The organism is Streptomyces sp. NPDC002835, from assembly GCF_053591995.1.
This window is the reverse complement of record NZ_JBSFUW010000009.1, coordinates 114,268-167,537: the sequence shown is the minus strand read 5'-3', so window position 1 is coordinate 167,537 and position 53,270 is coordinate 114,268. Positions and strand designations below refer to the sequence as shown.

Here is a 53,270-nt window from a genome sequence, read left to right as displayed (position 1 = left end):
CCGCCACCTGGTGGAGCTCCGCACCCCTGACGCCAGCGAGTACACGCTGGGCCAGGAGATCACTGCCGAGGTGTTCGAGTCCGGCGTCAAGGTTGACGTCACGGGCAAGAGCAAGGGCAAGGGCTTCGCCGGTGTCATGAAGCGTCACAACTTCAAGGGCCTCGGCGCCGGTCACGGCACCCAGCGCAAGCACCGCTCTCCCGGCTCCATCGGTGGCTGTGCCACCCCGGGCCGTGTGTTCAAGGGCCTCCGCATGGCGGGCCGTATGGGCAACGAGCGGGTCACCACCCAGAACCTGACCGTTCACGCCGTTGACGCGGAGAAGGGCCTGCTCCTCATCAAGGGCGCAGTTCCCGGTCCGAACGGCGGCCTGGTCCTGGTCCGCACTGCGGCCAAGGGGGCCTGAGGACTATGAGCACCATTGACATTCTGTCGCCCGCAGGCGACAAGTCCGGGACCGTTGAGCTCCCGGCCGAGATCTTCGACGCCAAGGTCAGCATCCCGCTGATCCACCAGGTCGTCGTCGCGCAGCTGGCCGCTGCCCGTCAGGGCACGCACAAGGTCAAGCGCCGTGGCGAGGTCCGTGGTGGTGGCAAGAAGCCGTACCGCCAGAAGGGCACCGGCCGCGCCCGCCAGGGTTCGACCCGTGCGCCGCAGTTCGCCGGCGGTGGCGTCGTCCACGGCCCCGTGCCGCGTGACTACTCGCAGCGGACCCCGAAGAAGATGAAGGCCGCCGCCCTGCGCGGTGCCCTCACCGACCGGGCCCGCAACTCCCGCATCCACGTCGTCACCGGCGTGGTCGAGGGCGAGGTCTCCACCAAGGCCGCGAAGACCCTGCTCGGCAAGATCAGCGAGCGCAAGCACGTGCTGCTGATCGTCGAGCGGGCTGACGAGGCCGCGTGGCTGTCCGCCCGCAACCTGCCCCAGGTGCACCTCCTGGAGCCGGGCCAGCTGAACACGTACGACGTGCTCGTCTCCGACGACGTGGTCTTCACCCAGGCCGCCTTCGAGACCTTCGTGTCCGGCCCCAAGGCCGCCAACGACACCGAAGGGAGCGAGGCCTGATGTCCGAGGCCACGATCACCAGCAAGACCTTCACGGACCCGCGCGACATTCTCGTCAAGCCCGTGGTCTCCGAGAAGAGCTACGCCCTGCTCGACGAGAACAAGTACACGTTCATCGTCGCGCCCGGCTCCAACAAGACCCAGATCAAGCAGGCCGTCGAGGCGGTCTTCTCGGTCAAGGTCACCGGGGTCAACACGATCAACCGTCAGGGCAAGCGCAAGCGCACCCGCACCGGTTTCGGCAAGCGCGCTGACACCAAGCGCGCCATCGTGACCCTTGCCGAGGGCGACCGTATCGACATCTTCGGCGGTCCGACCGCCTGACGGCGGTCGAGATCGTCCAGATTTCGGAATAGTTTCCGAGGACTGAGAGACAATGGGTATCCGCAAGTACAAGCCGACGACTCCGGGCCGTCGTGGTTCCAGCGTCGCCGACTTCGTCGAGATCACGCGGTCCACGCCGGAGAAGTCGCTGGTCCGCCCTCTGCACAGCAAGGGCGGCCGTAACAACACCGGTCGTGTGACCGTCCGTCACCAGGGCGGCGGCCACAAGCGCGCCTACCGAGTGATCGACTTCCGTCGTCACGACAAGGACGGCGTCCCGGCGAAGGTCGCGCACATCGAGTACGACCCCAACCGCACCGCGCGCATCGCGCTCCTGCACTACGCGGACGGCGAGAAGCGCTACATCATCGCCCCGCGTGGCCTGAGCCAGGGCGACCGGATTGAGAACGGCCCCGGCGCCGACATCAAGCCCGGCAACAACCTGGCGCTGCGCAACATCCCGGTCGGTACGACCATCCACGCCATCGAGCTGCGGCCCGGCGGCGGCGCGAAGTTCGCCCGCTCCGCGGGTGCCTCCGTGCAGCTGCTGGCGAAGGAGGGCCAGATGGCCCACCTGCGTATGCCGTCCGGCGAGATTCGCCTGGTCGACATCCGCTGCCGCGCCACGGTCGGCGAGGTCGGCAACGCCGAGCAGTCGAACATCAACTGGGGCAAGGCCGGCCGTCTGCGCTGGAAGGGCGTCCGCCCGACCGTCCGCGGTGTCGCGATGAACCCGGTCGACCACCCGCACGGTGGTGGTGAGGGCAAGACCTCCGGTGGTCGCCACCCGGTCTCCCCGTGGGGTCAGAAGGAAGGGCGTACTCGCTCTCCCAAGAAGGCGAGCAGCAAGTACATCGTCCGCCGCCGCAAGACGAACAAGAAGCGCTAGGAGCGGGTTTAGATGCCGCGCAGTCTCAAGAAGGGGCCCTTCGTCGACGACCACCTGATCAAGAAGGTGGACACGCAGAACGAAGCAGGCACCAAGAACGTCATCAAGACCTGGTCCCGTCGCTCGATGATCGTCCCGGCCATGCTGGGCCACACGATCGCGGTGCACAACGGCAAGACGCATGTCCCGGTGTTCGTCACCGAGTCCATGGTCGGCCACAAGCTCGGCGAGTTCTCGCCGACTCGCACCTTCCGCGGCCACGTCAAGGACGACCGGAAGTCGAAGCGCCGCTAGCGCGGGGTGGAACGACTCATGACTTACACCGAAGGGACAACCATGGAAGCCAGGGCCCAGGCGCGGTACATCCGCGTCACGCCCATGAAGGCCCGCCGAGTGGTGGACCTCATCCGTGGCATGGATGCCACGGAGGCTCAGGCGGTCCTGCGTTTCGCCCCGCAGGCCGCGAGCGTGCCGGTCGGCAAGGTGCTTGACAGCGCCATTGCCAACGCCGCGCACAACTACGACCACACCGACGCCTCTTCGCTGGTCATCAGCGAGGCGTACGTGGACGAGGGTCCGACCCTGAAGCGGTTCCGTCCGCGTGCTCAGGGCCGGGCCTACCGGATCCGTAAGCGGACCAGCCACATCACCGTGGTCGTCAGCAGCAAGGAAGGAACCCGGTAATGGGCCAGAAGGTAAACCCGCACGGGTTCCGGCTCGGTATCACCACGGACTTCAAGTCCCGCTGGTACGCCGACAAGCTGTACAAGGACTACGTCAAGGAAGACGTCGCCATCCGTCGGATGATGACGTCCGGCATGGAGCGCGCCGGCATCTCGAAGGTTGAGATCGAGCGCACCCGTGACCGCGTGCGGGTGGACATCCACACCGCGCGTCCCGGCATCGTCATCGGCCGCCGTGGCGCCGAGGCAGACCGCATCCGCGGCGACCTCGAGAAGCTCACGGGCAAGCAGGTGCAGCTGAACATCCTCGAGGTCAAGAACCCCGAGGTCGACGCTCAGCTCGTGGCCCAGGCCGTTGCCGAGCAGCTGTCCTCCCGCGTCTCCTTCCGTCGCGCCATGCGTAAGAGCATGCAGTCGACGATGAAGGCCGGCGCCAAGGGCATCAAGATCCAGTGTGGCGGCCGTCTCGGCGGCGCCGAGATGTCGCGCTCGGAGTTCTACCGCGAGGGTCGTGTGCCGCTGCACACGCTGCGCGCGAACGTCGAGTACGGCTTCTTCGAGGCCAAGACGACCTTCGGCCGCATCGGCGTGAAGGTCTGGATCTACAAGGGCGACGTCAAGAACATCGCCGAGGTCCGCGCCGAGAACGCCGCTGCCCGTGCCGGCAACCGCCCGGCCCGTGGTGGCGCTGACCGCCCGGCCGGCCGTGGTGGCCGCGGTGGCGGCGAGCGTGGCGGTCGCGGTCGCAAGCCGCAGCAGTCCGCGCCGGCAGCCGAGGCCCCCAAGGCCGACGCTCCCGCCGCTGCTCCGGCTGCTGAGAGCACCGGAACGGAGGCCTGACCGAAATGCTGATCCCCCGTAGGGTCAAGCACCGCAAGCAGCACCACCCGAAGCGCCGCGGTATGGCCAAGGGCGGTACGACGGTTGCGTTCGGCGAGTACGGCATCCAGGCCATGACTCCGGCGTACGTGACCAACCGCCAGATCGAGGCGGCTCGTATCGCGATGACCCGCCACATCAAGCGTGGCGGCAAGGTCTGGATCAACATCTACCCGGACCGCCCGCTGACCAAGAAGCCCGCCGAGACCCGCATGGGTTCCGGTAAGGGTTCCCCCGAGTGGTGGGTCGCGAACGTGCACCCGGGCCGGGTCATGTTCGAGCTGTCCTACCCGAACGAAAAGATTGCACGTGAGGCTCTGACTCGCGCGGCCCACAAGCTGCCGATGAAGTGCCGGATCGTCAAGCGCGAGGCAGGTGAAGCGTGATGTCGACCGGTACCAAGGCATCCGAGCTGCGTGAGCTGGGCAACGAGGAGCTTGTTGCCAAGCTCCGCGAGGCCAAGGAAGAGCTGTTCAACCTCCGCTTCCAGGCGGCGACCGGTCAGCTCGAGAACCACGGCCGGCTGAAGGCCGTCCGCAAGGACATCGCCCGGATCTACACCCTGATGCGTGAGCGCGAGCTGGGCATCGAGACGGTGGAGAGCGCCTGATGAGCGAGAGCAACGTGACAGAAGACAAGACCGCCCGCGGTTTCCGCAAGACCCGTGAGGGTCTGGTCGTCAGCGACAAGATGGACAAGACCGTCGTCGTCGCCGTCGAGGACCGCGTGAAGCACGCGCTGTACGGCAAGGTCATCCGCCGTACCAACAAGCTCAAGGCGCACGACGAGCAGAACGCTGCCGGCGTCGGCGACCGCGTCCTCATCATGGAGACGCGTCCGCTGTCGGCGACCAAGCGCTGGCGCATCGTCGAGATCCTCGAGAAGGCCAAGTAATTGCTTGAAGGGGTAACCCTTCGAGTTCGTTCCGCCAGGCTCGGTGGGGGCCCGTCCTCATAAAGAGGACGGCCCCCGCCGGGAACCGGCAGACAATCAGGAGATAGACGTGATCCAGCAGGAGTCGCGACTGCGCGTCGCCGACAACACTGGTGCCAAGGAGATCCTTTGCATCCGTGTTCTCGGTGGCTCCGGTCGCCGCTACGCGGGCATCGGTGACGTCATCGTCGCCACCGTCAAGGACGCGATCCCCGGTGGCAACGTGAAGAAGGGTGACGTCGTCAAGGCGGTCATCGTTCGCACCGTCAAGGAGCGTCGTCGTCAGGACGGCTCGTACATCCGCTTCGACGAGAACGCCGCCGTCATTCTGAAGAACGACGGCGACCCTCGCGGCACCCGTATCTTCGGCCCCGTGGGTCGTGAGCTGCGCGAGAAGAAGTTCATGAAGATCATCTCGCTCGCGCCGGAGGTGCTGTAAGCATGAAGATCAAGAAGGGCGACCTGGTACAGGTCATCACCGGTAAGGACAAGGGCAAGCAGGGCAAGGTCATTCAGGCCTTCCCCCGCGAGGACCGCGTCCTGGTCGAGGGTGTCAACCGGGTCAAGAAGCACACCAAGGCCGGCCAGACCGCTCGTGGTTCGCAGACCGGTGGCATTGTCACGACCGAGGCCCCCATCCACGTGAGCAACGTTCAGCTCGTCGTGGAGAAGGACGGCAAGAAGGTCGTGACCCGCGTCGGGTTCCGCTTCGACGACGAGGGCAACAAGATCCGCGTTGCCAAGCGGACGGGTGAGGACATCTGATGGCTACCACCACCACTCCGCGTCTGAAGACGAAGTACCGCGAGGAGATCGCGGGCAAGCTGCGTGAGGAGTTCTCCTACGAGAACGTCATGCAGGTCCCCGGCCTCGTCAAGATCGTGGTCAACATGGGTGTGGGCGACGCCGCCCGCGACTCCAAGCTGATCGACGGCGCGATTCGCGACCTCACCACGATCACCGGTCAGAAGCCGGCCGTCACCAAGGCCCGCAAGTCCATCGCGCAGTTCAAGCTGCGCGAGGGGCAGCCGATCGGCTGCCACGTCACCCTCCGCGGTGACCGCATGTGGGAGTTCCTGGACCGCACCCTGTCGCTCGCGCTGCCGCGCATCCGCGACTTCCGCGGTCTGTCGCCGAAGCAGTTCGACGGCCGTGGCAACTACACCTTCGGTCTCACGGAGCAGGTCATGTTCCACGAGATCGACCAGGACAAGATCGACCGCGTCCGGGGTATGGACATCACCGTGGTCACCACGGCGACCAACGACGCTGAGGGCCGCGCGCTCCTTCGTCACCTCGGCTTCCCGTTCAAGGAGGCGTAAGCGAGATGGCGAAGAAGGCTCTCATTGCCAAGGCTGCTCGTAAGCCCAAGTTCGGTGTGCGTGCGTACACCCGCTGCCAGCGCTGCGGCCGTCCGCACTCCGTCTACCGCAAGTTCGGCCTGTGCCGCGTGTGCCTTCGTGAGATGGCTCACCGTGGCGAGCTGCCGGGCGTGACCAAGAGCTCCTGGTAGTCCCTCCGTCCTCTGGACGTCAGGGATGACCGGAGTCTCTCGGTAAGCAGAGGGTTGGCAGGGGCCCTTCTCTCCATGGCTTAGGCTAGGAGGGTTGGGCGTCTGCCGCCCGTACGACTTACTACGCCGTAGGTCCCCGTGCCGCACCCGTCCCGCCTCTGAGCGGGGAGAGGGATGGCGCATACAGGAAACCCCGGCGAGAGAGGCCGAAGGCCAATTCATGACCATGACTGATCCCATCGCAGACATGCTGACGCGTCTGCGTAACGCGAACTCGGCGTACCACGACTCCGTGGTGATGCCGCACAGCAAGATCAAGTCGCACATCGCAGAGATCCTCCAGCAGGAGGGTTTCATCACCGGCTGGAAGGTCGAGGACGCCGAAGTCGGCAAGAACCTCGTCCTGGAGCTGAAGTTCGGCCCGAACCGTGAGCGTTCGATCGCCGGCATCAAGCGCATCTCCAAGCCGGGTCTGCGTGTTTACGCGAAGTCCACCAATCTGCCGAAGGTTCTCGGCGGCCTGGGCGTGGCGATCATCTCCACGTCCCACGGTCTCCTGACCGGCCAGCAGGCACAGAAGAAGGGCGTGGGTGGGGAAGTCCTCGCCTACGTCTGGTAGTCGGGAACGGAGGAAAAGCTAATGTCGCGAATCGGCAAGCTCCCCATCCAGGTTCCCGCCGGTGTGGACGTCACCATCGATGGCCGCACGGTCGCGGTGAAGGGTCCGAAGGGCTCCCTCACGCACACCGTCGCAGCGCCCATCGAGATTGTTAAGGGCGAGGAGGGCGTGCTCAACGTCACCCGTCCCAACGACGAGCGTCAGAACAAGGCCCTGCACGGCCTGTCCCGCACGCTGGTGGCGAACATGATCACCGGTGTGACCCAGGGATACACCAAGGCGCTCGAGATCAGCGGTGTCGGTTACCGCGTGGCCGCGAAGGGCTCCAACCTGGAGTTCCAGCTCGGTTACAGCCACCCGATCCTGGTGGAGGCGCCCGAGGGCATCTCCTTCAAGGTCGAGTCGCCGACCAAGTTCTCGGTCGAGGGCATCGACAAGCAGAAGGTCGGCGAGGTCGCCGCGAACATCCGCAAGCTGCGCAAGCCCGACCCGTACAAGGCCAAGGGCGTGAAGTATGCGGGCGAGGTCATCCGCCGCAAGGTCGGAAAGGCGGGTAAGTAAGCCATGGCATACGGTGTGAAGATTGCCAAGGGCGACGCGTACAAGCGCGCCGCCATCAAGCGCCGCCACATCCGCGTCCGCAAGCACGTCTCCGGTACGCCGGAGCGTCCGCGCCTGGTCGTGACGCGTTCCAACCGCCACATCGTGGCTCAGGTCATCGACGACATCGCGGGCCACACGCTCGCGTCGGCGTCGACCCTGGACACCTCGATCCGTGGTGGCGAGGGCGACAAGAGCGCCCAGGCCAAGCAGGTCGGTTCCCTGGTCGCCGAGCGCGCCAAGGCCGCCGGCGTCGAGGCCGTCGTGTTCGACCGTGGTGGCAACAGGTACGCCGGGCGCATTGCCGCTCTGGCTGACGCCGCCCGCGAGGCCGGGCTGAAGTTCTGAGCCCCGGTTCCGGGACTAACGGACGTAACAGAGAGAGGTAATTCCAATGGCTGGACCCCAGCGCCGCGGAAGCGGTGCCGGTGGCGGCGAGCGGCGGGACCGGAAGGGTCGCGACGGTGGCGCAGGCGCCGCCGAGAAGACCGCGTACGTTGAGCGCGTTGTCGCGATCAACCGCGTCGCCAAGGTTGTCAAGGGTGGTCGTCGCTTCAGCTTCACCGCGCTCGTCGTGGTCGGTGACGGTGACGGCACGGTAGGCGTCGGTTACGGCAAGGCGAAGGAGGTGCCGGCCGCCATCGCCAAGGGTGTTGAGGAGGCGAAGAAGAACTTCTTCAAGGTCCCCCGCATCCAGGGCACCATCCCTCACCCGATCCAGGGTGAGAAGGCTGCCGGCGTCGTCCTGCTCAAGCCGGCTTCCCCCGGTACCGGTGTTATCGCCGGTGGCCCGGTGCGCGCCGTGCTCGAGTGCGCGGGCGTGCACGACATCCTGTCGAAGTCGCTCGGCTCGGACAACGCGATCAACATCGTGCACGCGACCGTGGCGGCCCTCAAGGGCCTGCAGCGTCCCGAGGAGATCGCGGCTCGCCGTGGTCTGCCCCTCGAGGACGTCGCCCCCGCGGCTCTGCTGCGTGCGCGTGCGGGAGCGGGTGCGTAATGGCTCGCCTCAAGATCACGCAGACGAAGTCGTACATCGGCAGCAAGCAGAACCACCGCGACACCCTGCGTTCGCTCGGGCTCAAGCGCCTGAACGACGTGGTCGTCAAGGAGGACCGCCCCGAGTTCCGCGGAATGGTGCACACCGTCCGCCACCTCGTGACGGTCGAGGAGGTCGACTGACATGGCGGAGAACAACCCGCTGAAGGTCCACAACCTCCGTCCCGCCCCGGGCGCCAAGACCGCCAAGACCCGTGTCGGTCGTGGTGAGGCGTCGAAGGGTAAGACGGCCGGTCGTGGTACCAAGGGCACGAAGGCCCGCTACCAGGTTCCGGAGCGCTTCGAGGGTGGGCAGATGCCCCTCCACATGCGTCTCCCGAAGCTCAAGGGCTTCAAGAACCCGTTCCGCACCGAGTACCAGGTCGTGAACCTGGACAAGCTCGCGGCCCTCTACCCCGAGGGTGGCGAGGTGACCGTTGCCGACCTGGTCGACAAGGGCGCCGTGCGCAAGAACAGCCTCGTCAAGGTCCTCGGCCAGGGCGAGATCTCCGTGGCGCTGCAGGTGACGGTTGACGCCGTCTCCGGCTCCGCCAAGGAGAAGATCGCCGCCGCGGGCGGCACCGTCACCGAGCTCGTCTGAGCCCCGGTCCGACGGACAAACCTGGCCGGCTCCCCTCACGGGGTGCCGGCCAGGTTGTTTGTGCGTCCGGGCCGCTGAGCCCCTCCGACCTTTCCTGCGGGACATAGGTGAACTCCGCGAGGACGGCGGAAAGGGCGCGGTCGCAGCCCTCCGGGCCCGCTTCTGAAGGAAACCGCCCCACCACGATGGCGACCGGGGCGGTGCAGGTCGCGGCTGCGTAGAGCCGTGATGCGGTGCTTGTCCCGACCGGCGCCGAGGCCCACGACAGCGGTGCGGGAGCTGAGTGGCATTTCAGGTTCCGCTCCCTGTTCCGGGTGCCGATAAAAGGCCGTCCCTTTTCCGCTCCCGGCGGGTGCGGTGATAAGGACCGGCTTTTCCTTCCTCGATTCCGGGGCGGATTCGGGGCGGCCCCGGGGTCACGGGACCGGCCGATCCGCCCGGTCCCGTGACCCCGGCCATCCCTTTCCCGTGGCTGATTCCCACCGGTTCACGCCCCGGCCGACCTGGCGACGGGGCAGGAGCGGGACTCCCCGTTCCGTACGGTGGTCGAGCGCCTTTCCCCGAGGTCCTCGGCCCCGCTTCCCGCCCCTGCGCCGGTGTCCGCACGGCTGCCGGTCAAACGCCGGCGGTGACGACCGAGGCCGTCAGCGCCGCCGTTGACCCCGGCACCGGCGGCCGTCGGTGGCACCGCGTCGGGACGGTCAGGGGCCTTCTCCACGGGTCGTCCCGGAACCGCTCGACGAGTCTCCCGGGAGGCGCCCGTGGGGTCATCGCGTTCCTCGGCCGGCGGCGTACGCGGCGAAAGTCGGCCAGTGCGAGCGCCCGCCGCCCGCGGCGACCGTGACCCCCGCGTCACGGATACGTTTCACGCTCGCGGTGGGGCCGGGTATGGTAGCCGCTGTTAGAGTCCCGGCAGTCTGCGCTCGTGGCGCGGGCTGCCGTGTTCGGTATCTACTCACTTACCAAACCGTTACCTCTCGCGCGCAACGCGGGGGTCGCAGGAGGCACCGTGCTCACCGCGTTCGCCCGGGCGTTCAAGACGCCCGACCTGCGCAAGAAACTGCTCTTCACCCTCGCCATGATCGCGGTGTACCGGCTCGGCGCTGCCGTGCCGATTCCAGGTGTCGACTACCAGAACGTACAGATCTGTGTCGATCAGACCGCGAAGGGCAACAACCTTCTCGGCCTGGCCAATCTGTTCAGTGGTGGCGCCCTGCTGCAGATCACGGTGTTCGCGCTCGGCATCATGCCGTACATCACCGCGAGCATCATCCTGCAGCTGCTGACGGTGGTCATCCCCCGGCTGGAAGCCCTGAAGAAGGAAGGGCAGTCGGGTACGGCGAAGATCACGCAGTACACGCGCTATCTCACGGTCGCCCTCGCGGTGCTCCAGGGCACCGGTCTTGTCGCCACGGCCCGGAGCGGTGCGCTGTTCACAGGCTGTCCGGTCGCCGGTGAGATCGTCCCGGACAAATCGATCTTCGTGATCGCCACCATGGTGATCACGATGACGGCGGGCACGGCGGCCGTCATGTGGCTCGGTGAGCTCATCACGGACCGCGGCATCGGCAACGGCATGTCCATCCTGATGTTCGTCTCGATCGCGGCCGGATTCCCGGGCGCCATCTGGGCCATCAAGCAGCAGGGCAAGCTTGCCGGCGGCTGGATCGAGTTCGCCGTGGTCATGGCGGTCGGCTTCGTGATGGTCGGCCTGGTCGTATTCGTGGAGCAGGCACAGCGCAGGATTCCGGTCCAGTACGCGAAGCGGATGATCGGCCGCAGGTCCTACGGCGGCACGTCGACCTACATTCCGCTGAAGGTCAACCAGGCGGGCGTCATCCCTGTGATCTTCGCCTCGTCGCTGCTCTACATCCCGATGCTCGTGGTCCAATTCAGTGCGGGCGGAAGTACTTCCGCCTGGGGGACGTGGATCCAGCAGCACTTCATCGACGGCAAGCCCCTCTATGTCGCCACGTACTTCCTGTTGATCGTGTTCTTCGCCTTCTTCTATGTGGCGATCTCGTTCAACTCCGATGAAGTCGCTGACAATATGAAGAAGTATGGTGGCTTCATCCCGGGTATCCGGGCGGGCCGTCCTACTGCCGAGTACCTCAGTTACGTGCTCAACCGGATCACGTGGCCGGGCTCGCTGTATCTGGGCCTGATCGCTCTTGTCCCGACGATGGCGTTGGCGGGCTTCGGCGCGAACCAGAACTTCCCGTTCGGCGGGACGAGCATCCTCATCATCGTGGGTGTGGGTCTGGAGACCGTGAAGCAGATCGAGAGCCAGCTCCAGCAGCGCAATTACGAAGGGTTCCTCCGCTGATGCGAATCGTCCTCGTCGGACCGCCCGGTGCCGGCAAGGGAACGCAGGCCGCGTTCCTTGCCAGGAACCTGTCGATCCCGCACATCTCCACGGGCGACCTCTTCCGCGCCAACATTTCCCAGGGCACCGAGCTGGGGAAGCAGGCGAAGGCCTACATGGACGCCGGCAACCTGGTCCCGGACGAGGTCACCATCGGGATGGCCAAGGACCGCATGTCCCAGCCGGACGCGGTCGGCGGCTTCCTGCTGGACGGTTTCCCGCGGAACGTGGGGCAGGCGCAGGCGCTGGACGGAATGCTCTCCGACGAGGGCGTCAAGCTGGACGCGGTCCTCGACCTCGAGGTCCCCGAGGACGAGGTCGTCAAGCGGATCGCAGGCCGGCGTGTGTGCCGCAACAACAGCGCGCACGTCTTCCACGTGACCTACACCCCGCCCAAGACCGAGGGCGTCTGCGACGAGTGCGGCGGCGAGCTGTACCAGCGCGACGACGACTCTGAGGAGACCGTGCGCAAGCGGCTCGAGGTCTACCACACGCAGACCGAGCCGATCATCGACTACTACCGGGCCCAGAACCTGGTGGTCACGATCTCCGCGCTCGGCAAGGTCAACGATGTGACCGACCGCGCCATGGAGGCGCTGAAGCGGGCCTGAGCCCCGCCCGCACACAGTCTGTGAGATACGGCCGCGGTGTCCTTCGGACGCCGCGGCCGTATCGTTGACTGACCCAGAACCCGTTGTTGAGAAAGGCGCGAGCCGCACATGGTGCAGATCAAGACCCCCGAGCAGATCGCGAAGATGCGCGAGGCGGGACTGGTCGTCGCCGCCATCCACGAGGCGACCCGCAAGGCCGCGGTGCCCGGCGCCACGACCAAGGACCTCGACGAGGTCGCCCGCAAGGTGCTCGCCGACCACGGGGCCAAGTCGAACTTCCTCGGTTACGGCGGCTTCCCCGCGACCATCTGCACCTCTGTCAACGAGGTCGTCGTCCACGGCATCCCGGACGACAAGACCGTCCTCAAGGACGGCGACATCATCTCCATCGACTGCGGTGCGATCATCGACGGCTGGCACGGCGACGCCGCGTACACCGCCTTCGTGGGCACCGGTCACGCTCCCGAGCTCCTCGAGCTCTCCAGGGTGACCGAGGAGTCGATGTGGGCCGGCATCGCCGCCATGAGAAGCGGCAACCGGCTCGTCGACATCTCCCGCGCCATCGAGAGCTACATCCGCCGGCAGCCGCGTCCCGCGAGCGGCAAGTACGGGATCATCGAGGACTACGGCGGCCACGGCATCGGCACCGAGATGCACATGGACCCGCACCTGCTGAACTACGTCTCCCGCAAGCGCGGCCGCGGCCCGAAGCTGGTGCCCGGTTTCTGCCTCGCCATCGAGCCGATGGTCTCCCTCGGCACGGCGCACACCGAGGTCCTCGCCGACGACTGGACCGTCATCACCACCGACGGCACCTGGTCCTCCCACTGGGAGCACTCCATCGCGCTGACGGAGGAGGGACCGCTGGTCCTGACCGCCCGCGACGGGGGCAGGGCCAAGCTGGCCGAGCTGGGCGTCACTGCGGCGCCCGACCCCCTGGCCTGACCACCGCTTAACGATCTCCTGCGTTGGGCAGACTTGACGGATTCGTCTTTTCGATACGCCTGACGTAGACTGATGCGTCGGCTCTCGTGCATCCGTGTGTCCGCACCCGGAACGAGAGTCGATCAAGGTAGCCGATTCGAAAGGCGAAGCGTGGCCAAGAAGCAAGGTGCCATCGAAATCGAGGGCACCGTGATCGAGTCTCTCCCGAACGCCATGTTCAAGGTGGAGCTCCAGAACGGTCACAAGGTCCTCGCGCACATCTCCGGCAAGATGCGGATGCACTACATCCGTATCCTCCCGGACGACCGGGTCGTCGTGGAGCTCTCTCCGTACGACCTGACGCGTGGCCGGATCGTCTACCGGTACAAGTAGATCTTGTCGACCCCTTCGCGGGGTGTCGGCACTGACCCGGAGAACCTCACATCCCATGAAGGTCAAGCCGAGCGTCAAGAAGATCTGCGACAAGTGCAAGGTGATCCGCCGTCACGGCCGGGTCATGGTCATCTGCGACAACCTGCGCCACAAGCAGCGCCAGGGCTGACGCACGACCACCTGCACTCGCAGTTCATCGCGCGACGCAAGTAAGCACGTACATACGCAGAGCCCGCCTGACCACGGTCGGCGACACCTCCGGTGGAGGCCGGGGACCTGGTCCGTACCTCCCTCTCCTGTTCAAGGGGCGGCGGCCACGGAACGGCTCTGCGGAAGACCTCCGACTACATCAGGAGCCATGAATGGCACGCCTTGAAGGCGTTGACCTCCCGCGCGACAAGCGTATTGAGGTCGCCCTTACCTACGTTTTCGGCATCGGGCGCACCCGGTCCCAGGAGACCCTCGCCGCCACCGGTGTCGACCCGAACGTCCGCGTTCGTGACCTGGCCGAAGAGGATCTGATCAAGATCCGCGAGTACGTGGACGCCAACTTCCAGACGGAGGGTGACCTCCGCCGCGACGTCCAGGCCAACATCCGCCGCAAGGTCGAGATCGGCTGCTACCAGGGTCTGCGTCACCGCCGCGGCCTGCCGGTCCACGGTCAGCGCACCAGCACGAACGCACGTACCCGCAAGGGCCCGCGTCGCGCCATCGCCGGTAAGAAGAAGCCGGGCAAGAAGTAGTCCACAGCGGACACTGCGGCCTTCGGGGGGCGACCCCCAAAGCCCCCGCATTTCCCACGGTCTTCGCTGTAGGACCGACCACCTCCCGTAGGAGATATAGATGCCCCCCAAGGGTCGTCAGGGCGCTGCCAAGAAGGTGCGCCGCAAGGAAAAGAAGAACGTCGCTCACGGCCACGCGCACATCAAGAGCACGTTCAACAACACGATCGTGTCCATCACGGACCCGACCGGCAACGTGATCTCCTGGGCCTCCGCCGGCCACGTCGGCTTCAAGGGCTCGCGCAAGTCCACCCCCTTCGCCGCGCAGATGGCCGCCGAGTCGGCTGCCCGCCGCGCGCAGGAGCACGGCATGCGCAAGGTCGACGTCTTCGTCAAGGGTCCCGGCTCCGGCCGTGAGACCGCGATCCGCTCCCTCCAGGCCACCGGCCTCGAGGTCGGCTCGATCCAGGACGTCACCCCCACGCCGCACAACGGCTGCCGTCCCCCCAAGCGCCGCCGCGTCTGACGCACGGCTGCTTGACTGCTTGACCAGGTGTTCCGGGCGGTACGACCCGAAAGGGACGTACCGCCCGTACCCTGTATCAGAGGACGTCAAATAGCGGGCGTCCACGACTGAAGGAAAAACACCATGCTTATCGCTCAGCGCCCCTCGCTGACCGAAGAGGTTGTCGACGAATACCGCTCGCGGTTCGTCATCGAGCCGCTGGAGCCCGGCTTCGGCTACACGCTCGGCAACTCGCTTCGCCGTACGCTCCTCTCCTCGATCCCGGGTGCGGCCGTCACGTCCATCCGCATCGACGGTGTCCTGCACGAGTTCACCACCGTGCCGGGCGTCAAGGAGGACGTCACCGACCTCATCCTCAACATCAAGCAGCTGGTCGTCTCCTCGGAGCACGACGAGCCCGTCGTGATGTACCTGCGCAAGCAGGGCCCCGGCCTGGTCACCGCCGCGGACATCGCCCCGCCGGCCGGTGTCGAGGTGCACAACCCCGACCTGGTGCTCGCCACGCTGAACGGCAAGGGCAAGCTCGAGATGGAGCTGACCGTCGAGCGCGGTCGCGGCTACGTCTCCGCCGTGCAGAACAAGCAGGTGGGTCAGGAGATCGGCCGGATCCCGGTCGACTCCATCTACTCCCCGGTCCTCAAGGTCACCTACAAGGTCGAGGCGACCCGAGTCGAGCAGCGCACCGACTTCGACAAGCTGATCGTCGACGTCGAGACCAAGCAGGCCATGCGCCCGCGTGACGCCATGGCGTCCGCCGGCAAGACCCTGGTCGAGCTGTTCGGCCTGGCCCGCGAGCTCAACATCGACGCCGAGGGCATCGACATGGGCCCGTCCCCCACGGACGCCGCCCTCGCCGCCGATCTGGCGCTGCCGATCGAGGAGCTCGAGCTCACCGTCCGCTCGTACAACTGCCTCAAGCGTGAGGGCATCCACTCCGTGGGTGAGCTCGTGGCGCGCTCCGAGGCCGACCTGCTCGACATCCGCAACTTCGGTGCGAAGTCGATCGACGAGGTCAAGGCGAAGCTGGCCGGCATGGGCCTGGCGCTCAAGGACAGCCCGCCCGGATTCGACCCGACCGCCGCCGCCGACGCCTTCGGCGCCGACGACGACGCGGACGCGGGCTTCGTCGAGACCGAGCAGTACTGAGAAGGCTTGCGGGGGGTCTCGGCCCCCCGCACACCCTCCGGCGACCGCCAGGAGGGCACTGACACCGGTACCTGACACGGCCGGTGCAGATCACAAGGAGAAATCCCATGCCGCGTCCCACCAAGGGAGCCCGTTTCGGTGGCAGCGCCGCTCACGAGAAGCTTCTTCTCGCGAACCTGGCGAAGTCGCTGTTCGAGCACGGCCGCATCACCACGACCGAGGCCAAGGCCCGCCGCCTGCGTCCGGTCGCCGAGCGCCTGATCACCAAGGCGAAGAAGGGCGACATCCACAACCGTCGCCTGGTGCTGCAGACGATCACGGACAAGGGCATCGTGCACACGCTCTTCACCGAGATCGCTCCGCGTTACGCCGAGCGTCCGGGTGGCTACACCCGTATCACCAAGATCGGCAACCGTCGTGGCGACAACGCTCCGATGGCCGTGATCGAACTCGTCGAGGGCGAGATCGCGAAGAAGGCGACCGTGGACGAGGCCGAGGCCGCCACGAAGCGCGCGGTCAAGGAAGACGCCCTCAAGAAGGACGCGGCCGCCGAGGCCACGTCCGACGAGGCTGCCGAGGCTCCGGCCGAGCCCGCCGCGGAAGCGGCTGGTGACAGCGCCAAGGACGTCTGAGCCTGATCCCAGGTTCGTCGAGCGGGCCCGTTCCCTTCCGGGGGCGGGCCCGTTCCGCGTGAGTTGAGAGGATGGGTCGCGTGAGCGACGAGGTGGAGCCCGGGCACGTCCGGCTGCGGCTGGATCTTTCGTACGACGGCAAGGACTTCTCCGGCTGGGCCAAGCAGGCCGGCGGCCGGCGGACCGTGCAGGGCGAGATCGAGGACGCGCTGCGCACCGTGACGCGTTCGCGCACGACGTACGAGCTGACCGTTGCCGGTCGTACGGACGCCGGGGTGCACGCACGCGGGCAGGTGGCGCACGTCGACCTGCCGGAGGAGGTCTGGGCCGAGCACCGGGACAAGCTGCTCAAGCGGCTCGCCGGGCGGCTCTCGCGCGATGTGCGGATCTGGAAGGTGGCCGAGGCGCCCGCCGGGTTCAACGCGCGCTTCTCCGCGATCTGGCGGCGGTACGCGTACCGCGTGACCGACGCACCCGGCGGCGTCGACCCGTTGCTGCGCGGCCATGTGCTCTGGCACGACTGGCCGTTGGACGTCGAGGCCATGAACGAGGCCGCGGCCGGTCTGGTGGGGGAGCACGACTTCGCCGCGTACTGCAAGAAGCGCGACGGGGCGACGACCATTCGCACCCTGCAGCAGCTGTCGTGGGAGCGGGACGCGTCCGGCGTCATCACCGCGACCGTGAAGGCCGACGCCTTCTGCCACAACATGGTGCGCTCGCTCGTCGGCGCCCTGCTGTTCGTGGGCGACGGGCACCGGCCGGCCGCGTGGCCCGCGCAGGTCCTGGCCGCAGGCGTCCGGGACTCGGCCGTCCATGTCGTACGGCCGCACGGGCTGACGCTGGAGGAAGTCGGCTACCCGGCCGACGCGTTGCTGGCCGCCCGCAACAAGGAGGCCCGCAACCGGCGTTCGCTGCCCGTGGCGCCGCCGGTACCGCTACTGGGCGGCTGCGGAGGCTGCGGCTGAGGCCTGCGCCTCGCCCCTGCGCACGATCTGACGGAACGTGAACTCGCCGAGGTCGTCGCCCGTCTGGAAGGCCTTGGTGTCGCCCTTGGTGACGGACTTGGTCCCGGTGTAGCCGGTGGTCGTGAAGTAGGCGTAGCGGCCGTAGGCGTTGAAGGTGGAGCGGCAGACCGGCCCGCCCTTGCAGAAGGTGGACACGCCCGCGCCCGTCAGCGGCACGACGCTGCCCGACGCCTGCTGGAGCGCCTTCTTGGCCTGGGCCGCGTTCTCGAAGGTGGCCACGGCGACCGTGACGGCGATGCCGTCCTTGCTGTAGGTGGCGCGGAAGACCTGCTCGCAGCCGTTGTTCTCCAGCGCGCCGGTGAGGCCGCCCTTGACCGCGGAGGCGCAGTTGCCGGTGCGGGCCAGGGCGCCCTTGTCGTAGACCCGGTCGCCCATCGTGAGCTTCTTGCCGGGGAAGAGAGTCTCCGCGCTCAGCGGCAGCGTGTCCTTCTTCCGGTCCGATATGAACTCCTTCGGGTCCGGTGGCGGCAGCGGGGCCACGGAGGAGAACGAGGGCTCCGGCGCGGTGGTGTTCTGCGGCAGGTCGGGCGGCGCGGGGAGCCGGCTGCTGCTCTTGTCGGAGGCGTTGGTGTCACTGTCCTTGTTGGACGAGACGATGGCGGTCGCCACGGCGCCGGCGATCAGTGCCGTCGCCAGCGCGCCGCCGCCGACCATGAGCCAGCGCCTGCGGCGGGTCCGGGCGGCGGAGGCTTCGGCGAGCGCGGCCCAGTCGGGCGTGCCGGCGTCACTGTCCGACCGGCTGCCGAACGGGTCGGCGGAGTCCCGGCCGTAGGGCTGCTGTCCGTACGGCTGCTGCCCGTACGGCGCCTGGCCGTGGCCGTGCTGATCCTGTCCGTACTGGCCCTGGTTGTACGGGTTCTGGTTCTGTCCGCCGGAACCCCACTGAGGCCCCCCCTGCCCAAAGCTCATGCCGCGCATCCTAAACCTGTTGGGCGGGGGCAGGCTCTGCCCTCACAATCGGGCCCATGGGACATGTAGAGGCCGGGCATCTCGAGTACTACCTGCCGGACGGCCGTCCGCTCCTCGCGGACGTCTCGTTCCGGGTGGGCGAGGGCGCGGTCGCGGCGCTGGTGGGGGCCAACGGCGCGGGCAAGACCACACTGCTGCGGCTGATCGCGGGCGAGATCCAGCCCCACGGCGGTTCGGTGCAGGTCAGCGGCGGGCTGGGGGTGATGCGGCAGTTCGTCGGCGCGGTCCGTGACGAGCGGACCGTACGGGACCTGCTGGTCTCGGTCGCCCAGCCCAGGATCAGGGAGGCGGCGGCCGCCGTCGACGCCGCCGAGCACGCGATCATGACCGTGGACGACGAGGCCGCGCAGATGCGGTACGCGCAGGCGCTGAGCGACTGGGCGGAGGCCCGCGGGTACGAGGCGGAGACCCTCTGGGACATGTGCACCATGGCGGCGCTCGGAGTGCCGTACGAGAAGGCGCAGTGGCGGCAGGTGCGGACGCTGTCCGGCGGTGAGCAGAAGCGGCTGGTGCTGGAGGCGCTGCTGCGCGGCCCCGATGAGGTGCTGCTGCTCGACGAGCCTGACAACTATCTGGACGTGCCGGGCAAGCGGTGGCTCGAGGACCGGCTGAAGGAGACCCGCAAGACGGTCCTGTTCGTCTCCCACGACCGGGAATTGCTGGCGCGGGCCGCGGAGCGGATCGTGGCGGTGGAGCCGGGGCCGGCCGGGTCGGACGTGTGGGTGCACGGCGGGGGCTTCGCCACGTTCCACGAGGCGCGCCGGGAGCGGTTCGCCCGCTTCGAGGAGCTCAAGCGCCGCTGGGACGAGGAGCACGCCAGGCTGAAGGCGCTGGTGCTGCGGCTGCGGCAGCAGGCGGCGAACAGCCCGGACATGGCGTCGCGGTACCGGGCGATGCAGACCCGCTTCAAGAAGTTCGAGGAGGCAGGCCCGCCGCCGGAGCCGCCGCGGGAGCAGGACATCAGGATGCGGCTGCGCGGCGGCCGGACCGGTGTGCGCGCGCTCACCTGCACCGGACTGGAGCTCACGGGGCTGATGAAGCCGTTCTCCCTGGAGGTCTACTACGGGGAGCGGGTGGCGGTCCTGGGGTCCAACGGCTCGGGCAAGTCCCACTTCCTGCGGCTCCTGGCGGGGGACGACGTCTCCCACACGGGCCAGTGGAAGCTGGGCGCGCGGGTCGTCCCCGGCCACTTCGCCCAGACCCACGCCCACCCGGAGCTGCTGGGCCGCACGCTCGTCGACATCCTGTGGACGGAGCACGCCAAGGACCGGGGCGGGGCGATGTCGGTCCTGCGGCGGTACGAGCTGGAGCGCCAGGGGGACCAGCCGTTCGAGAAGCTCTCGGGCGGCCAGCAGGCCCGCTTCCAGATCCTGCTCCTGGAGCTGGCGGGTACCACGGCGCTCCTCCTGGACGAGCCGACGGACAACCTGGACCTGGAGTCGGCGGAGGCGCTGCAGGAGGGGCTGGAGGCGTACGACGGGACCGTCCTGGCCGTCACGCACGACCGCTGGTTCGCGCGGGCCTTCGACCGGTACCTGGTCTTCGGCTCGGACGGGGTGGTCCGGGAGACGCCGGAGCCGGTGTGGGACGAGCGCCGCGTGGTCCGCGCGCGGTAGCGCCACGCGGGGGAGGGCGGCGCCTGCGGTGGGCTTGTCCCATTCCCGCCCCTTCCCGAAACCGGGGGCTCTCCGCCCCCGGACCTCCGCGCCTCAAACGCCGGCGAGGCTGATTTCGCTCCGCGCGGTGGACCCGCGGTCGGCCGCCCGGCGGACCCGTTTTGACCCGCCAGGGGGACCGCGGGTATTCTGCTGGTTCGTTATGCGTATTGGCTTGCTCTATCTCACGTGAGGGGCCCTTACGCCGGTCCACCGGGCCGATGACCAGCGGCAGGTATACGGGTTGCGTCCCCGTGTGCCTCCAGGGCTGTCGTGATCGTCCGGGTGGCCTTGTCAGGACCACACTCACTGAAGAAGCGAAGGCTACGACCGTGCGTACGTACAGCCCCAAGCCCGGCGATGTGACGCGCCAGTGGCACATCATCGACGCGCAGGACATCGTCCTGGGCCGTCTGGCGACTACGGCAGCGAACCTCCTCCGGGGCAAGCACAAGCCGACCTATGCCCCGCACATGGACATGGGTGACTTCGTCATCATCATCAACGCCGAGAAGGTCCACCTCTCCGGCAACAAGAAGACTCAGAAGATGGCGTACCGCCACTCCGGCTACCCGGGTGGTCTGCGTTCCGTCCGCTACGACGAGCTTCTCGCCAAGAGCCCGGAGAAGGCCGTGGAGAAGGCCATCAAGGGCATGATCCCCAAGAACACCCTGGGCCGTCAGATGCTCTCGAAGCTGAAGATCTACGCGGGTGACCAGCACCCGCACGCTGCTCAGCAGCCGGTCCCGTTCGAGATCACCCAGGTCGCGCAGTAGTTCCGGCCACCCCCTAAGACGAAAAGAATCTGAGGAGAATCGTGGCTGAGACCACCGCCGAGACCCCGCTCGAAGAGGTTGACGTCGAGCAGTACACCACCGAGACCGAGGTTCCGGTCGAGGGTGAGTACACCTCCGAGTCCGTGGCGTCCCGCTTCGGCGACCCGCAGCCGGCCGCCGGCCTGGGCCGCCGCAAGAACGCCATCGCCCGTGTCCGGATCGTTCCGGGCACCGGCAAGTGGAAGATCAACGGTCGCACCCTCGAGGGCTACTTCCCGAACAAGGTGCACCAGCAGGAAGTCAACGAGCCCTTCAAGGTGCTCGAGCTCGACAACCGCTACGACGTCATCGCCCGCATCTCGGGTGGCGGCGTCTCCGGCCAGGCCGGCGCCCTGCGCCTCGGTGTGGCCCGCGCGCTGAACGAGGCGGACGCGGACAACAACCGCGGCGCGCTCAAGAAGGCCGGCTTCCTCTCCCGCGACGACCGTGCGGTCGAGCGCAAGAAGGCCGGTCTCAAGAAGGCCCGTAAGGCCCCGCAGTACAGCAAGCGCTAAGCGCAGGCCGGCCTGCAGACACCTGTACGGCTTCTCGTTCGCCCCGGCGGCACTCCGTGCTGCCGGGGCGTTCGTCTATCGCCCGACTCGGGCGTACTACGGTTTCGAGCAATCAGCATTCTCGGAGGACAACAGTGGGACGACTCTTCGGTACGGACGGTGTACGCGGCGTCGCCAACGCCGATCTGACGGCGGAGCTCGCGCTCGGCCTGTCGGTCGCAGCGGCGCATGTGCTCGCGGAAGCGGGCACGTTCGCGGGCCATCGCCCGACCGCGGTGGTCGGCCGCGACCCCCGCGCGTCCGGAGAGTTCCTGGAGTCGGCCGTCGTGGCGGGCCTGGCGAGCGCGGGCGTCGACGTGCTGCGGGTCGGCGTGCTGCCGACCCCGGCGGTGGCATACCTGACCGGCGCGCTCGGCGCCGACCTCGGCGTGATGCTCTCCGCCAGCCACAACGCCATGCCGGACAACGGCATCAAGTTCTTCGCCCGCGGCGGCCACAAGCTGGCCGACGATCTCGAGGACCGGATCGAGCACATCTACGAGCAGCACCGGACGGGCGAGCCGTGGGACCGGCCGACGGGCGCGGGCGTGGGCCGCGTGACGGACTACGACGAGGGCTTCGACAAGTACGTCGCCCACCTCATCGCCGTACTGCCGCACCGCCTCGACGGGCTCAAGGTCGTTCTCGACGAGGCGCACGGCGCCGCTTCCCGGGTCTCGCCGGAGGCGTTCGCACGCGCCGGGGCCGAGGTCGTGACGATCGGCGCGGACCCGGACGGCCTCAACATCAACGACGGCTGCGGCTCGACCCACCTGGAGCTGCTGAAGGCGGCCGTCGTCGAGCACGGCGCCGACCTCGGCATCGCGCACGACGGTGACGCGGACCGCTGCCTCGCGGTCGACGCGCGGGGCGACGAGGTCGACGGCGACCAGATCCTCGCCGTGCTGGCGCTCGCCATGCGCGAGGCGGGCACGCTGCGCGGCAACACCGTCGTCGCCACGGTCATGTCCAACCTGGGCTTCAAGCTGGCCATGGAGCGCGAGGGCGTCGAGCTGGTGCAGACGGCGGTCGGCGACCGCTACGTCCTGGAGGCCATGAAGGAGCACGGCTTCGGCCTCGGCGGCGAGCAGTCCGGCCATGTGATCGTGCTCGACCATGCCACGACCGGCGACGGCACGCTGACCGGCCTGATGCTGGCGTCCCGTCTCGCGTCGACCGGCCGCTCGCTGGCCGACCTGGCCGCGGTGATGCAGCGCCTGCCGCAGGTGCTCATCAATGTGCCGGACGTCGACAGGTCCCGGGTGCGGACCTCGGCGGAGCTGTCGCAGGCGGTCGGCGAGGCGGAGCGCGAGCTCGGCTCCACCGGCCGGGTGCTGCTGCGTCCCTCGGGGACGGAGCCGCTGGTGCGGGTCATGGTCGAGGCCGCGGACATCGAGCAGGCGCGCACGGTCGCCGGGCGGCTGGCCGACGTGGTGAAGTCCACGCTGGGCTGAGAACCCTCCACGGCAACGCCCGCGCCCGGCCCGCGACTTCACGTCGCGGGCCGGGCGCGGTGCTGTGAGAGACCTAGAGCTTGCGCAACGACAGCCGCTGCACCTTGTGGTCGGGGCCCTTGCGCACCACCAGCGCCGCCCGGCCGCGCGTGGGTGCCACATTCTCCAGCAGGTTGGGCTTGTTGATGGTCCGCCACATGGTGCGGGCGTAGTCGAGCGCCTCCTCCTCGGAGACCTGCGTGTACTTCCGGAAGTAGGAGGAAGGATTCTGGAACGCCGTCTCCCGCAGCTTGCGGAACCGGTTGAGGTACCAGGTCTCGATGTCTTCGGGCCGGGCGTCCACGTACACGCTGAAGTCGAAGTAGTCGGCGAGGCCGACCCTGGTCCGGCCGTCCTTGCCGGGCAGTGCCGGCTGGAGGACGTTGAGCCCCTCGACGATCAGGATGTCCGGGCGGCGCACGGTCAGGCGCTCGTCCGGGACGATGTCGTAGATCAGGTGCGAGTAGACGGGCGCGGTGACCTCGTCCTTGCCGGCCTTGATGTCGGCGACGAAACGGGTCAGCGCCCGGCGGTCGTACGACTCGGGGAAGCCCTTGCGTGACGTCAGCCCGCGGGCCTGCAACTCCTTCATGGGCAGCAGGAACCCGTCGGTGGTCACCAGCTCGACCCGCGGGTGCTCCGGCCAGCGGGCGAGCAGCGCCTGGAGGAGCCGGGCGACGGTCGACTTGCCGACCGCGACGGAGCCGGCGACCCCTATGACGAAGGGCGTGCCGCGCTGCTCGCCGTGGCCGTTGCCCGCGTCGCCGAGGAACGTGTTGAGGGCGCCGCGGAGCCCGGCGGTGGCCTGGACGTAGAGGTTCAGCAGCCGGGAGAGCGGCAGATAGACGTCGCGGACCTCGTCGAGGTCGATGACGTCGCCGAGCCCGCGGAGCTGCTCGACCTCCTCGGCGCTGAGGGGCAGCGGTGTTTTCTCGCGCAGGGCGCTCCACTCCGCGCGGGTGAGGTCGACGTAGGGGGTCGACGCGTGCTCGGCCCGGCGGTGGGTGCTCCGTGGCGGCGAAGTGATCACACGGCCATTGTCGTGCGTACGGCACGGTTGTGGGCCGTGTGCTCGGTCACGCGGGGAGGACCGGCCGACCGGTTCCGGCCGGAATGTCAGTGGCGTGCGTCACAGTTGTGGATGAGGTGGGCGCCGACCCGCGACGTCCGAAATCCCCGAGGGGTGTCCTATGACGTACGCGATCCAGGCAGAAGGTCTGGCCAAACGTTTCAAGGAGACCGAAGCGCTGGCAGGTGTCGACCTGGCGGCCCGCACCGGCTCGGTGCTCGGCCTGCTCGGGCCGAACGGGGCGGGCAAGACGACGGCCGTTCGGATCTTCGCCACGCTGCTCACCCCCGACGCGGGCCGGGCCACCGTGGCGGGCCACGACGTCGTCCGGGAGGCCGGTGCGGTGCGCTCCCTCATCGGCCTCACCGGGCAGTACGCGGCGGTCGACGAGAATCTGACCGGCACGGAGAATCTGCTGCTCATCGGCCGGCTGCTCGGACTGCCGAGACGGGAGGCCCGGGCGCGGGCCGCCGAGCTGCTGGAGCGGTTCGGGCTCAGCGACGCGGCAGGCAGGGCCGTGAAGACGTACTCCGGCGGTATGCGGCGCCGGCTGGACCTCGCGGCGAGCCTGGTCGGCCGGCCGAGCATCCTCTTCCTGGACGAGCCGACCACGGGCCTGGACCCGCACAGCCGCGGCGAACTGTGGGACATGCTGCGCGCCCTGATCGCCGACGGCGCGACCGCGCTGCTGACCACCCAGTATCTGAACGAGGCGGACCGGCTCGCCGACGACATCGTGGTCATCGACAAGGGCAGGGTCATCGCCGAGGGCACCCCGGACGCCCTCAAGTCCGAGGTCGGGGGCCAGGTGCTCCAGGTCAGGCCGGTCGCCGCCGGCGACCTGGCGCGCACGCGGGCGCTGGTGGAGGAGACGGCGGGGCAGCAGACGCAGACCGAGGGCGAGTCGGTCACCGTGCCCGTCAAGGACGCGGAGCTGATGCCGGCGGTGGTGCGCAGGCTGGACCGCGAGGGGATAGCCGTGGGCGAGCTGACGCTGCGCCGGTCGTCGCTGGACGAGGTGTTCCTCGCGCTGACCGGCCACCGGGCCGAGCCCGAGCAGGAGTCGGACCAGCCCGACGAGTCCGCCCGCGAGGCGGACGAGGCCGGGCGTACGGACGCGGAGCAGGTGAGGGAGAAGGCGGTGAGCTCGACATGACCGCGACGACGATGCCGGCGGCACCCGGCCGGTCCGGCAGGGTGAAGCCGCTCGACGGGCTGCGGCAGACGTTCACGATGGCCTGGCGCAGTCTGGTGGCGGTCAAGCACAACCCGCTGGAGCTGGTGGACTACAGCATCACGCCGATCATGTTCGTCTTCCTGTTCACCTATGTACTGGGTGGGCAGATGGCCGGGTCCCCGGAGGCGTATCTGAAGTACGCGCTCCCCGGGATCATCGTGCAGAACACCCTCTTCATGACCATCTACACGGCCATGGCGCTGAACACCGACCTGACCAAGGGCGTCTTCGACCGGCTGCGCAGCCTGCCGATCACACGCTCCGCCCCGCTCGTCGGGCGGATAGCCGCCGACCTCACCAAGCATGTGTGGGCCATGCTGCTGATGATCGGCCTCGGCCTGCTGCTCGGCTTCCGCGTGACCGGCGGCCTGGGGGGCTTCCTGCTGGGCGGGCTGCTGCTGGTGGTCTTCGCGGCGGCCGTCTCGTGGACCGCGGTGCTCATCGGGATGCTGGCGGGCGACGCGGAGAAGGTGCAGGCGTTCGGCTTCACGCTCGTCTTCCCGATCACGTTCACCAGCAGCGCCTTCGTCCTCGTCGACACGATGCCGGGCTGGCTGCAGGCCTTCAGCGACGTGAACCCGGTGACCCATCTGTCCGACGCGGTCCGCGGCCTGCTCCTCGGCGGCCCCGTGGCCGAACCGGTGATGTGGTCGCTGGTGTGGGCGGCCGGCATCACGCTGGTCTTCTATCCGCTGGCGATGCGGGCGTACCGGGCGAAGGTGTGACGGGGCGCGGCACCTGCCCGGGCGGTGTCCGAGCACCGGGTTAGGGTACGGCTCACCAGCAGCGATACGGGGTCGGCCAGGCGTGAGCCGCCGCCTCGGGAGGGGTCGCTGCGATCACACGAGGAAGTCGTGCCATGCGAAGCACTGCTGTACGCCGTACTGCCCTGACCGCCGCGGCGGCGTCCCTGGTCCTGCTCGTCAGTGCCTGTGGCGGCGAGGGTTCCGGCGGGGGGACGAAGGACGACACCAAGGGCAAGGGCAAGGAGTCCGCTGCCGCCGAGCCGGCGGCCGAGGCACTGACCGCGGCGGAACTGGAGAAGCTCGTGCTCGCGCAGGGCGACGTCAAGGCGCACAAGGTCGAGAAGGCCGGGCCCAACGATGACCTTGCCGCGAAGGACGTCACCGTCGACAAGGCCGGGTGCGAGCCGCTGGCGCACGCGGTGGCCGGTGTCCCGCTCGGGGAGGCGGTGGGGACCGTCAAGCGCAGGGTCACCTCCGAGCCCAGGACGCCGGACCCCGCCAAGGACCTCGGCGAGATGACGGAGAAGGAGATCGAGGACGCCATCGCCGGCGCTTTCGACGTGACCACGACACTGACCTCGCTCTCCTCGTACGACGGCAAGGGCGGGGCGGACGCCGTGGCGGTCCTGCGGACCGCGGGGGCCGCCTGCGGCGGCGGGTTCACCATGTCGATGGACGGCTCCGGCTTGAAGGTCACCAAGCTCACTGAGCTGAAGGTGTCGGGCGGCGAGGAGAACACCGCTTGGGCGGTGCTGGCCGAGCAGGACGGCCAGAGCGTCTCCTACAACGTCGCGATCGTGCGCCGGGGCGGCACGCTGGCCTCCTTCTCCGCCGTCGACGTGGGAGAGCTGCTGGAGGGGAAGAAGTCCACGCTGCCGACCGCCGTCATCGACGCGCAGGTGGCCAAGCTCGGCTGACCTGCCCGCGCGGGCCCGGAACCGTAGGCTGCCGACATGTGCGGAATCGTGGGTTACGTCGGCGGACAGTCGGCGCTCGATGTGGTCATCGCCGGGCTGAAACGGCTCGAGTACCGCGGCTACGACTCGGCCGGAGTCGCGGTACTCGCCGACGGGGGGCTGGCCGCGGCGAAGAAGGCGGGCAAGCTCGTCAATCTGGAGAAGGAACTGGTCGAACGGCCGCTGCCGAGCGGATACACCGGCATCGGCCATACCCGCTGGGCCACCCACGGCGGCCCGACGGACGTCAACGCGCATCCGCACCTGGACAACGCGGGGTGCGTCGCCGTCGTGCACAACGGCATCATCGAGAACTTCGCCACCCTGCGCGCGGAACTCGCCGAGCGCGGCCACGACCTGCGGTCGGAGACCGACACCGAGGTCGTCGCCCATCTGCTCGCCGAGTCGTTCTCCTCCACCGGGGACCTCGCGGACTCGATGCGGATCGTGTGCAAACAGCTGGAGGGCGCGTTCACACTGGTCGCCGTCCACGCGGACGAGCCGGACGTGGTGGTGGGCGCCCGGCGGAACTCGCCGCTGGTGGTGGGCGTCGGCGACGGGGAATCGTTCCTCGCGTCGGACGTGGCCGCGTTCATCGCCCACACCCGTTCCGCGATCGAACTGGGCCAGGACCAGGTGGTGGAGCTCCGCCGCGACGGAGTGACGGTCACCGGCTTCGACGGGGAGCCCGCGGAGGTCCGCTCGTACCACGTCGACTGGGACGCCTCAGCCGCCGAGAAGGGCGGTTACGACTACTTCATGCTCAAGGAGATCGCCGAACAGCCCAAGGCGGTCGCCGACACGCTCCTCGGCCGCATCGACGTGTCCGGGGCGCTGACCCTCGACGAGGTCCGTATCCCGCACTCCGTGCTGCGCGAGGCGGACAAGGTCGTCATCGTCGCCTGCGGGACGGCCTTCCACGCGGGCCTCATCGCCAAGTACGCCATCGAGCACTGGGCCCGTATCCCCTGCGAGGTCGAGCTGGCGAGCGAGTTCCGCTACCGGGACCCGATCCTCGACCAGCGGACGCTGGTGGTCGCCATCTCGCAGTCCGGCGAGACCATGGACACCCTGATGGCGCTGCGCCACGCGCGTGAACAGGGCGCCAGGGTCCTCGCCATCTGCAACACCAACGGGTCGACGATCCCGCGGGAGTCCGACGCCGTGCTCTACACGCACGCCGGACCGGAGGTCGCCGTCGCGTCCACGAAGGCGTTCCTGACGCAGCTCGTCGCCTGCTATCTGGTGGCGCTCTACCTGGGCCAGGTCCGCGGCACCAAATGGGCCGACGAGATCCGGGCCGTCGTCCGCGACCTGGCGCAGATCTCCGGCCAGGTCGAACGGGTCCTGGAGACGATGGAGCCGGTGCGGGAGCTGGCCCGTTCCCTGGCGGACAAGAAGACGGTGCTGTTCCTCGGACGCCACGTGGGCTATCCCGTGGCACTGGAGGGCGCGCTGAAGCTCAAGGAGCTGGCCTACATGCACGCGGAGGGATTCGCGGCGGGCGAGCTCAAGCACGGACCGATCGCGCTGATCGACGCGGACCTGCCAGTGGTCGTCGTCGTCCCCTCGCCGCGGGGCCGTTCCGTGCTGCACGACAAGATCGTGTCCAATATCCAGGAGATCCGGGCCCGTGGCGCCCGGACCATCGTGATCGCGGAGGAGGGGGACGAGGCGGTGGTGCCGTACGCCGACCATCTGGTCCGGATCCCGGCGACGCCGACCCTGCTCCAGCCGATGGTCGCGACGGTGCCGCTGCAGGTCTTCGCCTGCGAGCTGGCGACGGCCCGCGGCAACGAGGTGGACCAGCCGCGGAACCTGGCGAAATCCGTGACGGTGGAGTGAGGTCGGATGATCATCGGGGTGGGGATCGACGTGGCGGAGATCGACCGTTTCGCCGCGGCCATGAGGCGGACGCCGGGCATGGCGGACCGGCTCTTCCTGAAACAGGAACTGCTGCTCCCGAGCGGGGAGCAGCGGGGGTACGCCTCCCTCGCGGCGCGGTTCGCCGCGAAGGAGGCCCTGGCGAAGGCGCTCGGCGCGCCGGGGGGGCTGCTGTGGACGGACGCGGAGGTCTGCGTCGAGGACTCGGGGCGCCCGCTGCTCCGCGTCCACGGCACGGTCGCGGCGCGGGCGGCGGAACTGGGCGTGCGGTCGTGGCACGTGTCGCTCAGCCATGACGCGGGGATCGCGTCGGCGGTGGTGATCGCGGAGGGGTAGCCGGGGGTGGTTGGCGCCTGCGGCGGGCTTGTTCCCCTACCCTCCCCCTGCGGCCTGGCGGCCGCGGGGGACCCCCGCCTTCCCGTAACCGGGGCAGGCCCCGGACCCCGGTACCGCGCTTCGCGCGGTGGCCTCAATGGCCCGCCGGGCGGGATTTCGCTCCGCGAAATCAGCCTCGCTGGGGGCACCTCCCACGGCCGCCAGGCCGTAGGGGGAGATTGAGGCGCGGGGTTCGGGGCGGAGCCCGGACGAGACCGGCAAGTTCCAGCCCTGCCGGCGATTGAGGCGCGGGGGCCCGGGGGCAGCCCCCGGGCCCCCGCGTGGAGCGCGGCGCCGACGGGCCGTGCGGCAGACTCGGGGCATGCGTACTGCGTACAGCGTGGAGACCGTGAGGCACGCCGAGGCACAGTTGATGGCCCGCCTGCCGGAGGGCGCACTCATGCAGCGCGCCGCCGCGGGGCTGGCCGCCGCCTGTGCCGGGCTGCTGGGCAGGGTGTACGGCGCGCGGATCGTGCTGCTCGTCGGCAGCGGCGACAACGGCGGCGACGCCCTGTACGCCGGCGCCCGGCTCGCCCGCCGCGGCGCGGGCGTCGTCGCCGTGCCGCTTGCGCGCGACCGCGTCCACCCCGGCGGGCTGACGGCGTTGCTCGCCGCCGGCGGGCATGTCGCCGAGGACCCGTTCGAGGTACTGGCCTCCGCCGACCTGGTGCTGGACGGGATCACCGGCATCGGCGGCCGGGGTGGTCTACGCGCCGAGGCCGTGCCCGTGGCCCGGGCCGCCCGTGGCTCGGACGCCGTGGTCGTCGCCGTCGACCTGCCCAGCGGGATCGAGGCGGACACCGGCCAGGTGCGGGGCGAGGCGCTGCGCGCGGACGCGACCGTCACGTTCGGGACGTACAAGCCGGGGCTGCTCGTCGATCCGGGCAAGGAGTACGCGGGCACCGTACGGCTCGTGGGCATCGGCCTGGAGGACCACCTGCCGTCCCTGCCGGAGCTGGAGGCCCTCCAACACGCCGACGTGGGCCGGATGCTGCCGGTGCCGGCCGCCGAGAGCGACAAGTACCGGCGCGGTGTCGTCGGCGTCGTCGCCGGGTCCGCGCGCTATCCGGGCGCGGCCGTGCTGTCGGTCGCGGGCGCGCTGCGCGGCGGCGCGGGGGCCGTGCGGTACGTCGGACCGGCGGCGGACGCGGTGATCGCCCGCTTCCCCGAGGCGCTGGTGCACGCGGGCCCCCCGCACAAGGCGGGCCGCGTCCAGGCGTGGGTCGTCGGCCCGGGCCTCGGCGACGACGCGGACGCGGTACGGGACGTACTCGCCTCCGACGTGCCGGTGCTCGTCGACGCGGACGGGCTGCGCCTGCTGGACGCCGCGGCCGTACAGGGCCGGCGGGCCCCCACTCTGCTGACCCCGCACGCGGGCGAGGCGGCGGCGCTGCTCGGAGTGGGGCGGGAGGCGGTGGAGGCCGCGCGGCTGGACTCCGTACGCGAACTCGCCGCGCGCTTCGGGGCCACGGTGCTGCTCAAGGGGTCGACGACCCTGGTCGCCGCGCCCGACCGGGAGCGTTCACCGGTCCGGGTCAATCCGATGGGGACGCCGTGGCTGGCCACGGCCGGCAGCGGGGACGTGCTGTCCGGGCTGGCGGGCTCGCTGCTCGCCGCCGGGCTCGACGCGCGGGACGCGGGATCGGCCGCCGCGTATCTGCACGGCCTGGCGGCCCGTCACGCGGCCACGCCGGGCGCGCCGATCACCGCGATGGAGGTGGCGGCGGCACTCCCGGCGGCGTGGCGCGACGTACGCGCCGACTGACGGCGCCTGGGCGGCCGCCCGCGGTCGCGCCGTGACGCACGCGACCGCCCACCGTACGGATCCGGCCGCACGCCTCTGAGACACTGAGCGCGATGAGTCACACAGCACCGCCCCGCCGAACCGCACCCCCGCGCGCACGGGCCGAGATCGACCTCGCGGCCCTGCGCGCCAACGTGCGCGCCCTGCGCGCCCGCGCCCCGCGGTCCGCGCTGATGGCCGTGGTGAAGTCGGACGCGTACGGCCACGGCATGGTGCCCTGCGCCCGCGCGGCGCTCGCGGCGGGCGCGACCTGGCTCGGCACGGCCACGCCCCATGAGGCGCTCACCCTGCGCGACGCCGGTGTGCCGGGCCGGATCATGTGCTGGCTGTGGACCCCCGGCGGCCCCTGGCGCGAGGGCATCGAAGCCGGCCTCGACATGTCGGTCAGCGGCATGTGGGCCCTCGAAGAGGTGACCGCGGCGGCCAAGGACGCGGGCCGGCCCGCCCGTATCCAGCTCAAGGCCGACACCGGCCTCGGGCGCAACGGCTGCCAGCCCGCCGACTGGCCCGAGCTGGTCGCCGCCGCTCGCGCCGCCGAGGAGGACGGTCTCGTCGACGTCACCGGGCTGTGGTCCCACTTCGCGTGCGCCGACGAGCCGGGCCACCCCTCGATCGCGGCCCAGCTGGGCGTCTTCCACGACATGCTCGACCACGCGGAGAAGGCCGGCATCGAGCCGGAGGTGCGCCACATGGCCAACTCCCCGGCGACGCTGACGATCCCGGAGGCCCACTTCGACCTCGTACGGACCGGCATCGCGATGTACGGCGTCTCGCCCGGCCCCGAGCTGGGCACGCCCGCCGACTTCGGGCTGCGTCCCGTGATGACGCTCGCCGCCTCCGTCGCCCTCGTCAAGCAGGTGCCCGCCGGCCACGGAGTCAGCTACGGCCACCACTACGTCACCGAGGGCGAGACCACCCTCGGCCTCATCCCCGTCGGCTACGCGGACGGCATCCCGCGCCACGCCTCGGGCCGCGGACCGGTCCTGGTTGCGGGCGAGTGGCGGCGGGTCGCCGGACGGGTCGCGATGGACCAGTTCGTCGTGGACCTCGGCGGGCAGCGGATCCCGGAGGGCTCGGAGGCCCTGCTGTTCGGCCCGGGCGACCGGGGGGAGCCGACCGCCGAGGACTGGGCGCAGGCCGCGGACACCATCGCGTACGAGATCGTCACCCGCATCGGCACCCGGGTCCCGCGCGTCTACCTGAACGAGGACTCCGAGCCTTCAGGGCATCCCGAGAAGCACCCCGACGAGTAGGAGAGCTGCACGGTGAGCGAGACCGGTACGGGGGACGCGGCCGAGGCCGCCGTCGACGCCGCTGCCGCGGCGGCAGCGGCGGCCTCGGGCAACTGGCGGCGCGCCGGGTTCGCCGGTGCGGCGATAGGCGTGGTCGCGGCGGGCGCCGCCGCCGGTGTCGCGCTCGAACGGCTCACCGTCGGCCGCGGGATGCGCAGGAAGGCCCGTCTCGCGCTCGATGCGGCAGGCCCGTACGGCGCTCTGCGCGGCACGCCGGGGACGGCGACGGCCGACGACGGCACGGCGCTGTACTACGAGGTCGAGGAGGTCGATCCGGAAGCCGCCGCTCCGCGCCGCCGCAGGCTGTTCGGGCGCAAGACGCCGGCCCCGGTGACCGTCGTGTTCAGCCACGGCTACTGCCTGAACCAGGACTCGTGGCACTTCCAGCGCGCCGCGCTGCGCGGCCTGGTCCGTACCGTCCACTGGGACCAGCGCAGCCACGGCCGCTCGGCGCGGGGCACGTCGCAGGCCGGTTCCGACGGCCGGCCGGTCACCATCGACCAGCTGGGCCGGGACCTGAAGGCCGTCATCGACGCGGCGGCGCCCGAAGGACCGCTGGTCCTGGTCGGCCACTCCATGGGCGGCATGACGATGATGGCCCTCGCTGCCCACCACCCCGACCTGGTGCGGGAACGCGTGGTCGGCGCGGCGTTCGTCGGCACCTCCTCCGGAAAGCTCGGCGAGGTCAGTTACGGCCTTCCGGTGGCCGGTGTGAACGCGGTCCGGCGTGTGCTGCCGGGCGTGCTGCGAGCCCTCGGCACGCAGGCCGAGCTCGTCGAACGGGGCCGCCGGGCCACCGCCGACCTGTTCGCCGGGCTCATCAAGCGGTACTCGTTCTCCTCGAAGGACGTCGACCCCGCTGTGGCCAGGTTCGCGGAACGGATGATCGAGTCCACGCCGATCGACGTGGTCGCCGAGTTCTACCCGGCTTTCGCCGAGCACGACAAGGCGGAAGCGCTCGACGTCTTCCAGGAGCTGCCGGTGCTCGTCCTCGCGGGTGACAAGGATCTGGTCACGCCCAGCACGCACAGCGAGGCCATCGGCGACGTGCTGCGCGGCGCCGAACTGGTCATAGTGCCGGACGCCGGGCACCTGGTGATGCTGGAGCACCCGGAGGCGGTCACCGACCGGCTCGCGGACCTCCTCGTACGGGTCGGGGCGGTGTCGGCAGCGGCTACCGTTGGTCGGTATGGAAGCACCGCACAGCCCGGCGGCTGAGACCGCCGCCGTCTCCTCCGTACGTCTCTCGGTGGACTCCCCGGAGCGGATGCAGGACCTGGGGCGCAGCCTCGCCAAGCTGCTGCGCCCCGGCGACCTGGTGATGCTCACGGGTGAGCTGGGCGCCGGCAAGACGACGCTCACCCGCGGCCTCGGCGAGGGCCTCGGGGTGCGCGGCGCCGTCACGTCCCCGACGTTCGTCATCGCCCGCGTCCACCCGTCCCTGACGGGCGGCCCGGCGCTGGTGCACGTCGACGCGTACCGGCTGGGCGGCGGCCTCGACGAGATGGAGGACCTCGACCTCGACGTGTCGCTGCCGGAGTCCGTGGTCGTCGTGGAGTGGGGCGACGGCAAGGTCGAGGACCTCTCGGAGGACCGCCTGCACGTGATCATCGACCGGGTGGTGGGCGACACGGACGACGACCGTCGCGTGGTGACTCTCGTCGGTTACGGGTCGCGCTGGTCGGACGCGGACCTCTCGGCGGCCTCGGCGTAGCCCTCGGCGGGCGGCGGTGCGGGTGCGGGGGCTTGTCCCCTCCCCGCCCCTTCCCGAAACCGGGGCAGGCCCCGGACCCCGTACCGCCCTCCGGGCGGCGGGCCGGGCTCCGCCCGGGCCCCCGTACCGCGCTTCACGCGGTGGCCTCGAACTCCCCCACGGCCTGGCGGCCGTGGGTGCGGGTACCTCCCACGGGAGTAGCCCCGCGGGCGCTCAGGCCGCCGCACCCGGCACGGAACCGGACACATCCAGCCTCGCTGGGGGCACCTCCCGCGGCCGCCAGGCCGTAGGGGGAGTTTGAGGCGTGGGGTTCGGGGCAGCGCCCCGACGGGCCAGCTTCCGGCCGGTGGGCGTTTGGGCACGGGGGCGTGCGATCCGGCAACTCAAGCCTTGCCGGCGCTTGAGGCGCGGGGCTCGGGGCAGCGCCCCGACGGGACCGGCGGAAGCCAGCCTCGCCGGCGTCTGAGGCGCGGGTTCGGGGCGGAGCCACGACGGGACCGGCAAGTCGGTCGGGTGGGGGACAAGCCCGCGCAGCGCCGCACCCGGAGATGTTTCCGACATGACGTCGGGAAAGTGTTGCGCCCACCGCGCCACCCGTGATGACATGGTAGCGAGACCGGGTTAGGTCTACCTAACCTCGCCCGCCCCCGAGCCCCAGGAGGCGTCCATGCCGGCATCGGAGCACGCAGCGGAGCAAAGCGCCGAGCGTGAAGCGCGGTCAGGCCGGGCGCGGCCGGTGCCGGTCGCGTCGGCCGTGTCGATGAGGGATCTGCTGGCGTCGTGCGCCGCGGCCACCGCCGTGTCGACCCCGCCGCGTACAAGCAGTGGCGACGCGCACCGCGACGCCGCCTGATCCGTACGCGGTCGTACGCCCCCACCCGTACGGGTGAGCCGCGGGCCTACGGGACCACGACCACCTTCGAGTCGATCGTGGCGAACACCCACAGCGCGTCCCCGTCGGCCGGCTTCATCCGCACGCCGCCCGTCTTCTTCGTCGGGTCCGGGCTGGCCATCGAGCCGTCGACCGCCGCGCTGAAGCCGATGGTCACGCCGTCCACGCTCGCGAAGCGCACCACGTGCTCGATCGGCACGCCGTCGGAGCCGGGGACGTTGCCGGAGCGCGAGGTGACCGTGTACGAGCCGGGCTTCGGGTTCACGGTGGAGGGCATGACCTCGAAGGTGCGCTTCACCTTCTCGTTCGCGTCGACCAGCCACACCCGCCGGTCGCCGAGCGCGTACACGACCCGCACGCCCTTGCCCGAGCCGGCCGGGACGGCCAGCGGGTCCTTCGCCTTCGCCGAGGCCGAGGGGGCGGGGGCCGTGGCCGACGGTCCGGCGCTCGGTGGCTTCGAGGCGTCGAGGTCGTCGGGGACGTTCGCCGACGCCTGGTAGGCGAGGAAACCGACGACCGCCAACGCTGCCGCAGTGAGCCCGGCCACGAGTCCCGAGCTGCTCCGTGCCACCCTGCTCACCTCTCGGATCCCCGAATGTGTGTACTCGGGGTGACGGTAGCACCGTGGTTACGTTCGACGGTGCCGCCATGGCTCCCTCGCCGGAGCCGTAGGCTGTTTGCGTGCTCTTGCTCGCCATGGATACCGCCACGCCCGCCGTCACCGCCGCCCTCCACGACGGCACTTCCGTCGTCGCCGCGTCGAGCCGTGTGGACGCGCGCCGGCACGGGGAACTGCTGCTGCCCGCCGTCGACAAGGTGCTCGCGGAGGCCGGGGTGAAGCTCGACGCCGTCACCGGTGTCGTGGTCGGCGTCGGCCCGGGGCCGTACACGGGTCTGCGGGTCGGCCTGGTCACGGCCGCGACCTTCGCCTCGGCGCTCGGCGTGCCCGTGCACGGGGTGTGCACGCTGGACGGCCTGGCGTACGAGGCCGGGTTCGACGAGCCCTTCGTGGTGGCGACCGACGCGCGGCGCAAGGAGGTCTACTGGGCGCGGTACGAGAACGCCCGCACTCGTACTTCCGACGCCGCCGTGGACCGCCCCGCCGAGATCGCGGAGCAGGTCGCCGGGCTGCCCGCGGTCGGCGCGGGCGCGCTGCTGTACCCGGAGACGTTCCCGGACGCCCGCGGCCCCGAGCAGGTGAGCGCCGCCGCGCTGGCCGCGCTGGCGGCCGAGAAGCTGGCGGCCGGGGAGGAGTTCCTGTCGCCGCAGCCGCTGTATCTGCGCCGCCCCGACGCGCAGGTGCCGAAGAACTACAAGGTGGTCACCCCGAAGTGAGCGCCGCCCTTCCCGAACTGCGCGAGATGCGCTGGTGGGACCTGGAGCCGGTGCTGGAGCTCGAACACGAACTGTTCCCCGAGGACGCCTGGTCGCCCGGCATGTTCTGGTCCGAACTCGCGCACTCCCGCGGCCCGCGGGCCACCCGCCGCTATGTGGTGGCCGAGGACGCGGACGGCAGGGTCGTCGGCTATGCGGGCCTCGCGGCGGCCGGCGGTCTCGGGGACGTGCAGACCATCGCCGTCGCCAGGAGCCAGTGGGGCACCGGGCTCGGCTCCCGGCTGCTGACCGACCTGCTGCAGCACGCCACCGCCTTCGAGTGCGACGAGGTGCTGCTCGAAGTGCGGGTGGACAACACCAGGGCGCAGAAGCTGTACGAGCGTTTCGGCTTCGAGCCCATCGGATTCCGCCGCGGCTACTACCAGCCCGGCAACATCGACGCCCTCGTCATGCGACTGACCGTACAAGGAACAGAGACCAACTGATGGCTGACGAACCGCTCGTACTCGGCATCGAGACCTCCTGCGACGAGACCGGCGTCGGCATCGTCCGCGGCACGACCCTGCTCGCCGACGAGGTCGCCTCGAGTGTCGACACCCACGCCCGTTTCGGCGGCGTCGTGCCGGAGATCGCCTCGCGCGCGCATCTGGAGGCGATGGTTCCGACCATCGAGCGCGCCCTGAGGACGGCCGGCGTCGGCGCGCGCGACCTCGACGGCATCGCGGTCACGGCGGGCCCCGGCCTCGCCGGCGCCCTGCTGGTCGGCGTCTCGGCGGCGAAGGCGTACGCGTACGCCCTGGGCAAGCCGCTGTACGGGGTGAACCACCTGGCCTCGCACATCTGCGTCGACCAGCTGGAGCACGGCCCGCTGCCCGAGCCGACGATGGCGCTGCTGGTCTCCGGCGGGCACTCCTCGCTGCTGCTCGCGCCCGACATCACCAGCGACGTACGCCCCATGGGCGCGACGATCGACGACGCGGCCGGCGAGGCCTTCGACAAGATCGCGCGCGTGCTGGACCTGGGCTTCCCCGGCGGTCCGGTGATCGACCGGCTGGCCAAGGAGGGCGACCCGCAGGCGATCGCGTTCCCGCGCGGACTGAGCGGCTCCAGGGACCCGGCCTACGACTTCTCCTTCTCCGGTCTGAAGACGGCCGTGGCGCGCTGGATCGAGGCCAGGCGGGCGGCGGGCGAGGAGGTGCCGGTGCGGGACGTGGCGGCCTCCTTCCAGGAGGCGGTCGTCGACGTGCTGACCCGCAAGGCGGTGCGGGCCTGCCGGGACCAGGGCGTCGACCACCTGATGATCGGCGGCGGCGTGGCGGCCAACTCCCGGCTGCGGGCCCTCGCGGAGGAGCGCTGCGAGCGGGCCGGGATCAGGCTCCGGGTGCCGCGGCCGAAGCTGTGCACGGACAACGGGGCGATGGTGGCGGCGCTGGGCGCGGAGATGGTTGCCCGGAACCGGCCGGCCTCCGACTGGGAGCTGTCGGCGGACTCCTCGCTGCCGGTGACGGAGCCCCATGTGCCCGGCGCGCACGGCCACGACCATGTGCACGAGGTCAGCAAGGACAACCTGTACTCATGACTGTCGTCGCCCTGATGTGGGAGGCCCGCGCAGTGCCGGAGCGGGGTGCGGAGCTGCTGGAGTGGGTCCGCGCCCAGGAGCTCGCGCGGGAGCCCCTGCGCCGTGAGACGCTGCGGGCCGGGCAGGACCGGGTCCTGGTCATCACCTGGTGGGAGGCCGCGGACATGGCCGCCGACCTGCCGGAACTTCCCGAACCGGCCGACGATCTGATCACCCGTCCGGTGCACCGCTGGCGCTTCGAATCGCTCTCCTGAAGATTTCCCGGAAAACTTCGGCGACGGTGTCGATCGGGCCGTGTCCCGTTCGACGCATGGGTGAGAGACGGGGAACGGCCCCGCCTCACGGACCGAGGAGTCACCGTGCCGCGCTTCCTTTCGATGATCCGCATCGACGAGAACCAGATCCCCGAGGACGGCTTCCCCGAGGGCTTCGACGAGCGCATGGGCGCTCTGCTGGAGGAGATCACCAAGGCCGGGGTCATGCTGGACACCGCCGGTCTCACCCCGACGGCCCAGGGCACCCGTGTCACCTGGTCCGACGGCAAGGTGTCCTACACCGACGGCCCCTTCACCGAGACCAAGGAAGTCGTCGGCGGCTACGCGATGATGCAGTGCAAGGACAAGGCAGAGGCCCTCGAATGGGCGAAGCGTTTCCTGGAGATCCACCCCAAGGAGTGGACGATCACCTGTGAGGTCCGCCAGATCGACGAGGGCTGAGCTTGCCGCTGCTCCGTGCCGGCTGCTCTGATGGGTGGCCGTGACGGCAGCAGGCGCAGTGGAAGCGGTATTCAGGATCGAGTCGGCGCGGATCATCGCCGGTGTCGCCCGCACAGTGCGGGACGTGGGCATCGCCGAGGAGATCGCGCAGGACGCTCTGGTCGCCGCGCTGGAGCAGTGGCCGGAGTCGGGCGTCCCGGAGCGGCCGGGAGCCTGGCTCATGGCCACCGCCAAGCACCGCGCCGTCGATCTCGTACGCCGCAAGGAGACGTACGCCCGCAAGCTCGCGGAGGTCGGCCGCACGCTGGAGGACGTCGGGCCGCCCGTCGAGCCGTCGGACCCCGAGGACATCGACGACGACCTGCTGCGGCTGATCTTCACCGCGTGCCATCCGGTGCTGTCGACCGACGCGCGGATCGCTCTCACGCTGAAACTCCTCGGCGGCCTCACCACCGAGGAGATCGCCCGCGCCTTCCTGGCCTCGGAGCCGGCCGTCGCCCAGCGCATCGTCCGGGCGAAGCGGTCGCTGGCGAAGGCGGGCGTGCCCTTCGAGGTGCCGTACGGCGCGGACCGTGCCGCCCGGCTCGGCTCGGTGCTCGACGTCATCTACCTGATCTTCAACGAGGGTTACTCGGCGACCGCCGGTGACGACCTCGTCCGCCCCGCGCTGTGCGAGGACGCGCTGCGGCTGGCCCGCGTACTGGCCGGGCTGATGCCGGACGAGCCGGAAGTCCACGGCCTGGCGGCCCTGCTGGAGATCCAGGCGTCCCGGATCCCGGCCCGTACCGGCCCCTCGGGAGAACCGGTGCTGCTCGCCGACCAGAACCGCGCCAAGTGGAACCGGCTGCTGATCCGCCGCGGCGTCGAGGCGCTGCACCGGGCGGGCGGCGGCCCGTACGGTCCGTACGCCGTACAGGCCGCGATCGCGGCGTGCCACGCGCAGGCCGCGCGGTACGAGGACACGGACTGGGCGATGATCGCCGCTCTGTACGGGCAGTTGGCGGCCCTGAAGCCGTCCCCCGTGGTGGAACTGAACCGGGCGGTGGCCGTCTCCATGGCGGAGGGCCCCGAGGCCGGCCTGGCGCTGGCCGACGCCCTCACCGATGAACCGGCGCTCAAGGACTACCACTTGCTGCCGAGCGTCCGCGGCGACCTGCTGGCCCGGCTCGGCCGGCGGGCGGAGGCGCGGGCGGAGTTCGAGCGCGCGGCGTCGCTGACCCGCAACGCCCGGGAGCGGGAACTGCTGCTGGCCAGGGCCGCCGATTGCGCCCGGTAGCCTCGTCGCCATGCCGCGCCGTGTCCTGCCTCCTCCGCCGCCGCCTGCCGACATACGCTGCTGGCCCGACCGGGAGGCGCTGCTCGCCGACCGGCGGCGGGCGATGGGCGAGCTGTTCCGGCTGAGCATCGACCCGAAGCGGCTGCTGCTGCTGTGGCTGGTGGTGGCCGGGTTCGCAGCCGGGTGGGCGATCTTCGGCGCGGCGCTGCAGACGTTCGAGCAGGAGCAGGACGTGTTCAGCCACTTCTTCGCCGCGGTCCTCGGCTTCATCGGGCTCGCCTGCATGATCCCGACGGGCGTGGTCGTCGGCTTCGGCATCGCCCACGAGATGGAGCTGCGCGGGCGGTTGCGGCAGTGGAGCGCGCTGGCCCACGACGCGGCCGGCGACGCCCGCTACGGCGCACCGGCCCTGAGCCTGTTCTGGTTCCTGCCGTCGTTCCTGCTGTGCGCGTACGGCCTGTGGCTCTCCTTCACGGCCCCGGCGGGAGCACGGCCGGGCGACACCCTGGCCGGGGTCGTCCTGCTGATGGGCCTGGGCCTGATCCTCTGGCTCACCGGCCTGCTCGGCGTCGTCAAGGCGGTGAGCCACTACCGCTGGGCGCTCCGGCTGGTCGCGCCGGCGGTGCTGCCGTCCGCGGCGCGGGGCGGCGCGCACCGCTGACGGGCCTTTTGGGGCTCGCTCTTACGCCGGGCGGCCGATCAGCATGGTCGGGGCGCCCGCGACGCGGGTCAGGAAGACCGTTGCCGCGTTCCGGCCCTGGGGCTTGACCTTGCGGCGGACCTCTTCGGGTTCGACGGCGGAACCGCGCTTCTTCACGGTGAGGTTGCCGACCTCGCGCTCCCGCAGCAGCGCCTTGAGCTTCTTCATGCTGAAGGGAAGTTCGTCGCTGATCTCGTACGCCGTGGCGTACGGGGTCGGGCGCAGTTCGTCCGAGGTGATGTACGCGATCGTCTCGTCGAGGAGGCCGCCCGACACGTCCTCGGCGACCTCGGCGACCAGGTGGGCGCGGATCGCCGCGCCGTCCGGCTCGTACAGGTAGCGGCCGACCGGCCGGACCGGCGGGTTCGGCAGGCCGCGGCCGGTGAGGGTGTGCGGGCCCGGGAGGAGGGTGGCGCGGACCGCGGACGGGGCGGTGCCGAACCAGAGCACCGCTTCCTTCACGTCGCCGCCGTCCGAGATCCACTCCGCCTCCGCGCCCTCGGGGACCGCCTCGTGGGGGATGCCCGGCGCGACCTTCAGCGCGGCGTGGGGGCGGGCGCGGGCCGCGCCGACGGCCCAGGACAGGGGCGGGGAGTAGGCCTCCGGGTCGAAGATCCGGCCACGGCCGCCCCGGCGGGCGGGGTCGGCGAACACCGCGTCGTACGAGGAGGTGTCCACGTCCGTGACGTCCGCGCAGCGGACCTCGATCAGGCCGGACAGGCCCAGGGCCTCGGCGTTCGCGCGTGCGGCCTCGGCCGTGAGCGGGTCGCGGTCGACGGCCAGGACCGCGATGCCGGCCCGGGCGAGCGCGATCGCGTCCCCGCCGATGCCGCTGCACAGGTCGGCGACGCTGCGGACGCCGAGCGCGGCGAAGCGGGCGGCGCGGTGCTCGGCGACCGGGCGGCGGGTGGACTGCTCGACGCCGTTCGGGGTGAAGAACATCCGGTGGGCGTCCTCCTCGCCGAACTTCGCCACCGCGCGCTGTCTCAGCCGCGCCTGCCCGAGAGCCGCGGAGACCAGCGCAGCCGGATGGTCGCGGCGCAGGCGCGTCGCGACGGAGAGCTCCTGAGCCGGGTCGTAGGAGGCGAGCGAGGCCAGCAGCGCCCCGCCCTCCCCGGTGCGCAGTGCGGCGAATGCGGCGAGCGGGTCGAGGTCGTTCACCGGGCCATTGTGGGCCAGGCGGGGGATGGGGCGCGCACGCCGGAGGTGTCGGGCGGGTGAGCGGGCGGGGCGCTGGCAGGATGCGTCGCCATGCAGCTAGTACGACAAAAGGGAAAGTTGAGAGCGTATCGGGCCCGTGCGGCTCTCACCGCTCTCGTGGTCGCCGCTCTCGGCTCGGGCTGTGCGGCCGAGGGCGCCGCGGAGGCGCCGCGCCCCACCGGCTCCGCCGCCGGGCAGTCGGCGCAACAGGGCCCGGAGGTGAAGAAGCCGGAGGTGAAGAAGCCGGAGGCGAAGCAGCCGGACGCGCAGGAGGCGGCCGGCCCCGCCGGGGCGCTCTCCGCCTACGTGGAGAAGACCAGGCGCAGTCAGAAGGCCCGCGCCGCCGCCGCGAAGAAGTGGGGGCTGACGCGGACCCCGCTCGCGGCGCCCCCGCCGCCCGCCGTGAAACCGGAGATCACCACCCGCAAGGGCTTCGAGGTGCAGGGCGGCAAGGGTCTGCCGCCGGTGTTCACCACCGTGCCGACCAAGGAGAAGATCGTCTTCCTGACGATCGACGACGGCGCGGAGAAGGATCCGGAGCTGCTGCGGATGATGTCCGAACTGCAGATCCCCTACAGCGCCTTCCTCAGCGACTACGTGATCAAGGACGACTACGGCTACTTCGAGAAGATGCGGGACCGCGGGGTGGCGCTGCACAACCACACGCTCACCCACCCGTATCTGCCCGGGCTCTCGTACAGCGAGCAGAAGCGCGAGATCTGCGGCCAGCAGGACAAGCTGGAGAAGCGGTACGGCACCCGCCCCCGGCTGCTGCGCCCGCCGTACGGGAACTACAACAAGGACACCCTGCGCGCCGCGAAGAAGTGCGGGATCGAGGCCGTGCCGCTGTGGGCCTCCGAGGCGTTCCCCGACCACATGGAGTGGCGCGAGTGGGACAGGGACCTGCACCCGGGCGACATCATCCTCACCCACTTCCGCGGCAAGGAGGACTGGAAGGGCACCATGCCCGACATGATCCGGCGGGTGATGAAGACGGTGACGTCCAAGGGATACGCGGTGGCCAGACTGGAGGACTACGTCTGACGGGGCCCGCCGGGAGCGGCGGTGGCGGCCCGGAACCGGGGGTGCGGCCCGGGCGTTGTCCGTACCGGGATTCCGACGGCGCGCGGCGCCACATTGGCACTCCGCTTGACCGAGTGCTAATCACAGTCATAGTCTCGGATCTGGCACTCACCCAGTGAGAGTGCCAACACAGCGACGGGCAGGTCCGGCACCCGCGACGACGGATCCACCTGGTCGCCACCTCAGATCAGTTAACCCCGTGATCTCCGAAGGGGGAGGTCGGATCGTGACGACCGCCAGCTCCAAGGTTGCCATCAAGCCGCTCGAGGACCGCATTGTGGTCCAGCCGCTCGACGCCGAGCAGACCACGGCCTCTGGCCTGGTCATTCCGGACACTGCGAAGGAGAAGCCCCAGGAGGGCGTCGTCCTGGCAGTGGGCCCGGGCCGCTTCGAGAACGGCGAGCGCCTGCCGCTCGACGTGAAGACCGGCGACATCGTGCTGTACAGCAAGTACGGCGGCACCGAAGTGAAGTACAGCGGCGAGGAGTACCTCGTCCTCTCGGCCCGCGACGTGCTCGCGATCGTCGAGAAGTAAGCACCGGCTTCACCTGCATTGCTTTGAGCTGCGCCCCTGGTCACCCCGCGGATTGCCGGGCGGCGAGGGGCGCGGTTCTTTGAACACGACTTTCCGAGAGGGCTGAACCGCTCCCATGGCGAAGATCCTGAAGTTCGACGAGGACGCCCGTCGCGCCCTCGAGCGCGGCGTCAACAAGCTTGCCGACACGGTCAAGGTGACGATCGGCCCTCGCGGCCGCAACGTCGTCATCGACAAGAAGTTCGGCGCTCCCACCATCACCAACGACGGTGTCACCATCGCCCGCGAGGTCGAGATCGAGGACCCGTACGAGAACCTGGGCGCCCAGCTGGTGAAGGAGGTGGCGACCAAGACCAACGACATCGCGGGTGACGGTACGACCACCGCCACCGTGCTGGCCCAGGCGCTGGTCCGCGAGGGACTGCGCAACGTCGCCGCCGGCGCCTCCCCGGCCGCCCTGAAGAAGGGCATCGACGCCGCGGTCAAGGCCGTCTCCGACGAGCTGCTCGCGACCGCCCGTCCGATCGAGGACAAGGCCGACATCGCCGCCGTGGCCGCGCTCTCCGCGCAGGACCAGCAGGTCGGCGAGCTCATCGCCGAGGCGATGGACAAGGTCGGCAAGGACGGTGTCATCACCGTCGAGGAGTCCAACACCTTCGGTCTGGAGCTGGACTTCACCGAGGGCATGGCCTTCGACAAGGGCTACCTGTCCCCGTACATGGTGACCGACCAGGAGCGTATGGAGGCCGTCCTCGACGACCCGTACATCCTGATCCACCAGGGCAAGATCGCCTCCATCCAGGACATGCTGCCGCTGCTGGAGAAGGTCATCCAGGCCGGTGGCTCCAAGCCGCTGCTGATCGTCGCCGAGGACGTCGAGGGCGAGGCCCTGTCGACCCTGGTCGTCAACAAGATCCGCGGCACCTTCAACGCGGTGGCCGTCAAGGCCCCCGGCTTCGGCGACCGCCGCAAGGCGATGCTCGGCGACATGGCCACCCTCACCGGTGCCACCGTCATCGCCGAGGAGGTCGGCCTCAAGCTCGACCAGGCCGGTCTGGACGTGCTGGGCACCGCCCGCCGCGTGACCATCACCAAGGACGACACCACCATCGTCGACGGTGGCGGCAAGTCCGAGGACGTGGCCGGCCGCGTCAACCAGATCAAGGCCGAGATCGAGTCCACCGACTCCGACTGGGACCGTGAGAAGCTCCAGGAGCGCCTCGCGAAGCTGGCCGGCGGCGTGTGCGTGATCAAGGTCGGCGCCGCCACCGAGGTGGAGCTGAAGGAGAAGAAGCACCGTCTCGAGGACGCCATCTCCGCGACCCGCGCCGCGGTCGAGGAGGGCATCGTCTCCGGTGGCGGCTCCGCGCTCGTCCACGCTGTGAAGGTGCTCGAGGGCAACCTGGGCAAGGAGGGCGACGAGGCCACCGGTGTCGCCGTCGTCCGCCGCGCCGCCGTCGAGCCGCTGCGCTGGATCGCGGAGAACGCCGGCCTCGAGGGCTACGTCATCACCGCCAAGGTGGCCGAGCTCGAGGCGGGCAACGGCTTCAACGCCGCGACCGGCGAGTACGGCGACCTGGTCAAGGCCGGCGTCATCGACCCGGTCAAGGTCACGCGCTCCGCTCTGGAGAACGCCGCCTCCATCGCCTCCCTGCTGCTCACGACCGAGACCCTGGTCGTCGAGAAGCCGGCCGAGGACGAGGGCGACGCGGGCCACGGCCACGGTCACGGCCACAGCCACTGACGCACCCGCGGTCGACCGACCCGGCAAGCGCCGAAAGAAGGCCCCCGTCCCGCCGAGCGCGGGACGGGGGCCTTCCTTTGCTGGGGCGTGCACACGACTACTGGGGCGTTCACACGGCCTTCTTGCGGCCTGGCCCCCCGCGGCTGTGGTTTCACATGGCGCCGAGCTGCCGCATCAGGCGCAGCAGGTCCATGTGCCACCAGCCTTCCTTGATCTTCGCGTCCTCGAAGCGGAAGATCGTCGTCCCGGTCATGGTGCACTGCTCGCCGGTGGCGGGGATGCCCTGGAAGTCGCCCTTGTGCCGGCCGTTCCAGGTCCACAGCGTCACGACGTCGTCCCCTTCGGTGATCTGCCGGTCGAGCTCGAAGGTGAAGTCGAAGGCGTCGCGCCACATGGTGAGGTCCCGGCTGATGACGTCCATGCCGGTCTCGGCGTCCTCCTCGTTGGCGATGTCGTGGTCGGTGTAGTCCGCCGCGAACACCTCCGGGATGGCCTCCAGGTTGCCGCCGGAGGCGATCTCGTGGAAGAAGCGGCGGGCGGTCGCCGAGTTGAGCTGCTCCTCACGGACCACGTCGAGGTCGGTGAAGGACGGCATGCCGTCGCAGAGCGCCACCATCTCCTTGAACATCTTGTCCGTCTCCGGCAGCCGGGAGTTCTTCATCGCCTCCTCGTACGAGGGGAACTCCACGATCTCGACGTAGTGGTTGCTCTCGGTGCGGTCCTTTCCGGTGACGGCGTGGGCGGTGGTCCGCTTCCCCTTGGTCTTTTCGACCCACTGGTCCATGACCGCGTTCATGTCGTCGAACCTGGCGGTCTTGTAGTCGATGATCTGCACGAACTTCATGGCGCCTCCCGGGCGGCTGCGGCCCCCGATGGGATACGTCCATTCTAGTGATATACATCACATCCTGTGGTCCGGGAGTCGCCGCGGCCGGACTACTGGGGCCCGTACTTCCGGCCCGTCCTCGACGTGATCCCGCCGAGCAGTCCGCGCGGCGTCAGCTTCACGACACCCATCAGCGCCTTGTACCGCGGATCGGGGACGGAGAGCGACTTCCCCTTCGCCAGGTCGGCCAGCGCCGCGGCCACCAGCTTGTCCGCGTCCAGCCACATCCAGCCGGGGATGTTGTCCGTGCCCATCCCGGCCCGCTGGTGGAACTCGGTCCGCACGAAACCGGGGCACAGGGCCATCAGCCGCACCCCCGTGCCGGCCAGGTCCCTGGCCGCGCCCTGGGTGAACTGCACGACCCACGCCTTCGACGCGCCGTAGGTGCCGCGGGGCACGAACGCGGCGACCGACGCCACGTTCACCACGCCGCCCCGGCCGCGCTCCCGCATCGGCTCCGCCGCGGCGGCCGTCAGACGCAGCACCGCCTCGCAGTGCACCTTCAGCATCGTCAGTTCGTCGGCCATCGACACGTCCAGGAAACGGCCCTTGTTCCCGAATCCCGCGTTGTTGACCAGCAGGTCGACGGGGTGGGTACGGTCCGCCAGACGGCGCTCGACCGCGGTGATCCCGTCCTCCGCCGACAGGTCCGCCGTCAGCACCTCCGCCTCGATGCCGTGGCCGTCGTGCAGCTCGGTGGCCTGTGCCTGCAGCCGCTCGGTGTCCCGGGCCACCAGCACCAGGTTGTGGCCGTCGGCCGCCAGCCGCCGCGCGAAGGCGGCGCCGATGCCCGCGGTCGCGCCCGTGATCAGTGCAGTCGTCATACGGGCACGTTAATGCCCCGCGTGCGAGTGCGGCGTACCCGCCTTCCCCGCCCGCTGCCCCTTCTCCACGACCACGAACTGCCCCATCATGCCGCCGTCCTCGTGGTACAGCAGATGGCAGTGGTACATGTACGGAGTGTCCGGATCGGCGGGCCCGGTGAACCGCATCGCGAGCTTCACGGTCCTTCCGCCGGGCACGAAGACGGTGTCCTTGGCCCCGCGCAGCTCCGGCGGCGGCCGCCTGCCGTCCACCTCCAGCACCCTGAACTGCACGTCGTGCACGTGGAAGTTGTGCGGGGCGCCGTCCTGGTTGCGTACGATCCACGTCTCCGACGTGCCGCGGGTGACCGCCGCGTCGATCCGGTCCATGTCCATGGCCCTGCCGTTGATCCCGGACGTCCGCAGCGCGAAGGAGCGCTCGCGTACGGAGTCGGAGCCGTCGGGGAGCTCCAGTTCGCCCAGTTCCGCGGGGAGTTCGGGGGAGGGGCGCAGGGTGTCCGCGGCCCGCAGCTCGAGGACGTCGAAGGTGTCGTCGCCGCCGTTGAAGCGGGTCTGCCAGAAGTCGCCGTAGTCCTGCCGCGGGAAGCTGCGCAGCACGGTCCGCTCACCCGGTGCCATCCGCACCACGATCTCGGCCCGCTCGCCGGGCGAGAGCTGGACGCGGTCCATGGCGGCCGGCCGCTCCAGCAGTCCGCCGTCCGTGCCGACGAGGGAGAACCGCCGGCCGTCGGTGAACCCGAAGTCGTAGATCCGGGCGGTGGAGGCGTTGAGCAGCCGCAGCCTCACCAGCTCGTCCCGGACCACCTTGTACGGCTCGAGCGTGCCGTTGACCATCGTCCGGTCGCCGAGGAACCCGCTGCCCGCCATCAGCCTGTGGCCGTGGTCGAACTCCGCGCCGTCGAACCGTACGTCCTGCACCACGACCGGCAGGTCGTCGACGCCGTACCGCTTCGGCAGCGGCAGCTCCGCCGACCTCTCGTCGTCCAGCAGGAACAGCCCGGCCAGCCCCCGTTGCACATGCTTCTCCGTCCGCCCGTGCGGATGCGGGTGGTACCAGAGGGTCGCGGCCGGCTGGTCGACCGTCCAGTGCGGCGACCAGGACGCGCCGGGCGCCACCATCTGGTGCGGGCCGCCGTCCATCCGCGCGGGCAGATGCATTCCGTGCCAGTGGACGGTCGACTGCTCGTCCAGCGTGTTCCTGACCCGCACCTGGACCTTCTCGCCGCGCTTGGCGCGCAGGGTCGGTCCGAGGTAGTCGCCGTTGAAGCCCCAGGTGGGCGTCTTCGACCCGGCCCTGAACTCCTTGTGCCCCGCCCGCATCGTCAGATCGAAGACCCGCGTGCCGTCGTCGCGCACCGTCGACGGCGCGAGGGGCGGCACGGCCATCTCCCGGGTGAACTCCGTGCCGGCCGTGGACACATCGGCGTCCGCATAGAGCCAGAGCCCTCCGCCGCCGAGAGCGAGGACGAGGGCGACGGCGGCCGAGCAGAGGACGACCAGGACGCGTTTCACAGGAGACATGTCCTTCAGCGTCACGGCCGCCCGTGACCCGCGGCATCGGGGGACGCCCCCAGCCGCCCCCGATCCGTCGCGCCGGCCCCCTCGGGGATGTCCCCCATGCGCGGGCCGGCGCCGTGCTGCGTGCCGCGCGGTCAGGCGGTACCGGTGGGGACCGCTTCGTCGCCGTGCGCCGGGTCGTGCGCCGGGCCGTGCTTGGCGACGTACGCGCGGGCGTTCTTCAGCAGTTCCGCATGGAGGGCCTCACCGGCCGCCAGCACCCGGGGCAGCAGTGTCCGCTCGGTCGTCTGAGCCCTGAACGCCATCGCCACCGTGACGTCGTGCGCCGGCCGGTGCACGATCTCGACGGGGTCGCCCGAGCGGATCTCGCCCGGCTCGATCACCCGCAGGTACGCCCCGGAGGCGCCGTTGCCGGTGAAGCGCCTGACCCAGCCCTTCTCGCCGAGCCGGCCCGCGAACGTACGGCACGGGACGCGGCCCGAAGTGACCTCCAGCACCAGCGAGTCGCCGACGCGCCAGCGCTCGCCGATCAACGCGCCGTTGACGTCCACGCCGCTGGTGGTGAGGTTCTCGCCGAACACGCCGTTGGTGAGGGTGCGCCCCAACTCCCGTTCCCAGGCGTCGAGATCCTCCCGGGCGAACGCGTAGACGGCCTGGTCCGACCCGCCGTGGTGGCGCAGATCGCAGACCGCGTCGCCCGCCAGGCCGCTCCCGCCCTGTCCCTTGGGGCCCGGGTCCGCCACCCGGACGGGCCCGTCGGCCGGACGCTTGTCGATCCCGGTCGTGCCGCCCGGCGCATCGGAGTAGTCGACGGCCTTGGGCCGCCCCAGGTTCACGGTCAAGAGCTTCATGCCGGTCACGCTAATCGACCACGCCTCAAAGTGTCCCCGGGATTTTCAGCCCTTCCTCCAAGCGTCGCTTATGCTGGGTTTGTGATCGAAGCCCGCCACCTCCGCGTCCTGCGTGCCGTCGCCGCCACCGGCTCGTTCTCCGCGGCCGCCCGCGAACTGGGCTGCACCCAGCCCGCGGTCAGCCAGCAGATGAAGGCGCTCGAGAGCTCCGCGGGCACCCCGCTGCTGATCCGGACCGGCCGCGAGATGCGCCTCACCCAGGCCGGTGAAGCCCTCGTCCGCCACGCGTCCGGCATCCTCGCCGGGCTCACCGCCGCGGAGGAGGAGGTCGCGGCGATCGCCGGCCTCCGGGCCGGCCGGGTGCGTCTCGTCTCGTTCCCCAGCGGCAGCTCCACCCTGGTCCCCACCGCGCTCGCCGCCCTGCGCGCGGCCCACCCCGGCACGCGCGTCTCCCTCGTCGACGCCGAGCCGCCGCGCTCAGTCGAGATGCTGCGCGACGGCGACTGCGACGTGGCGCTCGCGTTCCGGTACGGGGTGGCGGCCGGGGCATCCGGTGCGGAGTCGGAGTGGGCCGACCTGGAGGTGCGGCCCCTGCTCACCGACCGGCTCGTCGGCCTGGTGCCCGAGGGGCACCGCCTCGCCGGAGCGGCCTCCGTCGCCATCGCCGACCTCGCGGAGGAGTCGTGGATCGCCGGCTGCCCGCGCTGCCGCCGGCAGCTCGTGGACGCCTGCGAGGAGGCGGGCTTCACCCCGCGCATCGACTTCGCCACCGACGACTACCCGGCGGTGATCGGCCTGGTCGGCGCGGGGCTGGGCGTCGCCGTACTGCCGGAGCTGGCGCTGGAGTCGGTACGGCCCAAGGGCGCCCGGCTGGTGACGGTCGAACCAGCCATCGACCGCGAGATCGTGGCGCTCACCCTGCCGGACCTGGCCCATGTCCCGGCGGTCTCCGCGACCCTGACGGAACTGGCGCGGGCGGCGTCGCGCTGAGACGTTTCCGGGCGGGGCCCGGTGGGTCCGGGTTCACGTTTCCGGGCGGGGCCCGGTGGGTCCGGTTCAGGTTTCCGGGCCTGGCCGGGTCTGTGTCGTTCGGCGTCCGGGGGCCGCGCGTCCGGGCGGGGCCCGGTCCTGTGCGCTTGCGTCCGGGGGCATGTCCGGGACTGCTTTCCCGTACTTGCCGGTCCCTGTCCGACGACGCCTTACGTCCCGGACACGCCCCCTTGCGCGTCCCCCTGCCCCGGGGGCGGCCCTTTCGGTACTGCCGGTGGGCCGGTGCGGGTGGACCGGCGGCGGCCCCCGGTCTCGGGGGCCGGGGGCCGGAGTGGTGGTGCGGTCGGGGCAGATTGCCGACCGTGCGGACACGAGGTGGTGCAGGAACGTTTCTTCCGTTGGGGCGTACGGCTCGTGCGTCAGCCGTGCCCTGCGCTCGTCGCGGGAACCAGCCGATGGCGTGCCCGTCCCATGAGTTCCTCGCGCTCGTCCTCCGTCAGCCCGCCCCAGACGCCGTAGGGCTCGCGTACGGCCAGCGCATGCGCCGCGCACTCGGCCCGTACCGGGCACCTCATGCAGACCTCCTTCGCCGAGTTCTCGCGCGCGCTGCGCGCTGCGCCTCGCTCGCCCTCCGGGTGGAAGAAGAGCGAGCTGTCGACCCCACGGCATGCCGCGAGGAGCTGCCAGTCCCACAGATCGGCGTTGGGTCCGGGAAGGCGAGAGAAATCTGCCATGGCGCATGTCCCCTTGAAACCGTGCTGGGTGGATACAGGACCAGGTCGGAAACGGGCGGGACGCCGACCGGACGTGCGCCGGATCCGGCACCAGCACCGTGCCAACGACCGTACATCTGCTGTGTAAGTAGATGTAAATATGACTCATTGCGAATCTAGCCATAGACACCGGAAAAAGGGAAGAAAAGCCGCTGAATGGGGCAGGGCCCGCATCCGCCGGTGCACGGGTGCTCCGCCTGTGCGGTGTGAAACCTCGGTGGGCTCCCGTCGGGTCCCCGCGGCCCGGTGGAACCGGCGATCACGCCCGCCGGTCGGCCCCTCACGCAGCGTGCGGAAGTGCTGCGTACGACCCGTAACTCTTTCGAGTGACCGTCGTTGAGAGTGCGGAGGCGGTTGAAGGAACAAGCGCTCGGGCACATGTCCGAGAGCGTTCAACCGCACAGGTGAAGAAACGTACCCAGCCTGGAGGCTCAAGGTGACGCGCATCAGCTGCGGAGGGCGGCCATGACATCCGTCCTCGTCTGCGACGACTCCCCGCTTGCCCGAGAGGCGCTCCGCCGCGCGGTCGCGACCGTGCCCGGCGTCGAGCGCGTGACGACCGCGGCCAACGGCGAGGAAGTCCTCCGCCGCTGGGGCGCCGATCGTTCGGACCTGATTCTGATGGACGTACGCATGCCCGGACTGGGCGGCGTCGAGACGGTGCGCCGGCTGCTCTCCGCCGACCCGGGCGCCCGGATCATCATGCTGACCGTCGCGGAGGACCTCGACGGTGTCGCGCTCGCGGTCGCCGCAGGCGCCCGCGGCTATCTGCACAAGGACGCGTCGCGCGCCGAGCTGCGCGCGACCGTCACCCAGGCGCTCGCCGACCCCACGTGGCGGCTTGCGCCGCGCCGGCTCCGGTCGGCCGAGATGGGCGCCGCGCCCACGCTCACCGCGCGTGAGATCCAGGTCCTCGAGGGCATGAGCCACGGCCGCTCCAACGCGGAGATCGGGCGCGAGCTCTTCCTCTCGGAAGACACGGTGAAGACGCACGCCAGGCGGCTGTTCAAGAAGCTCGGCGCCTCGGACCGGGCGCACGCCGTGGCGCTCGGATTCCGCTGGGGCCTGGTCCGCTGAGGACCGCAGGAACGGGACGGCGCGGGATGACGGATGCCCGAGGGCATCCGTTTCCCGCGTGATGCCGCATCCTTGAGGGTGTGGAGTTCCTCGGGGACGAGTCGGTCGAGCGGGAGGGGAGGGCGCAGGAGATGAGTTCCGGCGCACCTGCTCATAACGCTTCGGTGCACAACACGGGACGCGGTGCCGCGGACGATCGCGGTCCAGGGCACCATGGACCGATGCGCGACGACGAGGCGGTGACCGCCCAGGGGGCCATCGGGGCACTCGTGCACCGTGCCGTCGACGGCGACGAACAGGCGACGCACGACCTGCTGGCGCATGTGCATCCGCTCGCGCTGCGTTTCTGCCGCTCGCGTCTCAGCCGGCTGCCGGGTGACGCGCGGCACTTCGTCGAGGATCTCGCCCAGGAGGTCTGCGTCGCGGTGCTGATGGCGCTGCCGCGCTACAAGGACACCGGGCGGCCCTTCGAGGCCTTCGTCTTCGCCATCGCGTCCCACAAGGTCGCCGATCTGCAGCGGGCGGCGATGCGCCATCCGGGGTCGACGGCCGTGCCGTCCGACGAGATGCCGGAGCGGCCCGACGACTCGCTCGGTCCGGAGGAGCGGGCGCTGCTCAGCGACGACGCCGAGTGGGCCAAGAGGCTGCTCGCCAATCTGCCGGAGAACCAGCGGGAGCTGCTGGTGCTCAGGGTCGCCGTCGGGCTGACCGCGGAGGAGACCGGTCAGATGCTGGGGATGTCGCCCGGCGCCGTCCGGGTCGCACAGCACCGCGCGCTCAGCCGGCTGCGGGCGCTGGCGGAGCAGTGAACCGGTCGCCGGCCTGTTCCGTATGACTCAGTGGCGAGTCGTGCGAACGTCCAAAGCTGTTCATCGATCTTGATCGTGGAATGAGACGGCGTCTCGGGCCGTTAGCATGGACATCCGCAGGGATCAAGGCCATTTGGGGAAGGTGTCATGACCAACGTCGACGGAGTGCCCGAGAAATTCGCGACACTCGGGCTGACCTACGACGATGTGCTTCTGCTGCCGGGTGCGTCGGAAGTGCTGCCCAACGCGGTCGACACCTCGTCCCGTGTCTCGCGGAACGTCCGGGTGAACATCCCGCTGCTCTCGGCGGCGATGGACAAGGTCACCGAGTCCCGCATGGCGATCGCGATGGCGCGCCAGGGCGGCGTGGGCGTGCTGCACCGCAACCTGTCCATCGAGGACCAGGTGAACCAGGTCGACCTGGTCAAGCGG

The 53,270-nt window shown here is 70.2% G+C and carries 67 protein-coding genes (2 of these 67 only partly in view); 58 read left to right on the top strand and 9 right to left on the bottom strand.

Going from position 1 to position 53,270, the window contains the following annotated elements:
* The 30 genes from rplC to truA form a co-directional block, all read left to right on the top strand.
* Positions 1 to 406 carry the 3' portion of a 50S ribosomal protein L3 gene (rplC, locus tag ACWD01_RS12820; protein WP_356898595.1) on the top strand. 239 nt of this gene lie to the left of the window's left edge, so 406 of the gene's 645 nt are visible here — the last part of the coding sequence; its start codon lies off the left edge, out of view; it ends in the stop codon at positions 404 to 406.
* A gap of 5 nt (positions 407 to 411) precedes the next feature.
* Positions 412 to 1,065 carry a 50S ribosomal protein L4 gene (rplD, locus tag ACWD01_RS12815; RefSeq protein WP_451160979.1) on the top strand — a complete coding sequence of 218 codons (654 nt, stop codon included), beginning with the start codon at positions 412 to 414 and terminating at the stop codon, positions 1,063 to 1,065.
* Positions 1,065 to 1,388 (top strand): 50S ribosomal protein L23, encoded by a 324-nt coding sequence (gene rplW, locus ACWD01_RS12810; RefSeq protein WP_356898593.1) that lies wholly within the window; start codon positions 1,065 to 1,067, stop codon positions 1,386 to 1,388. Before rplD ends, rplW begins: the two co-directional genes overlap by 1 nt.
* A 52-nt stretch (positions 1,389 to 1,440) precedes the next feature.
* The gene (gene rplB, locus ACWD01_RS12805; protein WP_356898592.1) at positions 1,441 to 2,277 is read left to right on the top strand and encodes a 50S ribosomal protein L2; all 837 of its coding nucleotides are present in this window, start codon (positions 1,441 to 1,443) and stop codon (positions 2,275 to 2,277) included.
* Between the two features lie 12 nt (positions 2,278 to 2,289).
* A complete protein-coding gene (gene rpsS / locus ACWD01_RS12800; protein WP_264246576.1) occupies positions 2,290 to 2,571 on the top strand; it encodes a 30S ribosomal protein S19 in 282 nt (93 codons plus the stop codon).
* 42 nt (positions 2,572 to 2,613) lie between these two features.
* Entirely contained in the window at positions 2,614 to 2,961 is a 348-nt protein-coding gene (gene rplV / locus ACWD01_RS12795) for a 50S ribosomal protein L22 (RefSeq protein WP_004571827.1), read from the top strand.
* Positions 2,961 to 3,800: a 30S ribosomal protein S3 gene (rpsC, locus tag ACWD01_RS12790; RefSeq protein WP_451160976.1), complete on the top strand. Its 840-nt coding sequence runs from the start codon at positions 2,961 to 2,963 to the stop codon at positions 3,798 to 3,800. The genes rplV and rpsC overlap by 1 nt, the downstream gene beginning before the upstream one ends.
* Before the next feature lie 5 nt (positions 3,801 to 3,805).
* Positions 3,806 to 4,225: a 50S ribosomal protein L16 gene (rplP, locus tag ACWD01_RS12785; RefSeq protein ID WP_005313579.1), complete on the top strand. Its 420-nt coding sequence runs from the start codon at positions 3,806 to 3,808 to the stop codon at positions 4,223 to 4,225.
* A complete protein-coding gene (gene rpmC / locus ACWD01_RS12780; protein WP_142214203.1) occupies positions 4,225 to 4,449 on the top strand; it encodes a 50S ribosomal protein L29 in 225 nt (74 codons plus the stop codon). Before rplP ends, rpmC begins: the two co-directional genes overlap by 1 nt.
* A complete protein-coding gene (gene rpsQ, locus ACWD01_RS12775; protein WP_005313575.1) occupies positions 4,449 to 4,733 on the top strand; it encodes a 30S ribosomal protein S17 in 285 nt (94 codons plus the stop codon). Before rpmC ends, rpsQ begins: the two co-directional genes overlap by 1 nt.
* Before the next feature lie 109 nt (positions 4,734 to 4,842).
* Positions 4,843 to 5,211: a 50S ribosomal protein L14 gene (rplN, locus tag ACWD01_RS12770; RefSeq protein ID WP_003956455.1), complete on the top strand. Its 369-nt coding sequence runs from the start codon at positions 4,843 to 4,845 to the stop codon at positions 5,209 to 5,211.
* A 2-nt stretch (positions 5,212 to 5,213) separates the two neighbouring features.
* On the top strand, positions 5,214 to 5,537 hold the full coding sequence (gene rplX / locus ACWD01_RS12765; protein WP_159688581.1) for a 50S ribosomal protein L24: 324 nt from the start codon (positions 5,214 to 5,216) through the stop codon (positions 5,535 to 5,537).
* Positions 5,537 to 6,094 (top strand): 50S ribosomal protein L5, encoded by a 558-nt coding sequence (gene rplE / locus ACWD01_RS12760; RefSeq protein WP_356898589.1) that lies wholly within the window; start codon positions 5,537 to 5,539, stop codon positions 6,092 to 6,094. The genes rplX and rplE overlap by 1 nt, the downstream gene beginning before the upstream one ends.
* Before the next feature lie 5 nt (positions 6,095 to 6,099).
* Positions 6,100 to 6,285, top strand: a complete 186-nt coding sequence (locus tag ACWD01_RS12755) for a type Z 30S ribosomal protein S14 (protein WP_003956452.1) — start codon at positions 6,100 to 6,102, stop codon at positions 6,283 to 6,285.
* A gap of 220 nt (positions 6,286 to 6,505) precedes the next feature.
* Positions 6,506 to 6,904, top strand: coding sequence for a 30S ribosomal protein S8 (gene rpsH, locus ACWD01_RS12750; protein WP_005313538.1), 399 nt, complete (start codon positions 6,506 to 6,508; stop codon positions 6,902 to 6,904).
* A 21-nt stretch (positions 6,905 to 6,925) separates the two neighbouring features.
* Positions 6,926 to 7,465, top strand: a complete 540-nt coding sequence (gene rplF, locus ACWD01_RS12745) for a 50S ribosomal protein L6 (RefSeq protein WP_005313535.1) — start codon at positions 6,926 to 6,928, stop codon at positions 7,463 to 7,465.
* Between the two features lie 3 nt (positions 7,466 to 7,468).
* Positions 7,469 to 7,852 carry a 50S ribosomal protein L18 gene (gene rplR / locus ACWD01_RS12740; RefSeq protein WP_100108608.1) on the top strand — a complete coding sequence of 128 codons (384 nt, stop codon included), beginning with the start codon at positions 7,469 to 7,471 and terminating at the stop codon, positions 7,850 to 7,852.
* A 46-nt stretch (positions 7,853 to 7,898) separates the two neighbouring features.
* Complete coding sequence (rpsE, locus tag ACWD01_RS12735) at positions 7,899 to 8,504, top strand: 30S ribosomal protein S5 (protein ID WP_451160971.1); 606 nt, start codon at positions 7,899 to 7,901, stop codon at positions 8,502 to 8,504.
* Positions 8,504 to 8,686, top strand: a complete 183-nt coding sequence (gene rpmD / locus ACWD01_RS12730; RefSeq protein WP_005313525.1) for a 50S ribosomal protein L30 — start codon at positions 8,504 to 8,506, stop codon at positions 8,684 to 8,686. Before rpsE ends, rpmD begins: the two co-directional genes overlap by 1 nt.
* A gap of 1 nt (position 8,687) precedes the next feature.
* The gene (rplO, locus tag ACWD01_RS12725; RefSeq protein WP_264246569.1) at positions 8,688 to 9,143 is read left to right on the top strand and encodes a 50S ribosomal protein L15; all 456 of its coding nucleotides are present in this window, start codon (positions 8,688 to 8,690) and stop codon (positions 9,141 to 9,143) included.
* A gap of 1,009 nt (positions 9,144 to 10,152) precedes the next feature.
* Positions 10,153 to 11,469: a preprotein translocase subunit SecY gene (gene secY / locus ACWD01_RS12720; protein ID WP_356898586.1), complete on the top strand. Its 1,317-nt coding sequence runs from the start codon at positions 10,153 to 10,155 to the stop codon at positions 11,467 to 11,469.
* Positions 11,469 to 12,119: an adenylate kinase gene (locus ACWD01_RS12715; RefSeq protein ID WP_356898585.1), complete on the top strand. Its 651-nt coding sequence runs from the start codon at positions 11,469 to 11,471 to the stop codon at positions 12,117 to 12,119. Before secY ends, ACWD01_RS12715 begins: the two co-directional genes overlap by 1 nt.
* Before the next feature lie 108 nt (positions 12,120 to 12,227).
* Complete coding sequence (gene map, locus ACWD01_RS12710) at positions 12,228 to 13,064, top strand: type I methionyl aminopeptidase (RefSeq protein ID WP_451160968.1); 837 nt, start codon at positions 12,228 to 12,230, stop codon at positions 13,062 to 13,064.
* Between the two features lie 150 nt (positions 13,065 to 13,214).
* Entirely contained in the window at positions 13,215 to 13,436 is a 222-nt protein-coding gene (gene infA / locus ACWD01_RS12705) for a translation initiation factor IF-1 (RefSeq protein ID WP_003956442.1), read from the top strand.
* A gap of 55 nt (positions 13,437 to 13,491) precedes the next feature.
* On the top strand, positions 13,492 to 13,605 hold the full coding sequence (rpmJ, locus tag ACWD01_RS12700) for a 50S ribosomal protein L36 (RefSeq protein ID WP_003956441.1): 114 nt from the start codon (positions 13,492 to 13,494) through the stop codon (positions 13,603 to 13,605).
* A gap of 193 nt (positions 13,606 to 13,798) precedes the next feature.
* On the top strand, positions 13,799 to 14,179 hold the full coding sequence (gene rpsM / locus ACWD01_RS12695; protein WP_366699500.1) for a 30S ribosomal protein S13: 381 nt from the start codon (positions 13,799 to 13,801) through the stop codon (positions 14,177 to 14,179).
* A 100-nt stretch (positions 14,180 to 14,279) separates the two neighbouring features.
* Complete coding sequence (gene rpsK, locus ACWD01_RS12690) at positions 14,280 to 14,684, top strand: 30S ribosomal protein S11 (RefSeq protein ID WP_003948617.1); 405 nt, start codon at positions 14,280 to 14,282, stop codon at positions 14,682 to 14,684.
* 123 nt (positions 14,685 to 14,807) lie between these two features.
* Positions 14,808 to 15,830, top strand: coding sequence for a DNA-directed RNA polymerase subunit alpha (locus ACWD01_RS12685; RefSeq protein WP_003956430.1), 1,023 nt, complete (start codon positions 14,808 to 14,810; stop codon positions 15,828 to 15,830).
* A gap of 107 nt (positions 15,831 to 15,937) precedes the next feature.
* Positions 15,938 to 16,462, top strand: a complete 525-nt coding sequence (rplQ, locus tag ACWD01_RS12680; protein ID WP_451160964.1) for a 50S ribosomal protein L17 — start codon at positions 15,938 to 15,940, stop codon at positions 16,460 to 16,462.
* Between the two features lie 80 nt (positions 16,463 to 16,542).
* Positions 16,543 to 17,427 carry a tRNA pseudouridine(38-40) synthase TruA gene (truA, locus tag ACWD01_RS12675; RefSeq protein WP_451160962.1) on the top strand — a complete coding sequence of 295 codons (885 nt, stop codon included), beginning with the start codon at positions 16,543 to 16,545 and terminating at the stop codon, positions 17,425 to 17,427.
* Here truA and ACWD01_RS12670 read toward each other — a convergent pair.
* Positions 17,398 to 18,396, bottom strand: a complete 999-nt coding sequence (locus tag ACWD01_RS12670) for a hypothetical protein (protein ID WP_451160960.1) — start codon at positions 18,394 to 18,396, stop codon at positions 17,398 to 17,400. The two genes, truA and ACWD01_RS12670, sit on opposite strands and share 30 nt — an antisense overlap.
* 56 nt (positions 18,397 to 18,452) lie before the next feature.
* Here ACWD01_RS12670 and ACWD01_RS12665 point away from each other — a divergent pair, with 56 nt between their 5' ends.
* The 4 genes from ACWD01_RS12665 to glmM all read left to right on the top strand — a co-directional run bounded on the left by ACWD01_RS12665 (position 18,453) and on the right by glmM (position 22,934).
* Positions 18,453 to 20,072 carry an ABC-F family ATP-binding cassette domain-containing protein gene (locus ACWD01_RS12665; protein WP_451160958.1) on the top strand — a complete coding sequence of 540 codons (1,620 nt, stop codon included), beginning with the start codon at positions 18,453 to 18,455 and terminating at the stop codon, positions 20,070 to 20,072.
* Positions 20,073 to 20,443: 371 nt separating this feature from the next.
* Positions 20,444 to 20,887: a 50S ribosomal protein L13 gene (rplM, locus tag ACWD01_RS12660; protein ID WP_005313471.1), complete on the top strand. Its 444-nt coding sequence runs from the start codon at positions 20,444 to 20,446 to the stop codon at positions 20,885 to 20,887.
* 41 nt (positions 20,888 to 20,928) lie between these two features.
* A complete protein-coding gene (gene rpsI / locus ACWD01_RS12655) occupies positions 20,929 to 21,441 on the top strand; it encodes a 30S ribosomal protein S9 (protein WP_451160956.1) in 513 nt (170 codons plus the stop codon).
* Between the two features lie 134 nt (positions 21,442 to 21,575).
* A complete protein-coding gene (gene glmM / locus ACWD01_RS12650) occupies positions 21,576 to 22,934 on the top strand; it encodes a phosphoglucosamine mutase (protein ID WP_451160954.1) in 1,359 nt (452 codons plus the stop codon).
* Between the two features lie 73 nt (positions 22,935 to 23,007).
* Here glmM and coaA read toward each other — a convergent pair whose 3' ends face one another.
* Positions 23,008 to 24,003, bottom strand: coding sequence for a type I pantothenate kinase (coaA, locus tag ACWD01_RS12645; RefSeq protein ID WP_451160952.1), 996 nt, complete (start codon positions 24,001 to 24,003; stop codon positions 23,008 to 23,010).
* A 160-nt stretch (positions 24,004 to 24,163) separates the two neighbouring features.
* Between coaA and ACWD01_RS12640 the strand changes: the two genes are divergently transcribed.
* From ACWD01_RS12640 to ACWD01_RS12595, 10 genes are all read left to right on the top strand, one after another.
* A complete protein-coding gene (locus tag ACWD01_RS12640; protein ID WP_451160950.1) occupies positions 24,164 to 25,198 on the top strand; it encodes an ATP-binding cassette domain-containing protein in 1,035 nt (344 codons plus the stop codon).
* Positions 25,195 to 26,004 (top strand): ABC transporter permease, encoded by an 810-nt coding sequence (locus ACWD01_RS12635; protein ID WP_451160948.1) that lies wholly within the window; start codon positions 25,195 to 25,197, stop codon positions 26,002 to 26,004. The genes ACWD01_RS12640 and ACWD01_RS12635 overlap by 4 nt, the downstream gene beginning before the upstream one ends.
* A 134-nt stretch (positions 26,005 to 26,138) precedes the next feature.
* A complete protein-coding gene (locus tag ACWD01_RS12630) occupies positions 26,139 to 26,942 on the top strand; it encodes a hypothetical protein (RefSeq protein ID WP_451160946.1) in 804 nt (267 codons plus the stop codon).
* Between the two features lie 36 nt (positions 26,943 to 26,978).
* Positions 26,979 to 28,826 carry a glutamine--fructose-6-phosphate transaminase (isomerizing) gene (gene glmS, locus ACWD01_RS12625; protein WP_451160944.1) on the top strand — a complete coding sequence of 616 codons (1,848 nt, stop codon included), beginning with the start codon at positions 26,979 to 26,981 and terminating at the stop codon, positions 28,824 to 28,826.
* 6 nt (positions 28,827 to 28,832) lie between these two features.
* Positions 28,833 to 29,201 carry a holo-ACP synthase gene (locus tag ACWD01_RS12620; protein WP_451160942.1) on the top strand — a complete coding sequence of 123 codons (369 nt, stop codon included), beginning with the start codon at positions 28,833 to 28,835 and terminating at the stop codon, positions 29,199 to 29,201.
* 361 nt (positions 29,202 to 29,562) lie between these two features.
* Positions 29,563 to 31,005 carry an NAD(P)H-hydrate dehydratase gene (locus ACWD01_RS12615; RefSeq protein WP_451160940.1) on the top strand — a complete coding sequence of 481 codons (1,443 nt, stop codon included), beginning with the start codon at positions 29,563 to 29,565 and terminating at the stop codon, positions 31,003 to 31,005.
* A gap of 92 nt (positions 31,006 to 31,097) precedes the next feature.
* Positions 31,098 to 32,297: an alanine racemase gene (alr, locus tag ACWD01_RS12610; RefSeq protein WP_451160938.1), complete on the top strand. Its 1,200-nt coding sequence runs from the start codon at positions 31,098 to 31,100 to the stop codon at positions 32,295 to 32,297.
* A gap of 12 nt (positions 32,298 to 32,309) precedes the next feature.
* The gene (locus ACWD01_RS12605; protein WP_451160936.1) at positions 32,310 to 33,554 is read left to right on the top strand and encodes an alpha/beta fold hydrolase; all 1,245 of its coding nucleotides are present in this window, start codon (positions 32,310 to 32,312) and stop codon (positions 33,552 to 33,554) included.
* On the top strand, positions 33,526 to 34,050 hold the full coding sequence (gene tsaE, locus ACWD01_RS12600) for a tRNA (adenosine(37)-N6)-threonylcarbamoyltransferase complex ATPase subunit type 1 TsaE (RefSeq protein ID WP_451160934.1): 525 nt from the start codon (positions 33,526 to 33,528) through the stop codon (positions 34,048 to 34,050). Before ACWD01_RS12605 ends, tsaE begins: the two co-directional genes overlap by 29 nt.
* Before the next feature lie 667 nt (positions 34,051 to 34,717).
* Complete coding sequence (locus ACWD01_RS12595) at positions 34,718 to 34,903, top strand: hypothetical protein (protein ID WP_451160932.1); 186 nt, start codon at positions 34,718 to 34,720, stop codon at positions 34,901 to 34,903.
* 46 nt (positions 34,904 to 34,949) lie between these two features.
* On the opposite strand, the gene ACWD01_RS12590 is transcribed toward ACWD01_RS12595, so the two are convergent.
* On the bottom strand, positions 34,950 to 35,489 hold the full coding sequence (locus ACWD01_RS12590) for a hypothetical protein (protein ID WP_451161121.1): 540 nt from the start codon (positions 35,487 to 35,489) through the stop codon (positions 34,950 to 34,952).
* Between the two features lie 134 nt (positions 35,490 to 35,623).
* Between ACWD01_RS12590 and tsaB the strand changes: the two genes are divergently transcribed.
* The 7 genes from tsaB (at position 35,624) to ACWD01_RS12555 (ending at position 40,509) form a co-directional block, all read left to right on the top strand.
* Positions 35,624 to 36,277, top strand: coding sequence for a tRNA (adenosine(37)-N6)-threonylcarbamoyltransferase complex dimerization subunit type 1 TsaB (tsaB, locus tag ACWD01_RS12585; RefSeq protein ID WP_451160930.1), 654 nt, complete (start codon positions 35,624 to 35,626; stop codon positions 36,275 to 36,277).
* Positions 36,278 to 36,303: 26 nt separating this feature from the next.
* Complete coding sequence (gene rimI / locus ACWD01_RS12580; RefSeq protein ID WP_451161119.1) at positions 36,304 to 36,762, top strand: ribosomal protein S18-alanine N-acetyltransferase; 459 nt, start codon at positions 36,304 to 36,306, stop codon at positions 36,760 to 36,762.
* The gene (tsaD, locus tag ACWD01_RS12575; RefSeq protein WP_451160928.1) at positions 36,762 to 37,856 is read left to right on the top strand and encodes a tRNA (adenosine(37)-N6)-threonylcarbamoyltransferase complex transferase subunit TsaD; all 1,095 of its coding nucleotides are present in this window, start codon (positions 36,762 to 36,764) and stop codon (positions 37,854 to 37,856) included. The genes rimI and tsaD overlap by 1 nt, the downstream gene beginning before the upstream one ends.
* Positions 37,853 to 38,110, top strand: a complete 258-nt coding sequence (locus ACWD01_RS12570) for a hypothetical protein (RefSeq protein WP_451160926.1) — start codon at positions 37,853 to 37,855, stop codon at positions 38,108 to 38,110. The genes tsaD and ACWD01_RS12570 overlap by 4 nt, the downstream gene beginning before the upstream one ends.
* A 105-nt stretch (positions 38,111 to 38,215) precedes the next feature.
* Positions 38,216 to 38,572 (top strand): YciI family protein, encoded by a 357-nt coding sequence (locus ACWD01_RS12565; RefSeq protein ID WP_451160924.1) that lies wholly within the window; start codon positions 38,216 to 38,218, stop codon positions 38,570 to 38,572.
* Positions 38,573 to 38,612: 40 nt separating this feature from the next.
* Positions 38,613 to 39,848, top strand: a complete 1,236-nt coding sequence (locus tag ACWD01_RS12560; protein WP_451160922.1) for an RNA polymerase sigma factor — start codon at positions 38,613 to 38,615, stop codon at positions 39,846 to 39,848.
* A 10-nt stretch (positions 39,849 to 39,858) separates the two neighbouring features.
* Positions 39,859 to 40,509, top strand: a complete 651-nt coding sequence (locus tag ACWD01_RS12555; RefSeq protein WP_451160920.1) for a hypothetical protein — start codon at positions 39,859 to 39,861, stop codon at positions 40,507 to 40,509.
* Between the two features lie 21 nt (positions 40,510 to 40,530).
* On the opposite strand, the gene ACWD01_RS12550 is transcribed toward ACWD01_RS12555, so the two are convergent.
* Positions 40,531 to 41,709: a class I SAM-dependent methyltransferase gene (locus ACWD01_RS12550; protein WP_451160918.1), complete on the bottom strand. Its 1,179-nt coding sequence runs from the start codon at positions 41,707 to 41,709 to the stop codon at positions 40,531 to 40,533.
* 90 nt (positions 41,710 to 41,799) lie between these two features.
* On the opposite strand from ACWD01_RS12550, the gene ACWD01_RS12545 reads away from it, so the two are divergent.
* The 3 genes from ACWD01_RS12545 (at position 41,800) to groL (ending at position 45,110) form a co-directional block, all read left to right on the top strand.
* Positions 41,800 to 42,792 (top strand): polysaccharide deacetylase family protein, encoded by a 993-nt coding sequence (locus ACWD01_RS12545; protein WP_451160916.1) that lies wholly within the window; start codon positions 41,800 to 41,802, stop codon positions 42,790 to 42,792.
* A gap of 265 nt (positions 42,793 to 43,057) precedes the next feature.
* Entirely contained in the window at positions 43,058 to 43,366 is a 309-nt protein-coding gene (groES, locus tag ACWD01_RS12540) for a co-chaperone GroES (protein WP_005313390.1), read from the top strand.
* 115 nt (positions 43,367 to 43,481) lie between these two features.
* Complete coding sequence (gene groL / locus ACWD01_RS12535; RefSeq protein ID WP_356895264.1) at positions 43,482 to 45,110, top strand: chaperonin GroEL; 1,629 nt, start codon at positions 43,482 to 43,484, stop codon at positions 45,108 to 45,110.
* 151 nt (positions 45,111 to 45,261) lie between these two features.
* On the opposite strand, the gene ACWD01_RS12530 is transcribed toward groL, so the two are convergent.
* From ACWD01_RS12530 to ACWD01_RS12515, 4 genes are all read right to left on the bottom strand, one after another.
* Positions 45,262 to 45,954: an ester cyclase gene (locus ACWD01_RS12530; protein ID WP_451160913.1), complete on the bottom strand. Its 693-nt coding sequence runs from the start codon at positions 45,952 to 45,954 to the stop codon at positions 45,262 to 45,264.
* 92 nt (positions 45,955 to 46,046) lie between these two features.
* Complete coding sequence (locus ACWD01_RS12525; protein ID WP_451160911.1) at positions 46,047 to 46,820, bottom strand: SDR family NAD(P)-dependent oxidoreductase; 774 nt, start codon at positions 46,818 to 46,820, stop codon at positions 46,047 to 46,049.
* A 9-nt stretch (positions 46,821 to 46,829) separates the two neighbouring features.
* Positions 46,830 to 48,341, bottom strand: coding sequence for a multicopper oxidase family protein (locus tag ACWD01_RS12520; RefSeq protein WP_451160909.1), 1,512 nt, complete (start codon positions 48,339 to 48,341; stop codon positions 46,830 to 46,832).
* Positions 48,342 to 48,472: 131 nt separating this feature from the next.
* Positions 48,473 to 49,189: an MOSC domain-containing protein gene (locus tag ACWD01_RS12515; RefSeq protein ID WP_451160907.1), complete on the bottom strand. Its 717-nt coding sequence runs from the start codon at positions 49,187 to 49,189 to the stop codon at positions 48,473 to 48,475.
* 81 nt (positions 49,190 to 49,270) lie between these two features.
* Between ACWD01_RS12515 and ACWD01_RS12510 the strand changes: the two genes are divergently transcribed.
* The gene (locus ACWD01_RS12510) at positions 49,271 to 50,179 is read left to right on the top strand and encodes a LysR family transcriptional regulator (RefSeq protein WP_451160905.1); all 909 of its coding nucleotides are present in this window, start codon (positions 49,271 to 49,273) and stop codon (positions 50,177 to 50,179) included.
* A gap of 419 nt (positions 50,180 to 50,598) precedes the next feature.
* On the opposite strand, the gene ACWD01_RS12505 is transcribed toward ACWD01_RS12510, so the two are convergent.
* The gene (locus ACWD01_RS12505; RefSeq protein ID WP_356895276.1) at positions 50,599 to 50,913 is read right to left on the bottom strand and encodes a WhiB family transcriptional regulator; all 315 of its coding nucleotides are present in this window, start codon (positions 50,911 to 50,913) and stop codon (positions 50,599 to 50,601) included.
* Between the two features lie 504 nt (positions 50,914 to 51,417).
* On the opposite strand from ACWD01_RS12505, the gene ACWD01_RS12500 reads away from it, so the two are divergent.
* From ACWD01_RS12500 to guaB, 3 genes are all read left to right on the top strand, one after another.
* Entirely contained in the window at positions 51,418 to 52,029 is a 612-nt protein-coding gene (locus ACWD01_RS12500) for a response regulator transcription factor (protein ID WP_003948568.1), read from the top strand.
* Between the two features lie 221 nt (positions 52,030 to 52,250).
* Positions 52,251 to 52,838 (top strand): sigma-70 family RNA polymerase sigma factor, encoded by a 588-nt coding sequence (locus tag ACWD01_RS12495; RefSeq protein ID WP_100108644.1) that lies wholly within the window; start codon positions 52,251 to 52,253, stop codon positions 52,836 to 52,838.
* Between the two features lie 147 nt (positions 52,839 to 52,985).
* A protein-coding gene (gene guaB, locus ACWD01_RS12490; protein ID WP_451160902.1) for an IMP dehydrogenase crosses the window boundary here: on the top strand, positions 52,986 to 53,270 show its beginning. It continues 1,215 nt past the right edge of the window; only the first 285 of its 1,500 coding nucleotides appear in the window; the start codon lies at positions 52,986 to 52,988; the stop codon falls past the right edge of the window.

Excerpts from the sequence above, each read along its gene's own strand:
- alr (WP_451160938.1), top strand. The coding sequence starts at position 31,098 with ATGAGTCACACAGCACCGCCCCGCCGAACCGCACCCCCGCGCGCACGG.
- rpmC (WP_142214203.1), top strand. The coding sequence starts at position 4,225 with ATGTCGACCGGTACCAAGGCATCCGAGCTGCGTGAGCTGGGCAACGAG.
- ACWD01_RS12635 (WP_451160948.1), top strand. The coding sequence starts at position 25,195 with ATGACCGCGACGACGATGCCGGCGGCACCCGGCCGGTCCGGCAGGGTG.
- ACWD01_RS12555 (WP_451160920.1), top strand. The coding sequence starts at position 39,859 with ATGCCGCGCCGTGTCCTGCCTCCTCCGCCGCCGCCTGCCGACATACGC.
- ACWD01_RS12665 (WP_451160958.1), top strand. The coding sequence starts at position 18,453 with ATGGGACATGTAGAGGCCGGGCATCTCGAGTACTACCTGCCGGACGGC.
- rplP (WP_005313579.1), top strand. The coding sequence starts at position 3,806 with ATGCTGATCCCCCGTAGGGTCAAGCACCGCAAGCAGCACCACCCGAAG.
- tsaE (WP_451160934.1), top strand. The coding sequence starts at position 33,526 with ATGGAAGCACCGCACAGCCCGGCGGCTGAGACCGCCGCCGTCTCCTCC.
- ACWD01_RS12500 (WP_003948568.1), top strand. The coding sequence starts at position 51,418 with ATGACATCCGTCCTCGTCTGCGACGACTCCCCGCTTGCCCGAGAGGCG.
- rpsS (WP_264246576.1), top strand. The coding sequence starts at position 2,290 with ATGCCGCGCAGTCTCAAGAAGGGGCCCTTCGTCGACGACCACCTGATC.
- ACWD01_RS12670 (WP_451160960.1), bottom strand. The coding sequence starts at position 18,396 with ATGAGCTTTGGGCAGGGGGGGCCTCAGTGGGGTTCCGGCGGACAGAAC.
- ACWD01_RS12525 (WP_451160911.1), bottom strand. The coding sequence starts at position 46,820 with ATGACGACTGCACTGATCACGGGCGCGACCGCGGGCATCGGCGCCGCC.
- ACWD01_RS12630 (WP_451160946.1), top strand. The coding sequence starts at position 26,139 with ATGCGAAGCACTGCTGTACGCCGTACTGCCCTGACCGCCGCGGCGGCG.
- rplW (WP_356898593.1), top strand. The coding sequence starts at position 1,065 with ATGTCCGAGGCCACGATCACCAGCAAGACCTTCACGGACCCGCGCGAC.
- rpsE (WP_451160971.1), top strand. The coding sequence starts at position 7,899 with ATGGCTGGACCCCAGCGCCGCGGAAGCGGTGCCGGTGGCGGCGAGCGG.
- rpsK (WP_003948617.1), top strand. The coding sequence starts at position 14,280 with ATGCCCCCCAAGGGTCGTCAGGGCGCTGCCAAGAAGGTGCGCCGCAAG.
- ACWD01_RS12715 (WP_356898585.1), top strand. The coding sequence starts at position 11,469 with ATGCGAATCGTCCTCGTCGGACCGCCCGGTGCCGGCAAGGGAACGCAG.
- ACWD01_RS12595 (WP_451160932.1), top strand. The coding sequence starts at position 34,718 with ATGCCGGCATCGGAGCACGCAGCGGAGCAAAGCGCCGAGCGTGAAGCG.
- rpsH (WP_005313538.1), top strand. The coding sequence starts at position 6,506 with ATGACCATGACTGATCCCATCGCAGACATGCTGACGCGTCTGCGTAAC.
- rplB (WP_356898592.1), top strand. The coding sequence starts at position 1,441 with ATGGGTATCCGCAAGTACAAGCCGACGACTCCGGGCCGTCGTGGTTCC.
- map (WP_451160968.1), top strand. The coding sequence starts at position 12,228 with ATGGTGCAGATCAAGACCCCCGAGCAGATCGCGAAGATGCGCGAGGCG.
- rplQ (WP_451160964.1), top strand. The coding sequence starts at position 15,938 with ATGCCGCGTCCCACCAAGGGAGCCCGTTTCGGTGGCAGCGCCGCTCAC.
- ACWD01_RS12520 (WP_451160909.1), bottom strand. The coding sequence starts at position 48,341 with ATGTCTCCTGTGAAACGCGTCCTGGTCGTCCTCTGCTCGGCCGCCGTC.
- glmS (WP_451160944.1), top strand. The coding sequence starts at position 26,979 with ATGTGCGGAATCGTGGGTTACGTCGGCGGACAGTCGGCGCTCGATGTG.
- ACWD01_RS12530 (WP_451160913.1), bottom strand. The coding sequence starts at position 45,954 with ATGAAGTTCGTGCAGATCATCGACTACAAGACCGCCAGGTTCGACGAC.
- ACWD01_RS12685 (WP_003956430.1), top strand. The coding sequence starts at position 14,808 with ATGCTTATCGCTCAGCGCCCCTCGCTGACCGAAGAGGTTGTCGACGAA.
- rpsC (WP_451160976.1), top strand. The coding sequence starts at position 2,961 with ATGGGCCAGAAGGTAAACCCGCACGGGTTCCGGCTCGGTATCACCACG.
- rplO (WP_264246569.1), top strand. The coding sequence starts at position 8,688 with ATGGCGGAGAACAACCCGCTGAAGGTCCACAACCTCCGTCCCGCCCCG.
- ACWD01_RS12505 (WP_356895276.1), bottom strand. The coding sequence starts at position 50,913 with ATGGCAGATTTCTCTCGCCTTCCCGGACCCAACGCCGATCTGTGGGAC.
- rplV (WP_004571827.1), top strand. The coding sequence starts at position 2,614 with ATGGAAGCCAGGGCCCAGGCGCGGTACATCCGCGTCACGCCCATGAAG.
- groL (WP_356895264.1), top strand. The coding sequence starts at position 43,482 with ATGGCGAAGATCCTGAAGTTCGACGAGGACGCCCGTCGCGCCCTCGAG.
- rpmJ (WP_003956441.1), top strand. The coding sequence starts at position 13,492 with ATGAAGGTCAAGCCGAGCGTCAAGAAGATCTGCGACAAGTGCAAGGTG.
- ACWD01_RS12755 (WP_003956452.1), top strand. The coding sequence starts at position 6,100 with ATGGCGAAGAAGGCTCTCATTGCCAAGGCTGCTCGTAAGCCCAAGTTC.
- rpsM (WP_366699500.1), top strand. The coding sequence starts at position 13,799 with ATGGCACGCCTTGAAGGCGTTGACCTCCCGCGCGACAAGCGTATTGAG.
- rplX (WP_159688581.1), top strand. The coding sequence starts at position 5,214 with ATGAAGATCAAGAAGGGCGACCTGGTACAGGTCATCACCGGTAAGGAC.
- tsaD (WP_451160928.1), top strand. The coding sequence starts at position 36,762 with ATGGCTGACGAACCGCTCGTACTCGGCATCGAGACCTCCTGCGACGAG.
- rplD (WP_451160979.1), top strand. The coding sequence starts at position 412 with ATGAGCACCATTGACATTCTGTCGCCCGCAGGCGACAAGTCCGGGACC.
- ACWD01_RS12620 (WP_451160942.1), top strand. The coding sequence starts at position 28,833 with ATGATCATCGGGGTGGGGATCGACGTGGCGGAGATCGACCGTTTCGCC.
- ACWD01_RS12545 (WP_451160916.1), top strand. The coding sequence starts at position 41,800 with ATGCAGCTAGTACGACAAAAGGGAAAGTTGAGAGCGTATCGGGCCCGT.
- ACWD01_RS12515 (WP_451160907.1), bottom strand. The coding sequence starts at position 49,189 with ATGAAGCTCTTGACCGTGAACCTGGGGCGGCCCAAGGCCGTCGACTAC.
- rimI (WP_451161119.1), top strand. The coding sequence starts at position 36,304 with ATGCGCTGGTGGGACCTGGAGCCGGTGCTGGAGCTCGAACACGAACTG.
- ACWD01_RS12570 (WP_451160926.1), top strand. The coding sequence starts at position 37,853 with ATGACTGTCGTCGCCCTGATGTGGGAGGCCCGCGCAGTGCCGGAGCGG.
- ACWD01_RS12640 (WP_451160950.1), top strand. The coding sequence starts at position 24,164 with ATGACGTACGCGATCCAGGCAGAAGGTCTGGCCAAACGTTTCAAGGAG.
- rpmD (WP_005313525.1), top strand. The coding sequence starts at position 8,504 with ATGGCTCGCCTCAAGATCACGCAGACGAAGTCGTACATCGGCAGCAAG.
- rplR (WP_100108608.1), top strand. The coding sequence starts at position 7,469 with ATGGCATACGGTGTGAAGATTGCCAAGGGCGACGCGTACAAGCGCGCC.
- rplE (WP_356898589.1), top strand. The coding sequence starts at position 5,537 with ATGGCTACCACCACCACTCCGCGTCTGAAGACGAAGTACCGCGAGGAG.
- ACWD01_RS12495 (WP_100108644.1), top strand. The coding sequence starts at position 52,251 with ATGCGCGACGACGAGGCGGTGACCGCCCAGGGGGCCATCGGGGCACTC.
- rplF (WP_005313535.1), top strand. The coding sequence starts at position 6,926 with ATGTCGCGAATCGGCAAGCTCCCCATCCAGGTTCCCGCCGGTGTGGAC.
- ACWD01_RS12615 (WP_451160940.1), top strand. The coding sequence starts at position 29,563 with ATGCGTACTGCGTACAGCGTGGAGACCGTGAGGCACGCCGAGGCACAG.
- rpsQ (WP_005313575.1), top strand. The coding sequence starts at position 4,449 with ATGAGCGAGAGCAACGTGACAGAAGACAAGACCGCCCGCGGTTTCCGC.